We start from the raw sequence: 54,826 nt of genomic DNA, 5'->3' as shown, positions 1-54,826 counted from the left end.
TCACACACTGCTGGCGATCAACTACGGAGCCATCCTGGTCCTGCTGCTGCCGGTCCTGATCGGCTGGGCCATGCAGCCGCTCGGCGTGAGGATCGCTTATCATGGCCTGCTGAGCATTGCCGCGACCGCCTGCGCGATCGGCGCAGCACTGTGCGGCCTGCGCGATTTTGCCGTGACGCGGCGGCTCGAGCGCATGACCGGTGCACCCGCGCGCGACCTCGTCGACAAGCTTGCCGGCTGCCAGACCGTGCTGATCACCGGCGCCACCGGATTCATTGGCAGCCGGCTCGCGGCAAGCCTGGTCGCGGCGGGGCATCAGGTCGTCGCGCTGATCCGCGATCCGGCGAAGGCTCAGATGTTGCCGCCGCCGGTGACGCTGGTCACGAGCCTCGATCAGATTTCGTCGGATATGTGCCTTGACGCCATCGTCAATCTTGCGGGCGAGCCGATCGGCAACGGGCTATGGACAGAGGAGAAGCGCACAAAAATTCTCAGGTCGCGGATCGACATGACCGGCGAGGTCGTCAAGCTGATCGCGCGGCTGGCGCGCAAGCCGGCCGTACTGGTCAGTGGCTCCGCGATCGGCTGGTATGGGCTGTGGGCCGACCAGGTGCTGACGGAATCGGCGAAGTCGCACGCCTGCTTCAGCCATGAGCTGTGCGATGCCTGGGAGAAGGCGGCGCGGCCGGCGGAGGAGTATGGCGTTCGCGTGGTCTACCTGCGCACCGGCCTCGTGCTCGGCACCGAGGGCGGCTTCATCACGCGCATGCTGACGCCGTTCGAGTTCGGCCTCGGCGGTCCGCTCGGCACGGGCCGGCAATGGATGTCCTGGATCGAGCGCGACGATCTCATCCGCCTGATCGCCTATGTGATCGCGACACCTGATCTCGCCGGCCCCATCAACGCCACCGCGCCGATCCCCGTCACCAACGCAAAGTTCACCGACGAGCTTGCCCGCTGCCTGCATCGCCCCGCGGTGTTTCGTATTCCTGCAAGCCTGCTCCGCCGGATCGGCGGCGGTTTTGCCGACGAGCTCCTGCTCGGCGGCCAGCGCGTGCTGCCGAACAAGGCGCTGAGCCGCGGTTTCGTCTTCAGGCACGAAACCCTTCGCAGTGCGTTCGAGGCGATCTTGTGATGCTCACGCGCCGGCGCTGCGAAACGTCGCTGCGACCGTGCGCAGTGCGGCGAGCTTGGCGGGATCGCTGACCTTCGAATGGAGCATCACCTTCGATTTGCCAAGTTTTGGCAGCTTGTGCGCCGGGCCGATATCGACCAATCCAGGCGGAGCGATCCGCCGCGCCAGCGGCGCCACGGCAAGGCCTGCGAGCGCGGCCGCGACCACGGCGGTCACGCCGCCGCCGACAAAACGCTCGCGCCAGGCGAGGCCGGCCTTGTCGATTGCGCGCACGGCGATGGCGCGCACGCCGCAGGGCGGGGCGAGTGTCGCGAGCGGCAGCGCTTCACCCTTTGGCAGGGTGAAGCGCCGTGCTGCGAACCAGCCGAACTCGTCCTCGGCGAGCTTTTCGCCGCCGCGCCGGCTGCCTTCCTGGCGCACGATCACCGCATCGAGCTCGCCTTGGCCATAGGCCTCCAGCATCTCGCGCGAGAAGCCGATGGTGACGGCGAGGGTGAGGTTCGAGGACATCGCATGCAACCGTTCCAGCAGAGGCACCAGCTCGGGGCCCGCGGCGTGGTCGGAGATGCCGAGCGACAACAATTGTACGGTCTGCGCCTCGCCCGAGAGTGCGCGGTCATGGGCGTCCATCAGCGCCTGTGCCCGCGGCAGGAACGTCACGCCTTCGGCGGTCAGCTTCACCGCGCGCGGCGAGCGTTCGACGAGGCGTTTTCGGAGCAGCGTTTCGAGCCGCTGAAGCTTGAGGCTCACAGCCGCCTGCGTCGTCCCGAGCACCTCGGCCGCCCGCGTAAAACTCTGGAGGTCGGCGACCAGCAGGAAGGCTTGAACCGTGGCGATGTCGAGCATCGTTGTCATTATGAAGCATTATCATTGAAATCAATATAGATAAGATACCAAAATGATGAGGCCGGGTCTAGTTTTCCATGGACGCTGGCGCCGAGCTGCGCCGAAGCTTTAAGGAGAACCACCATGCCCCTGATCACCGTGTCCTACACTTCGTCCCGCGGGTCGCCGTCGCTCAAGGCCGACATCGCAAGCGCCGTATCCGAACTCACCGCAAAAATCCTGCACAAGGATCCCAGGGTCACCGCCATCATCGTGAAATCGGTCGATGCGGGTGATTGGTTCGCCGGCGGCAGGTCTCTCGCCGAGCAGAAGCTCGCGAGCTACTGGATCGATATCCACGTCTCCGAGGGCACCAATACCAAGGACGAGAAGGCCGCCTATCTCGCCGCGATGTTCAAGCGCATGGGCGAGATTTTGGGCCCGCTGCATCGCGAGACCTATCTGCATGTCGACGAGGTCAAAGCCGACGCCTACGGCTTCGGCGGCCTCACCCAGGAGCGGCGTTACATCGCGGGCAAGCTCGAAGTCGAGCCGGAGCGCGCGGCTGCTTAAGCCGCGGCCTCCGGCAGCAGCGCGCGCGTCGGCCCGAACAGGTCCTCAAAGGCCCGCCGCAGCGCGATATCGACGTCGGCCATCGTGACGAGGTGGCCGAGGTCGACCAGCGAGGTGACGCCATAGCGGGGATCGGCGACGCCGCAGGGTACGATCCCCGAGAAATGCGACAGGTCCGGCTCGACATTGATGGCGATGCCGTGAAACGACACCCAGCGCTTCAGTCGTACGCCGATCGCGGCGATCTTGTCCTCATGGCCCGGCCCCTTGTCTGGCCGTTTCACCCAGACGCCGACCCGGTCCTCACGCCGCTCGCCGCGGATGTTGAATGCGTCGAGTGTGCGCAGGATCAGTTCCTCCAGGCTCGCGACATAGGCCCGCACATCCGGCCGGCGGCGCTTGAGGTCGAGCATCACATAGGCCACCCGCTGGCCGGGCCCGTGATAGGTCAGCTGCCCGCCGCGCCCCGCGGCGAAGGTGGGAAAGCGCGGATCGAGCAGGTCGGAGGCCTTGGCGGAGGTGCCGGAGGTGTAAAGCGCAGGATGCTCCAGGAGCCAGACCAACTCCGGCGCATCGCCCGCGGCAATCGCGGCCACGCGCGCCTCCATGGCCGCGACGGCCTCGGGATATGGCACCGGGGCCTCCGAGATCTGCCACTCCACAGGCTGGCCCGAGGAGGCAGAAAACGGCCTCAAATCGAGGTCTTGGCGGTCGTTTTCGGGCTTATTAACCATTGGCTAACCATAACGTGGTGATCATCGCAGGTGCAAATGCAGTGTCTCAAGTTGCGGCGGTGCTGACGTGCCCACTCTCGATAAAGTAACCGTGGATCTCATGGTCGTCCTCGGGACGACCACCATGCCAGTCCATCAAGTATTACGTCTTTCCCGCGGCGCCATCATCGAACTTGACGCAACCGAGGCCGACGAGGTCAAGGTTTTGGCCAATAATCTTCCCGTTGCCAGCGGCGTTGTGCTGGTCGACCGCAACCGGATCGCGGTCGAGGTCAAGCAGATGCTGCCGCGCTCGCCCGGGACCCGGTAACGGCACGGGCAGGGACCAAATTTTCCTCAGAAGCTTGTGGAATTTGCGGCCTCAGCAGGCTTGTAGCCCTCTGATGGATTTGTTAGATCGGGCGCCGGTTGATCCGGCCGGCGCGAGCCCAAAGCCGGTTTCTTAAAGCGCTCGTGGCGGAACTGGTAGACGCGCTGCCTTGAGGTGGCAGTTCTTAACCGAGTGGGGGTTCGAGTCCCTCCGAGCGCACCACAAACCCCCATTTGGTGGTGAAATCCCCAAGGCTTTTTCGCGATGTCCGCAGGCCTGGACACGGGCAACTTCAGTTGCGCCCCATGGCGCTTTTCTTGGGTTCGTTGAAGTCTGCCGCCGCCGATGAGGCTGGGCGGTGATTCACCGCTTCCACCATCTGCTGAAGTAAATGATCAGGATCGCGGCGGCGATCGTGGGGCCACCGGGGACGAAAGCGAGCGCCAGCGCCACCAGGATCACCAGTGCCGTGACGAACCATGGGGGCCTCTTCTTGGGTGCCGTTGCCGGTCCGACCGAGGGAGCCGTCCGAGGGCCGGCCGCGCGCGTTGCGCCCGCCGGTGGCGGGGGGACATTGGGCGGGCGCGAGGGGCTGGGCGCCGCCATGCGCGCTTGTGCAGCCTGCTTCTTTTCTTCCTGCCGCGCCAGTGCAACCAACACCGGATCCAACGGTGGCGGCGGCCGCTCCGCTGGATTCCATTGCCGGCCGGGCGGCGTCTGGCCGGCGGCCGCGGCCTTACGGAATGCGGCGCGAGTCGGGCGCTGCGGGGAACGGGCGTGCGCGTACCGTGCGGCGAGGCGCTGGGCCCGCTGCAACAGGGGCGCGCCACTCTCCGGATCGACCATCATGGCGAAATGGCCAAAGCCGAGCAGCGACCGGATCACATCCTTGCCCGGGCCGAAATGCTTGTCCGCCGGCCCGTGGCGCTCGACCTGCTGCAGCACGGCGCGGTAACGGCGCAGCAGGTCGCGCGGCACGGCTACGGCCTCATTGACGGTGAGGCCGGTGACCTCCTGACGCGTCGACTTGCGCATCACGCGCGTCTTGTCCGGATGGACCTTGAACCCTTCGGCCTCGACGATGGCCTGCACGGCCTTGAGCAAGGTGCCGATCTTTTTCACCGCTTCGCCCGAGCCGGAGAAGGTCAGATCGTCGGCGTAGCGGCTGTAGTTGAAGCCGAGCGTGCGTGCGAGCCCCATGAGACGTCGGTCGAGCCTGCGACAGATCAGGTTGGTGATGGCCGGGCTCGTCGGCGCGCCCTGTGGCAGCAGCCGCGGGCCGTCTGCGATGAAGTGCCGCTCGCCATCGAGCGTCACCTCGTCGACCATCGGCTCTGTGCACAACAGAGCGAGCGCAATCGCGACCGCTTCAGCATAGCCCAGCGCCTCGAACAGACCCTTGACGCGCGCGTAGGTCAGGGTCGGGAAGAAATCCTTGAGATCGAGATTGATCACCACGTCGCGGCCGACATGGTTGCGCGCATTGGTCAGGATGGAACGCTGCGGCGCAAAGCCGTGCGCGGCATCATGTAGTGGCAACCGCGCGAGAATGTTGTCCAGCACCCAGTACTGCGCGCGCTTGAGGCGCGGCATCGGCGCCGAGATCAACCGCTCGCCGCCACTCTTCTTGGGGATCGTGAAGCGCTGATAGTGATTGACCGACGCCACCCTTCTGTTGAAGGCGAGGAAGCGCAACTCGCCCAGTGTTATGCCCATCGCGTCAGCCAGTGCTTTGGCATCGGCGAGCGGAGGCAAGCCGTCGTGCAAGGGCGTGGTGGTCGTGCGGGTGTGGAGGCCGCGCGAGACGTCCTCGCCGAGGTAAAGCACGTCGCGCTTGCGCCGTTCGTACCAGGCAAAAGCCCGCTCTTGTCGCGCCTCGGCGTTGCGACGCTTCGTCTCCTGCCGCCGCGCCATCGCCTCGGCCTTGCGGCGCTTGTGCATTTCCTTGAGCGCTCGCGCGGGATCGCCGAGTGTGGCGTTCTGACGCTGCAGCTCGCTGAGCTCGCGCATCGCCTCCGCGCGACTGCGGATCGTGTCTGCGGCTGGCGCAGGCGCGTCTTCGCCGTCGGGCCAGAAACCGAGGCGGATCATCTCCTCGAGGATGACCTCGTCCTTCGACGATTGGCGGATGCGGTCGTAGAGTTCCTGGCGCGTCAGCGTGCCGGGAGAAACGGTCTCGGTCACGCGGGCAGACCTCCGGTCAGGAGCGCAGTGGCGGCCTCGTGGAGGGAGATCGGAAAGGGCGCAGGCCGGATTGCCTTCGTCTCATCAAAGAACTGGATCGATCCACTCGACGCCGGGGCGTCCACCCATACGCAATTGGGTTCAAAGAACCCATTCTGCGGTTGCGTATGGGTGGACTGCCCCGGCCCAGTGAAGATCGGGCCAGTGACGCATGCATGGTCATGGTGCAAGGACGGCGATACGCCGCCCGGGTTGCAAGGTCGTGACCAGCCTGCGCCCTTCCGAACGCAGTGATACGCGAATTGTCGCCTCCGGTTCAAGCCGGGTCTGCAGATGGCAGCTTTCTTGTTACTCATGCGATGGCGTGTCCGTCCTGGGCGACGCCCTCGACTTGCGCGTGAAAGATGCGGCGCAGCGCCAGCATGTGCTCGCAAGGGCCGCGCGTCATCTTGTTGTGGCCGTAGAAGTGACAGCTGCAGCGCGCTTCAACGAGACGGTCGTCGTCATCGATGACGAGGCTCGCCTGCTCGGTGCGGGCGTTGTCGAGCACGCTGCCGCCGACGGCGCGAACGCCCTGGTTGCGATCAATACTGCCGATCGTCACGAGGTTGGCATTGATCAGGCGGTCGGCCTTTTCCTCCTGCGCGCTCGCGAAGCGTAGCTGGGCAGGCGACAGCGGCTCACGCGTCAGCTCGCGCAGGCGATAGAGCGATTTGTCGAGGTCGAACATGACGCGTCCGGCCTGGGTATAGGCCGTGAGCGCTGCATGCACGAGCGTCTGGTCGACGCCGGTCTGCTGCGCCAGCTCAGCGGCGGTCGCCGCATGGGACCTGCCGAGCGCTGCGAAAATGCGTTGAGCGGTGTCATTGTCGACCTTGTGGCGCGGCGCGAGCAAATCGAACTGCCCGCCGGAGGACCAGTCGTTCGCGGTCCAGCCGGACAAGCCGAGCGTGAAGCGCAGGCCGCCGAAATCGGCGACGAAGAACGATGGCAGGCCGGTCCCCGTCAGGTGCACCCGCACCGACCGCGCCAGTGGCAGCGCTCGTCCGAGGATCGCAAGCCGCCGCCGTCCCCAGATGCGGATCTCCGCAGCGACCTTGCCGCCATAGATCGAGCGGCGGAAGGTGAGCCTGTCGTTCCACGGTTCGATGACCACCTCCACGGGCGCATCCGGCCTCAGCACAAAGCGCAGGGAGCGCGGGCCGACCCGCTCCTTCTTCTGCGCGAGGCGGGTGAGAATGTTGGCCATGTCCACGGGATGCAGGTCGAACACGTGCGTCGGCAGGGTCATGGCGCTCGACACCTGCAGGAAGCCGCGTACCCAGCTGTCCGGCAGGTCGATCTTCTCTTCGCGAAAATCGAGATCGTCGCCGGTCTGTACCTCGAACCCGGAGGGATCAATGGTGAGCGTAGTGTCGCGATAGGAGCGGATTTTCTGGAATTCGTCGTAGAGCGCGTGGCTGTAGTCGATGTTGGTGGTGCCGAACGCCATCTCGCCGAGGCTCTCGAATATGTCGTGGTCGCACGACAGCCGCCCATAGCTGGATTCATCGAGGCTGAAGCACTCGAAGAAGATCTCGTCCGGATGCACGGTGATGACCGGATCGAGCACGATCCAGGCATCACGATTTTGCTTGTAGAGGTAGTTGAAATAGGCCTGCCGCGCCGCCCAGAACGGCTTCATCAGCCGATCGCGCTCGCGGTCGAGGCCGCGGATGCGGTCCTGCAATTCCGCGATGCGCGGCTTGAGTGCTGCAGACTGGGCCGTCGCCTCGGCGAGGAAGTTGGCCTCGTTCTGCTTCAGCCACTCGAAGTAGGCGGTACGGTCGCGCGGCTTGAAGCGCAGGTCCGACACGACGACGTGATGCAACGCGGAGATCGCTTCGCGGAACGCGAGATGGCGCGCGACCTTGCCGGTGAAGAAGGTCGGCTGGCGCAGCGTGTCCGGCGCGAAGGCGAACGACGACGAGGCGGCGTCGGACGAGGCGCTGGTGCTGCCGAGAAATCGATATTCGAAATTCATGCGGCGCTTCCGCTGGTTTGCGTGCCCCCGCTCGACGGCGTGCGGCCGGCGCGGGTTACGGTGACCTGCAGAGTGAGATCCGGCCAGGCACGGGCTATATCGCGCAGGATCACCAGCGCAGGCGCCTTGTCGCGAAGGGTTACGCTGAGGGTGAAGTCGTGCAGCAATTGCGCGATATCGGCGGCGCGGTCCCTGTGCGCCAGCGCCTCGTTGCGCAGAGCCGTGAAGATCCGGTCCTTGGCGATGCGCCCGCGGTTGATCTGCATCAGGATGATGCGAGCCTGGGTGAGGAACTTGGCGAAGATCGCCGCATCCGCCAGCGAATCGCCGGTTATCAGCTCGGTCACGAAGAGATGGAAGCTGCCCGAGGGATGCTCCAGCAGGCGCCCCAGCACCTCGGCGACATCGCCGTCAGTGAGGCTGCGCCGCAGCAGCAGGCGGGCGCCGTCCTGCACGGCCGGCACGGTCGAGTCGGCCATTACCGCCAGCGCCGCCGCCGGCAGCGCGTCGCTGGGCCATGCGGTGAGGCGGTTCACCGCGGTCGCTCGTACATCGTCCCACTCGCTCTCGACCAGCAACACGGCATTCTGCGGGTCAGCGCGGAAGCGGGCCTCGTCGGTCGCGAACGCATGAAGCGCGAAGCGGCGCACGGCAGCGAGCGAATGGTTGCCGAGGCGGGCGAGCTGCCTGACCGAGAAGCGCGACGGGGCGCGGCTCTCAAGGAGCTTTGCGCCCAGCATGCGGGCGCCGGCCGCGCGCGCCTGCAGCAGACGCCATAGCGTGCCGTCGTCGACGGCGGCCGCTGCCTGCGGCAAGGCATCGGCGAAGAGCGTAACCATGTCGGCAGCATGGCCTTCGACCGGCTCGGCGCGGAAGAAGCCGGCCATCAGCATGTCGCGCAACCGGATGGCAAAAGCCTCGTCCGTCGCCGCGAGGCGTGCGAGGAGCGGTCGCGCAGCCGCTCTCAGCCCGGCATGGGCGCCGGTGGCCGCCAGAGCGATGCTGTCGCGATGATCCGCGAGCGCGTGGTCGTCGAGCCGTGCCAGCAGGCTCATCGAGGCAATGCGGATTTCCGGCGCATCAGCCTGCAGGATCGCCTGCCAAAACGCTGCCGGCAGGTCGTCAGGCCGCGTCGGGGTCACGGCTATGAGCTGGATGCTGGCCGCCTGGACGTCGGGGCTGGCATGGCCGGTCAGGCTTTCGATCACCTCCGGCTGCAGTGGGCAGTCGCGATCGGGCCATAGCCGTGGCAAAAGCGCGAGGGCGGCAGCGAGGCCGGCGCGCAGCAGGTCGTCAAGTTCTGATGGCAATTGCGCGAGCCAGGCTGCGAACGCTTGCGTCGCGCGGGCGCGTTGGTCCGGCGAGGGCGTGCGGTCGCGCAGCCAGCCGCGCATCCGGCCTTGCACGTTGTCGTACGGGCTCGTCAGTGCGGCACGTGCAAGGGCGGGCTCGGCCCACGGCCAATCGCCGCGATCGTCGATGGCGCGGATGGCCAGTTCGCGCATGTCCTGTGCGCTCGCCTCGAGCAGCGCGGCGATCAAAGCCGCATCGGCCTTGCCGGCATCGATCAGGCGCCGCGAGATCGCTGCGGCAAGCACGGCGACCTCCGGATAGGGCGAGGCCAGCAGGCCGCCGATCGCGGCCATGTCCATCAGATCAGGCCGTGGCGGGCCCTGCCGGAGCGCCTCGGCCGCGAAGCGCGCCGCCGCGTGATTGCGCGCCAGTGTCGCGATACGCAGCAGACGCTGCGGCTGGGCATCCCAAAGCGGGGAGAACGCTTCCTCGCGCTGCGCCGGCGCACGCGCACCGACATGGCGATGGGTGAGGGCGTTGGCATTGAAGTGGCTGCTCGGGGCCGCCGCATGCAGCACGTGGCTGACGCTCCAAACCCGGCTTAGCGCCTCGGTGGCATGGGTGATGGGAAGAAAGCGGCCGTCGATGCGGACGTGCTCGGTCCACGTCACCGGCTTGGTGCCGTCGGCGTCCGTGAAGGCAAGGAGGAGCTCACTCGCCATCGCCGTGAAGGCGTCCTGTCCGAGCTCGGCGCGTTTGCGCAACATGCGCCAGGCGCGCCGTTTGAAGTAGAGCAGGGTCTGGTCCGACAGCGCGATGCGCGGAGCCGCGCTCTGCTGTTCCTCGCTGAGCTTCAGCGCTTGGCGCGAACCGGGCACCCAGACGCGGTCGTTGTAGACGCGGTCGCGATGATACATCGGCGTCGCCAGCTCGAACTGCCGCGCAGTTGCGGCGAACAGCGGGCCGTTGTCGGTAAGATCGGCATATTTGAACAGGCGCCGCAGTACCTGCACGTAGGGTGGGCGCGGGGTCATCACGTGCACGGCCGCGAGCAGCGTCTTGCGCGCGGCGCTGTCGGCGAGCGCATGGTGGGCGAGGGCAATGAGGAACTGATTGGCGAAACCGGCATGTGACGAGCTCGCCGCCTGCAGGGCCTGCACCAGCCGCGCGCCATCGCCGTTCGTCAGCGCGGTCTCGATGTCGCGTGTGGCCGCAGCATCCGTCGTTCGTGGCAGCGACAGGCGCGGCGACGATCGCCGCGCTCCCATCAATTCGCTGGCGAGGGCGTAGGCCGCGTAGTCGCGTGTCACGAGACCGACATTGACGTCGGCGCAGCTGCGCAGCAGATCGACGGCGTCCGCACCGCCACAGCGCGCCAGCGCATATACGAGGCTGTAACTCGCGTTCGCCGCGCCGATTTTCTCGGCAAAGGCGGCGAGTTGGGGATAGGCGGGGGCCAGCCGGATCACGCCGAGGCGCCAGAACAGGCGATCCCGCTCGGTGTCGGGCCACGCGCTGCGCACACAGATCGCGAGCTTCTTGAGTAGCTCCGTGTCGCGTCCGTTAGCCGCGACACCAGTGCCGGGAAGCGTCAGCGGTGGTGTGTCGCCGTCGATGCGGCGATAACCACCGTTGATCTTGGACACCACCACACTATCGAACAGCTTTTCTGCGTTCGAGCGGGGCACCGGCGATGGGGTCTTCGTTCCATCCCTTAAAGAGGCGCCGCGACGACCATATCTAAAATTGACGAGATAGCATGCGTCACTGTCAGCGCGTTCCAGATCGACCAGATCGACTTCATAGATCTTGTCGGAATTGCCCTCCTTCATCCAGAGGCGAACGGAACGAACGACTTGCATCGACTACCCTAGGATGTCCGGGGCAGCTTACATCGCAAGACGGGCGCGCCGCGTCAATGGGATTTGCCGCGATGGCGTTCACCCGGAGGGTAACTGTTCGAGCGTGCGGCCGATCCAGTCCAGCCGAGGTGCTGGGACGAGACCATAATTGTAGAAGTTGAGCCCTTTGGCGCCAGCCTTCGTGCAGGCATCGGCCTGGCGCCTCAGTCCTTCCGCGCCTGTGACGTCATGCGAGAATATTCGAAGCCCGGCGCCTAGGAATTTTTCGTTTCCAAGCGCGGCTTTGCCTTGTGCCAGGGTCGCAGCGCACTCATCCGGCGTGCGTCCATAGACGCAAAGAATCGCTCCGTCGCAGACCTTGCCTATCGCTTCGAGATCGCAGCCTCCCAGCCAGCCGTTGGCAACATCGATCAAGACGATGCGACTGTCCGCGTGCGCGCGAACCTTCATCTCGGCGATGAGACTGGTCACCGGCTCGGTTCGCCAAAGAAGATACTCGTGAAGAGCTGGAAACTGGCGGAAGCTGTCGAGGCCACTGGCGGGAAACTCCGGAAACCGCGGTTGCGGCATCTCGCGCTCGCACGCCTCGACGATCCACTCAGCGACGAGACGGCGCGCCGCCTCGACGTCGACGCCGGCTGCTCCGGCGCGGGCGCGACAGCAATCGCAGAAGCAAAGCGAAAGGGCGAAATCGTCCTCGGCGGTCAGGCCGACGCCGTCCTTTTCGTGATGGAATTCGTGCGCGAAGCCCATGAAGGATGGGCTCTCGAGTTCGACGATATCCGGACGATAGGCGTGCGTGACGTCCTCGACCAGGGCACAGACGTAGGCGCGTGCGTCGGGATTGGACGGGCAGAGGCTATAATAGTTCGGGTCGCCGAACGCATTACGCGTCGTGACGCCCGGGTGAAGAAGTCCAAGGCGCGTATTGTGCAGGCACACCGTCCAGCAACTGACTTTCAGACCGCCGGCGTCGCGACGACGCACGAGCTCACGCAAGACGTCTCCGCCTTGTGCGATGACATCGGCGACCTTCGGTCGGATCGTCACGCCTTCCCAACGTGATGGCGTCGGATGAAAGTAGATGGTCCCGTCCTCGGGAAAATAGGCCTTGCGGAGCGAGCTGCGCGGTTGAAGGAAGCGGCCCGCGTGGTAGGACGTCGCGAGGCTCACGCTGTTCACGCCGGCGCGGTCGCGCAATTCTCCGATGACGCGATCGAAGCCTAGATCCAGTATGTCCCAGGCGTAAGTCCACATTGAGCGATGCATCGGAGATCCTTCGTAGAAACTCTTCGTTGGCAGAGACGGAGTCTGCATGCGTCGACACCATCGTCGCTGCAGACCGAACGGTCTTTCATCACCAAGGCAATTCGCCGCCTACAGCGCCGCGATGGCAGTTATCTCGATGCGCAAGTCGGGGTCGGCGAGACGTGCCTCGACACAGGCCCGTGCCGGCGGCCTCTCTGGATCGACCCAGGCGTCATAGATGAGGTTCATCGCCTCGAAATCGGTGATATGCGGCAGGAAGATGTTCACCGCGACCAGTCTGGACTTGCTGGTGCCGGCTTCGGCGAGCAGAGCGTCGATCTTGGCGAGAACGTCACGCGTTTGATCCGCGATGTCCGCCTTGCGATTGTCGGCGACCTGGCCGGCAATATGAACCGCGCCGTTGTACGTCACCGCCTGCGCCATCCGTGGGCTGACTTTGTAGTGTTTCATCATTGCAAGCTCTTGCCATTGTGGGGTCGAACGATTGGACGATATAGTCGAAGCAGGAGGCGGGCGCCGCCGCTTTTCGTGGAGCCAGAGTGACGTTGAGGTACGACGGTCCCATCATCGACGCGCATCATCACCTCTGGGACCTGAGCCTTGGCCGGCATCACTGGCTCGCGGTCAACGCCGGCGAGCGTGGTGGCCTGGGTGACCTTGCACCTCTCAGGCGCAACTATCTGCCTGAGGACTATCGTCGCGATGCGGCGCGGCAACACATCGTCGGCAGCGTTCACGTGGAAGCCGGTTGGACGAGCGAGGACTGCGTCGGTGAAACGCGGTGGCTCGAAACGCTCGACAAGACCAACCGCATTGCGGAGCGCTATGTCGTTCGCGTTCCGCTGGCGAGCGCGCAAGCGCCGGCTTTGATCGAGGCGCAGGCGAGCTTCTCGCGCGTTGTTGGCGTCCGCGATGTCTTGAGCTGGAGCGAGGACCCGGCGCGCCGTTTCGCCGTGCGGGGCGATCTCATCGACGACCCGCAATGGCGCTTCGGACTCGCCCGGCTGGAGGCCCATGCACTTGCCTTCGATCTGATGGTGTTTCCCGGTCAGCTTGCTCAGGCGGAAAGATTGGCACGGGACTTTCCGAACCAGCTTTTCGTTCTCAATCATTGCGGCAGCCCGATCGACCGTGATCCGGACGGCATGTCGCGTTGGCGAAAGGCTCTCGCGAGCCTGGGCCGCGCGCCCAATGTGTCGATCAAGATCTCGGATCTCGTGGCCTATGATCATCACTGGACGCTCGAAAGTCTGGCCGAAGTGGTCCTCCACTGCCTCGAATGTTTCGGCGCCGCGCGAGCGATGTTCGCCAGCGATTTCCCGGTCGCGGGGCTCCACGCTTCGTTCGATGAGGTGTACGACGCCTTCAAGACCATCGCCTCCCAGCTTTCTGCCGATGAGCAAAGGGCCTTGTTCTTTGCCAATGCGAAGCGCCTCTATCGGTTCGACCACCTTTCATCTTCGGCGCGTCTCTCGACCTGAGACCAGGAGCAGAGCGAGGATGAGCGATCCGAAGAGGATGCTTCGCCACCCCGGCGAGGCGTTGACGACCGTGATGAGCGCTGTGATCGTCACGAGAAGAACGGCGCCGGGAATCGAGCCGGCGTATGTGCCGGAACCGCCGAGGATGGACGTGCCACCGAGCACGACCGCCGCGATCGATGAAAGCAGGTAGGGATCGCCGATGCCGACGTAACCCTGGCCGTTCATGCCGAGGAGAAGAAGACCAGTCATTCCCGCGGTCAGGCCGCTGATCGCGTAAACGGCGACGGTCGTCGATCGGACATTGACGCCAGAGAGAGTTGCTGCAAGCGAATTGGCGCCGAGCGCGAAGATGCGGGCGCCGAACGGTGTCGCATGGAGCGCGATGAGCGAAAGGGTCGACGCGACGGCCCAAACGAGGACGCCGGCAGGGATGCCGCCCGGGCGGGCGGAGCCAAGCCATTCCAGCAACGGACTCTGCGCGGAAACCGCGCTGCCGCCGGCAAGCAAGATCAAGAGGCCCTGCAGAAAGGTCGCCATGGCCAGGGTCATGATCATGGGATGGGCACGCAAGAGAGCGACGCCGATGCCGTTGAGGGCCCCGATCAGGGTCGCAGCCGCCAGGGTTATAAGAGCCGCGAACGCACCACTCTCGTCGCCGGTAAATGAGACGAGCGGCACGCCGACCGCGCTGACCGTGATGATGGCGCCGACCGAGAGATCGATGCCGCCCGCGATGACGACGAAAGTTTGCCCGATGGCGGCCAGACCCACCACGGAGCCGAGCTCGACGAGATAGCGGAGATGACCAAAAGCGCCGAAACCTGGCTTCACGAAGGAAGCAGCGATCCATAGCGCGGCGACGGTCAGAATCGTCAGGAAAGGCCGGCTCATCACCAGCGCGCGTGCCCGAAACTTTGGAAAGCGGACCGTCTCTGCTGGTCTCATGGCGAACTCCTGCGCGCCGTAAATTCCGGCAGAGCGACGGCGCCGACGATGATCAGGCCTTGCGCGATGTAGTGCGCGACAGGCGGGAAGCCGAGGAAATACATCACATTGATCATGACGCTGAGGAGAAGGCTGCCGGCAATCGCGCCGCGCATCGTTCCACGGCCGCCGAGAAAGCCGACGCCGCCGAGAACTGCCGCTGCAATCGAGTTGAGCGTGAATGCTTCGCCGATCACCGGATCGCCCGAGCCGGTTTGTGCAGCGACGAAGAGGCCCGCGCAGGTCGAAAGCAGCCCGCTGACGGCATAGGCGGCGATCCGCGCCGCGTCGACGGGCACGCCGGCGCGGTAAGCCGCGACGGGATTTTCGCCCGCCGCGTAGAGGCTGAGGCCAAGAGGGGTGGCGAGATAGAGTTTCCAGACGACGACGGTGAGGATGACCAGCAACGCGGCCACGGGCCTGTCCCCGGCAAGCGAATCCGACAACCATGCGGGGATTGCGCCGCCCGGTCTTGGCAAGATCAGCAGGGCGGCGCCCCCAATTATGAAGGAGGCAGCGAGCGTGACGACGATGGCGGGCAGGCCCAGGCGCACGACGACGATACCGCAGGCTGCGCCGGTGACGAGACCTGCCACGATCACCAAGGCCGAGCCACCGGCGACACCGAGCGGCCCGGCCATCGTGGTCGCGGCGATGACCGCGCCCAGACTGACCATTGCGCCGATCGCCAGGCTGACGCCGCCGGCAAGCATGAGAATTGCCTGCGCCATCGATACCAGCACGAGCGGCAGCCAGCTCTGCGAGAACTTCGCGATGCCGCTGACGCTGATGAGGCCGGGGAAGAGATAGGCGTAAAGAGCGAGAAATCCCGCCACGACGATCAAGAGGCCTTTGACGCCGCGGTTACGCTGTCGTTGTGCCGGCCAATAGAGCCGCGTCGCGCTTCCGGCTGCGCTCATGCTGCCGTCCTCATGGGATCTGCGCCCATCGAAGCGGCCACGATAGCCTCTTCGCTCAGGGCCTCGCGTTCGATGGTGGCCACGATCCGCCCCTCGCGCATCACGGCGACGCGGTCGCAAAGATGCACGAGTTCGGGCGTATCGGAGCTCGAAAGGACGATCGCCTTGCCTTCGCCGGCGAGACGCCGCAGCAGCGCGTAGATTTCGCGCTTTGTTTCGACGTCCACGCCGCGCGTCGGATCGTTCAGCAACAGAACTTGCGGCTCGGCCGGGGTCCATTTCGCCAGCGCCACTTTCTGCTGGTTGCCGCCGGACAACGCCTGCACCTGCCGCGTGAGATCGCCTTTGATCGTGAAGCGGTCGGCGAGCGCGCCGGCGAGGGTGCGCTCTTTCGATCGGTCGCGCAACGACAGCCCAAATGCACGTGCGAAGCTTGGCAGCATGAGGTTCCAGCCGATGCTGTGAATGAGATGAAGACCCTCGCGTTTGCGATCAGCCGGTACATAGGCAAGTCCCAGCGCATTGGCCTTGCGAACCGACGAGGGAAGCTTCGCCCGGCCGTTGAACTCCGCGGTCCGCGCCGAGGCGGGCAGGGCGCCATAGAGACTGAGGAGTAGATCCTCCTGTCCTTGACCGACCAATCCGCCGACGCCGAGAACCTCACCGCGCCGGATCGAAATATCGACGTCGCGCAGGACGCCGGCGGAAAGTCCCGAGACCGACACGATCGGATCGCGCTCGGCCGCCGGTGTCCAGGCCGGGAAGAGGTGGCCGGTATCGCGACCGACCATGAGCCGCACCAGATCGGCTGCCTCGACGCCCTCGATCGACCGGTCCGCAGTGACGACGCCGTCCTTGAGGACGGTGACGTGCTGGCACAGCCGCATGATCTCGTTGAGCCGGTGAGAGATATAGAGAATGGCGACGCCCTTCGCGCAAAGACGGTCGAGCAGGCCTGTCAGCGTCTCGACCTCGTGCGCGGACAAGGACGACGTGGGCTCGTCGAGAATGAGAACGCGCGGTTCTCGAAACAAGGCCTTGGCGATCTCGACCATCTGGCGCCGGCCGAGCGGCAGGTCGCCAACCGGGGTCGCCAAATCCTCGTCCAGTCCGACGAGGTCCATCGCCGCCCGCGCACGACCGGCGAGGCCGCGATAGTCGATTAGTCCGTAGCGGCGCGGCAGCGCGCCAAGGCCGATGTTCTCGGCGATCGAGAGCTGGCTGGTGAGGCCGAGCTCCTGCTGAACCACCGCGATGCCCGCGCGATGCGCATCGCGGGGATTGAGTCCGCGAAACGAGCGTCCGTCGATTTCCACGACGCCCTCGTCGGGGAGCAGCGCCCCCGACAGGATATTGATCAGCGTCGATTTGCCCGCTCCGTTCTCGCCGAGTAGCGCGTGAATGCGGCCGGGCTGAAGCGCGATGGACACGTCGCGCAGCACGGGATTGCCGAAGAACGACTTCGACACGCCGCGTGCGGCAAGGGTCGGAGCAGGAATCATCTTGCGACCGTTCTCGGCACTTACCTACTTTTGAGCCAGAAGCTCGTCAAAGAGCTTCTGATCGTAAGGAGAGTAGATGTAGCCGTCGGCGGGGAAATCTTTCGCCTTGGCCAGATACTGGTCGAGGTTGGAGTTATCGATGATCGGCAGAGGAATTTTGACGAAAGCCGGGACATCCTTGCCAGTCAACGCCTGCACGGCTGCGTAGGTCGCGAAAGCGCCGAGCCAATTGGGCTGCATCGTCGCCCATGCCTTGAGATTTTTTGCCTTCCACAATTCGAGGAACTGGCGCGCGTTCTCGCCCGTGATCGGAACCTGCGTGCGACCCTGCTTGTCGAAGGCGAGAACCGCGCCAGCCGAGAGGGCGCCGCCGAGCGACAAGATTCCGTCGATGTCGGGATGAGCGAAGAGAAGGCTGGTCACCGCTTCCTGCGCCGGCGCGACGTTGTAGGCGGTATTCGTCTCGGCGAGGATGCTCACATTGGGATTGGCTTTGAGCACTGGCTCCGCGCCCTTGCGGCGGTCGTCGCTGACGGAGACGCCGGCCGGGCCGTTCAGCACGAGGATCTTACCCTTGCCGCCAATCGCGTCGACGAGGAATTTCGCCGCGCTCGCGCCCCATTGCGCCGAATCCGTATTGATCTTGGCGGTGACCTGGTCGGTGTCGACGAGGCTGTCGAAATTGATGACGGCGATGCCCTTGGCGCAGGCGTCGGCGATCACGCGGCCCGGCGCGGAAGACGAACCGGCGATGAGGATGATCGCGTCGACATTGGAATCGATCATCGACTGGATTTGCTGGATCTGGGTGTTGGCGTCGCCTCGGGCATCAGTGACGACGAGTTTCGAGACGAGACCCTGCTTCTTGAGATCCTCGACCTCTTTCTCGATCGTGCCCTGCGTCTCCTTCATCCAGGTCGGCACCGAATAGATGTCGGCCCAACCGATCGTGAATGGCGGCTTGCGGTCGCCCTTCATGCATTTGGCCGCGGCGGCGGCTTCGTTTGCCGTGCCGATCAAAGCAAATAGGCCAACGCAAATGGCGCTAACCGCCGACAACGACGACTTCATCATCCTTCTCCCTCCAATGCACGGCGCGCGGCGGCGCCATCAAGGCCTGGCAGTGGGCGACGGATCGGCAGGGGCCTCCACAGGCCGATCACCACGGCTTGCTTTCCGGTCTATTCCACTATAATGGACATGCTTTCGTTATAGCGGACGTCGGAAAGCTATCGTCGTTTCAAAAATCGCGCAATAGGCAACAGGCTGGATAGGGATGAGGACCGTGGGATTCGCGGTGAAGGACGCCGAGGTGACCTCGCGGGCTGCTGAGGACACCGGAGTTAGCCGGCGCGCGCGGGGGCTCGATCGGTCCTTCGTGATTTTGGACTATCTGCGCGAATTGCGCCGGCCGGCTCGACCAAACGAGATTGCAGTCGGCGTCGATGCTCCGAAATCGACGACCTACGAACTCGTCAATCTGATGCTGGCGGCCGGCATTCTCGAATATGCCGACAAGGAAGGCCGCGTTTTTCTTGGCCGCAAATTGTACTTCCTTGGCCTTGCCTACCAGTCACAGTTCGATCTGACCCGCGAATGCCGGTCGTATCTCGACGAGCTCGCTGAGACGACGCGCGAGACGTCTCAGCTATGCATGCTCGACGGCGGCAAATACACGGTCGCAATGATGCGCGAAGGCGCCAGGCCATTTCGCATCAGCTCGGATGTCGGCGAGAGGATTCCGATTCCCTGGACCGCGTCCGGGCGCCTGCTGGTCTCCCACATGAGCGACGAGCAGATCCTCGCCTTCATTCCAAAGGAAGACTTCGTTCTGTCGAGCGGTGTCAGGCTGGACCCGAAGGCTTTCCTTGCGGATGTTCACAAGGCGCGGGAGGACGGGTTCTTCTCGTTCGACTCGCTGGCCGACAATTTCACTCATTGCTTCGCGGCGCCGGTCTTCCAGGGCGACGGGATTTGCGCAGCGACCCTCTGTCTGATCGCGCCCCGCCAAGACGCAGTCCGCAACTACACGCGCTACCGCGACGTTCTCGTTGCCGCCGCGCGAAGCCTCTCCGAAAAGACCGACACTTCCCCGATCTCGATCGTCAAGGCGGCCGTGGCGTAGCGTTCTGCCGCTGCTGTTTCTGCCTTTTCCAGATTGACCCGCCGTGGCAGAACGTTCCAACTTTGTTCTTGCCGTAGTCGAGGCGCCGCCGCTCAGCCATACTCCTCACCGATCCCGTATTCCCGGTAGATCTCAAGCGGATCGGCGTCGGGGAACAGGCGGCATTTGGCCTGAGCGAGGTGCAGGCTGACGGTGGCCGGCTCCTTGCCGTTGGCCAGTATCTTCCGGATGTCGTCCATATGCGTGCGCGGCTGGTGCTTTGGCGCGAGCTGTTCCAGCGCGACCAGCGCGGTAGCCAGCGCCTCGGTGAGCACCCATTCGTCGTGGCCCGTGATTCCCTTCTTCGACATCGGCAGACCCCACATCGGCTGGCGTGGCATACTCAGTGTAACGCGACTTTTGCTGAATCTCCATCGAGCCGATGCGGCCGCCGCCGTCCTCACGCGGCGTCGCGGCAAGCCGCCTGCGCTCTCTTGCATTATGGCCAAGCGTAGCTAAAAGGCGCACTCGCGCGCGTCCGGCCGCCGGTCGATTCCCGGCCTGTGCCGCGCCGGCAGTCTTAATCTTGGCTGCACAATGTTGGCGTAGACCAGCACCCGCAGCATTCCAGGCCGGCCGTTCCGGCTTGCGTCAACATCTCCGCAATCCGCAACGATCGCACGATCGCGCCGCCCCTCGCTGGAGCCAGCATGGTCTTTCTCAGCTTCGTCTACCGCTTCGTGACCAACTTCGCGTTCCTGGCGATGGTCTATTTCAGCCTGAACTTCATGGAGAAGTATCCGAACCGCGCGATCCTCGCGATTCTCGTGCTGGTCTATACCGGCATGCGCGCGGCCTCGACACTGCGGGCGTTCTATTTTTACCAGAAGATCGAGAAGCTGGAAGGCGAGACGCGGCGACTGCAAGCGCCGATCAATGACGGCAGCGGCGGAACCAATGCGCGCAAGCAGATCGTGATCGACGTGGCGCGACTGCGCCGCGACGGCGAGCTCAAGTCCTATATGGACCTGTTCTTCCTGGCGCTGATCGTGCTGCTCTGCGTCGCCGCCATCGTGCGGCAGTAGGCGCCTTGTGAGGCTACTGCTGCTGCCGCTTCTTCAGGCTCGCGAGCTTGGTTGGCCGCGCCGCACTGGCGTTGGCATTTTGTGCCATGCGCTTGGCAGTGACGCGTGCGGCCGGTGCGTGCTTGCCACCATGCGCTGCGACCGCCGCAGGCCGGCCGCGCCCCCTTGCATTCCTTGACGAGAGCGCATCGGCCGTGTTGGCGCCCCGCGCCAGCTTCGTTGCGACATGGCGCGATGCCGTCGTGATCAGTAGCACTTCGAGCGAGCCTTCCTTGATCTCGAAAAGGTCCCGGCTCGGAACCGGCAGGCTTTCTGCGCCGGCCTTTGCGACGCCCCAGCGCGACGACGCGGCCTGGCGCGGCAGCTCGGTATTGAGATCCGACAGTAGCGGGGCCCGCAGCATTTCGCTCCGTGTGAAGACGAAGCTCGGAATCTTGGGCCAGCGTACCGCGGCCACGTTCTCGCTCGCCGGATGCAGCAGCCATTCGACAGGTTCGGTCGGCGTCGCCGGCCGATCGGCAGTCGCCGGCACCACATGCACGATGCGATAGCCGCGTGCCTTGAGGTCCTGGATGATCTTCGGCAGCGCCGCCACCGTGCGCGCCTGGATGTCGTGCAGGAGCAGGATGCCCTTGCCCTTGGCTTCGAGCCGCTGGATCGCGAGCTGATGGACGCGCTCGGGCGAGACGTGCCGCCAGTCGTCGGCCGGGAAATCGGCGCTCCAGACCTGGATGCCGCGCGAAATGAGATAGTTCTCGACGGCATCAGCGCGCAGGAGCCCGGGAATCCGGAAAAACGGCGCCAGCGCCGACGGATCGGTCATCGCCGCCGTGGTCCATTGGATGCCGCCTTCGATCTCGGCCTGCGCCTTCTCGATAGGCATCTTCTCGAAGGTCAGGGGATGGGTGAGGCTGTGCGTGCCGACGGTGTGGCCGGCCGCGACCAGCTTGCGCACACCCTCGGGGTTCGCCTTGGCCTGATTGCCGATGGTGAAGAAGGTCGCCTTGATGCACTCATTGGCCAGGATCTGGAGCACCTGGTTCGAGTATTTCGGCAGCGGCCCGTCGTCGAAGGTCAGGACCACCTCGTGATCCCTGAGCGGCAGCGTTTCCCGGTACTGCATCGTGCCGATGCGAGGATGCTCGCGGGGGTCGACTACGATCGTGCGCGAGGTGCCGAGCGCATCGGGATGGCCGGGACAGTCGGCCGCGAGCGCAACGGCAGGACCGGCGGCCAAAAATCCGAGGCAGACGATCCAGGACCGCGTCCGGCAGGAAACACTACGACCGATCATTGCTCTCCGTCTGCTCTCGTACGCGATTCATGACCGAACATTGGTCAAATCCCGGCCAAAACGGTTCAGGCGCGGGTCCCCATCCAATTTGCATGGCCTAGCATGAACGGAGGCTTAATTGCCCCGCGATCACCCCAATTTGGGCCGCCGTGACATTCCGGCATCAATGCGCATTGGCGCTCTTTTGCGGCACTGCCGGGACGATGTGAACGACGTGGTAGCCATTGTCGTGCAGGTACCGCAGGAAGGCGGGCATCATGGCCGCGGTCCGCGCCTGCGCGTCGTGCAACAGGATGATCCCCTTCCTGGCGGCCTCGAGCCGCTCTGTGACCTTCTTCAATTCCTGCTCTGGGGTGATGTCCTCCCAGTCGCTCGCCCAAAGGTCTGCTCCGAACACGGCGATGCCGCGCGACTGCAGCAGATCGAGCGTCGCCGGCGTGGAGTCGAAATAGGGGAAGCGGAAGAACGGCGTCGATGGCGTGCGGGTGGCCGCGCCGTTGAGTGCCTTCTCGTCGGCCTCGATCCCGCGGTCGATGTTCTCCTTCGCCTGTTCGAAGGAGATTTTCGACGACATCGGATGTGACCAGGTGTGATGCGCCACCGTGTGACCTTCAGCAGCGATCCGCTTCACCAGTGCCGGCGATTCCGCCGACGACTGGCCGACCAGGAAGAAGGTGGCGCGCACGCATTCATGTGCGAGCGCCGCCAGCACCTTTTGCGTGTGTGGCGGCCGGGGCCCGTCATCGAAGGTCAGCACGACCTCGTGATCGGCGAGCGGCAGGGTCTGCGGAAAGCTCTTCAGTCCGACCCGCGGATAGGCCTTGGCATCGACGCTGAGCACGCGCGCGGTGCCGAGCGCATCCTGGCGCGGGCAGTCGGCCGCGTCCGCAGCCGTCATGCCGGCAAGCACCGCCGTTGCGGCGACGAGCAGCAGGGCCCATTGGTGCAGACGCATCTTTGTCATTGCGCTCGATGTTGCCTTGTGACTATTGCCTGAACTCCAGCTCAGACCAATTGATCCATCCTGTCAAACGGCGAGGCGCGCCATGGACGAACATATGGACGTTGCCGAACCCGTCGAGACCTCGGTTCTCGACCACGTTCCCATGCGCAACGAAGATGGCGAAATTCGTCACGAATTCGTCGCAGAGATCGCGCGGGCCATCGAAGCCTCCGACAGCGCGCAGCTGCGGGCCATCGTCGCGGAACTGCACGAGGCGGACCTCGGCGACCTCATCGGGGCGCTGGAGCCGGACGACCGCGTCCGGCTGGTCGAGCTGACGGGGCGCGATTTCGACTTCTCGGCCCTGAACGAGGTCGACGAGGCCGTGCGCGAGGAGATCCTCGAGGAACTGCCGCCGGAAACGGTCGCCGAGGGCGTCCGCGAGCTCGAATCCGACGACGCCGTCGAGCTGCTCGAGACCCTCGATGAGGCGGATCAGGAGGAGATCCTCGAGAAGCTGCCTCTGCCCGAGCGCGTCGCGCTCGAGCGCAGCCTGCTTTATCCGGAAAACTCTGCCGGAAGGCGGATGCAGACCGAGTTCATCGCGGTGCCCCAGGATTTCACCGTGGGCCAGGCGATCGACTACATGCGCGAAACGCCCGATCTGCCGGACCGCTTCTACGAAATATACGTGGTCGACAAGGAGCAGCACTGGCAGGGCGCCGTTCCGCTCGACGTGCTCCTGCGTGCCCGCCGCCCGGTGCCGCTCGCGGACCTCTGCGACGAGGATCGCCGCCGCGTCTCCGTCCTGGACGACCAGGAGGAGGTGGCGCGCATGTTCGGCAAGTACAATCTGGTTGCCGCGCCCGTCGTCGATACCCAGGATCGCCTGGTCGGCGTCGTCACCGTCGACGACGTCGTCGACGTCATCGAGGAGGAGGCGGACGAAGACCTCAAGGCGCTCGGCGGCGTCACCAGCGACGAAGAACTGTCCGACAGCGTGCTGACCATTGCGCGCGCCCGGTTCAATTGGCTGCTGGTCAATCTCGCTACCGCGTTCCTGGCGTCTTCCGTGCTCGGCCTGTTCGAGGGGCAGCTCGAAAAGATGGTGGCGCTCGCTGTGCTGGCGCCGATCGTGGCGAGCCAGGGCGGCAATGCCGCGACCCAGACCATGACGGTCGCGGTGCGGGCGCTGGCCACCCGCGAGCTCGGCTCCTCCAATGCCTGGCGCGTGGTGATGCGCGAGACGTTCGTCGGCCTCGTCAATGGCCTTGCCTTTGCGGTGATCACCGGCATCGCCGCGGTGGCCTGGTTCAAGATCCCGGGCCTCGGCATCGTCATCGGGCTTGCGATCATCTGTAACCTTGTCGCCGGCGCGCTCGGCGGCATTCTGATCCCGATGGGGCTCGAGCGGGTGCGGGCCGATCCCGCGGTCGCCTCCGGCACCTTCGTCACGACGGTGACCGACGTCGTCGGCTTCTTCTCCTTCCTCGGTATTGCGACCTTGTGGTTCGGGCTGAAATAGCAGCCACCGCACTATCATTAATCCGAACTTAAGCCACCTCGATCATGATCGCTCCGCTTGGGGATGAACATGCGGTTGCGGCTGAAAGCGGACGGACGGATCGTCGAATTGCGGGACGGGCAGGAGCTTCCGCTGCAAGGCGTGGCTGCGCCGAGCGAAGCCGGCCCGCTCGAAGTGCGCGACCTGCGTCGCCGCGCCTGTCTGACCCAGATGGAGTTTGCCGAAAAACTCGGCGTGCCCGTCGAGACCATCCGCAATTGGGAGCAGGGCAAGCGCGCGCCACGCGGACCTGCACGGGCGCTGCTCGCGGTGATCGCCCATGCACCCGACACGGTCTTCCAGGCACTCGCAAAAGCCTGACGACAGGGCTGTAAGGCCAACATCCGATCAGGCCCGTCGGATGACCGCGGGCCGCCTCGGTTGGCAGCCGCGGGCGCGAGGTCCATAATGCAACCGGGGGCGAGCGAGGAGAGGATTCCTCATGCTGTTCGTCGAGGCCAATGGTGCAAGCATTCCGGCTCTCGGGCTCGGGACCTGGGAGCTGAGCGGCCGGACCTGCGCGCGCGTGGTGGAGCAGGCGCTGCGGCTCGGCTACCGCCATGTCGACACGGCGCAAGTCTACGACAATGAGCGCGAGGTCGGCGACGGGGTTCGCGCCTCCGGCGTGCGCCGCGACGACGTCTTCATCACCACGAAGGTCTGGACCAATCATTTCGCCCCGAACGATCTCGAACGCTCGGTCAAGGAAAGCCTGGTCAGGCTGCGGCTGCCGTCGGTCGATCTGTTGCTGCTGCACTGGCCCAACCCACACGTGCCCCTTGTCGAGACGCTCGGCGCGCTGGCGCATGCCAGGCGGCTCGGGCTGACGCGGCATATCGGCGTCTCCAACTTCACGGTGGCGCTGATCGAGGAGGCGGTCGCCGCGTGTCCGGAGCCTCTGGTCTGCGACCAGGTCGAATTTCATCCCTATCTCGATCAGACCAAGGTGAGGGCGGCCTGCGACCAGCACGGTCTTGCGCTCGTCGCCTACAGCCCGATCGCCAAAGGCCGCATCAAGAGCGACGAAACGCTGGCGAGGATCGGCCGGGTCCATCGCAAGACGGCTGCACAAATCTGCCTGCGCTGGCTGGTGCAGCAGAACGTCGTCGCCATCCCGCGCACCTCGCGCATCGAACGTCTCTCGGAAAACATCGAGATCTTCGACTTCGAATTGTCGCCCGACGAGATGAGCCAGATTGCCGCGCTTACCCATCCCAAGGGCCGGCTGACCGATTTCGGCTTCGCGCCGAAATGGGATTGAGGCGCCACGCCCATATGCTAGGAACCGCGGGTGACAACCGAAGTTGGGCCATGGATTGGCGGCGGATCATACGGACGGACATTGCGGCGTCGGCCGTCGTGCACCTGACGCTTGTCGTGCTGATCGTCCTGATCAGCGAGGTGCATCCGTTCCATGCTCCGCCGAGCGATACGGTCGCCGTCGACATCGTTACGCCGGAGGAACTGAAGCAGAAGGAGCCGGAGCCGACGCCGTCGCCGCAACTTTCGTTGCCCGAGCTGGCCGCGAAGGACAAGGCGGAGGCGCCCGCGCCACCTCCACCGCCACAACCGGCACAGCAGCCATCGCCGCAACCGGCCCCGCAGGCCTCGCCGCAGCCTTCATCGCAGCCATTGCCGGCCAAGCGCGAGGCCAATGCGCAGGCTCAGCCACAACCACAATCCGCGCCGCAGGCCCCGAGCTACAAGCCGCCGGAGCCCGACGTCACCATCAAATATGGCGTGATGCTGGGCTTGCCCACCGAGCTGCCGCCCTTGTCGAAAGAGGCTCCCAAGGAAAATGACACCGGCGGCGCCGCCGCCACTGAGGCAGCCAAGCTTCCGGCCGATGTCATCGCCGAATTCCGCCGTCACCTGCGAAGCTGCGCGAAACTCCCGGACACGATCGCGCCGTCCGACAAGGTGCACATCAAGATGCGCACCTTCATGACGACCGACGGCCAGCTCGCCACCGCCCCCGCACTGATCGAGGCCAGCGCATCGCCCGCCAAGGGCCTTGCCCTGATGCAGGCCGCAAAGGCTGCGCTGCAGGCCTGCCAGCCCTACACCATGCTGCCGGCCGACAAGTACGAGGAGTGGAAGGTGCTGGACCTCACCTTCACGCCAGGGGATTTCGGGGCGCCGTAGCGACCGTCACGGCAGCATAGCGGTCGTGCGACCTTTGTCCGACGGCAAATCTGAGTTCTCGAAATCAACCCCATGCAAAGAAGGGATTGATCGCCGCTTCACCCGGCGACACAAGATGTTGTGGCCCGAAGAGCGAGCACGCGTGCCGTCAATTAGGTCATGGCCTCCGCAACCTGAAAGAGCCTGCGGCGACCGCGTTGATCACCTGGTGGCGGCAGCTTCGTGATGATGTCGTATCACTTCGTCGATAATAAACTTCAGAAACTTCTCTGCAAAAACAGGATCCAGATTCGCTGCGTCGGCGAGCTGTCTCAACCGCGCAATCTGCGCCTTTTCCCGGCTGTGATCGGCTGCCGGCAATCCCGAGGCAGCTTTGAGCTCGCCAACCAGCCGCGTGCATTTGAAGCGTTCGGCCAGCATGTAAACCAGTGCAGCATCAATGTTGTCGATGCTCTGACGCAGACTGACGAGTGCCTGCGGCATTTCTTGTTCGTCGTTCATTATCATGTTCCTGCCACGCGAGTTCTGGAATTACGGAGGATTACTACGCGCCAACAAATTATCGTGTCTCACTTAGAGGGTGCAGTCCAGCGCTGTCACCGTCACCAAATCTCGGCTTCTGACCGGCCGGGATCACCCATGCGCGGCTCGTGCCTTGCCTTGACGACCGGACAGGCTAGCATCGCCATGCAAACACATGGCGTCAGTTTGACTGGTGCTGAAAAAGGGGAGGTTATCATGACGACTAGCCGCGTCTGGCGCTTGCTGCTGTTGCCGCTCACTTTCGCCGGCACGCTGAGCATCTGCTCCGCCGCCGAGCTCAATCCTGCTGCTGTCGTCTATAAATTGCCGAACCAGATCCCCTGGGGCCCGGTCGACGCGCGCGGCGCGCAGTCAGCCGTGGTGGTCGGCGATCCCAACAAACCCGGCTTCTATATGGTCTACAACAAGTGGACCAAGGGTAACCACTTCAGCCGCCCGCATTTCCATCCGAACGATCGCTACATTGTGGTGCTGCAGGGCACTTGGTGGGTGGGCTCAGGCCCGAAATTCGATCCCGAACACGGCACCGTGCCGATGCCGGCAGGCAGCTTCGTAACCCATTACGGCAAGCAGGTGCATTGGGACGGCGCCAAGGACGAGGACGCCGTGCTGCTGATCATGGGCGAGGGCCCGGCGACAGCGACGGCGGCGGAAGAAAAATAGCCCAGCAGCAATCAAGCCCGTCGCGCCGCGATTCATCTCCCGAATAATTCAAGGAGATGAAACATGGCGATGGGAAATGACGGTGACAGTCCTGGACTGTCTCCATCATTTCGTCTGTACCTCAAATCCGCGAACCGGCCTGAGGCAGGTCGCACAATACTCGACCCGCACCGTGTTGCGGTCCGTGCAGGGCTGATCCACCGCCATCAGGAAGCGCATGGGCTGGGCGATGAAGAAGCTGGACGACTCGACCCGGCAATAGTTCTGCGCCTTCAGATAATCCGTGAGCATGCCGAGCTTCATGAAATGGCGCGAGGTGTCGGTGTAGCCGGCATAGTCGAACAGCTCGAATGGCGGCCGGTTATTTTCGCGGAAGGCTTCGCGGAACGCCGTGACCTGCGCACCGACGAACCCGACCAGCAGCAGCGCGATGACAGGAACCCGCCAGGTCGCGCGAAGGCTGTCGAGGCCTAACGCGATCGAAACGAAGAGGAGGAACTGCGGTATGATGTAGTATCGATCAGCAACGCTGGCGATCGAGAGCCGCAGCGCGGGGAAATAGGCAATCGTCCACAAGGCGAAGAGCGGCACGATCAGTTGCTCTGTATCGCTCCGTCTGCAGCGGGTCGCTCGGAGCGCGATTGCCGCGAATATCGCGAGAAGCAGCGCCATGCGCGCGTGCAGCGCGATCATCTCGAGCGGGCCGGGCAGGTAGGAGACGACGCGCTCGAGCAGGATCACGCCCGAAGCCGTCCCGAAAAAGCTGACATCGCCGATCGGCGACGCTGCCAGCGAGAGCACCACGAAGCCTGCAAGCAGGGCGTTGACGCAGCGCGCGACGCGCGGCTCGGTGGTGGCCCTCAGCACGTGCGGAAGAAGGCGGCATTCCAGACGAAGATAGGCATGCGTTGCGAGCGCGATCAAAGCGAGGCCCACCAGCATCGCCGGCAGCACCCGGCTCACGAAGCTGCCGTCGCCGACGAAATATCTCGCGGACAGGACGAATTGAACAAGCAGGTTCAACTGCCCGATCAGCAGCAGCCGCGCACTTCCTTCACCCGGCCATTTCAGGGCGACAAATGTTGCCGCGGCGGCAAAGGACAGCGCGGCGGCCGCAAAGATCGCGTGACTCCAGCATCCCAGCGAGAAGGTCAGGAGAAGAAGGAAGAGCCATTTCGGCCGGCTTCGACCCGGCTCCATCACATGCGGGAGCGCCAGGAGCAAGAGCGACAGCAGAAGGTTCTGCAATGCGTTCACTTCCCAGGCGATACGACTGTAGAAGAGGAACAGGAGCGAGGATCCCATCAGCAGCGTGAAGTAGATTGCCGCAGCTCCTCTTTTCCAAAAAGCGAGAGCCGCAAGACCCAGGGCCAGACCGTTCAGAACGACGCCTGCGAGCCGCAGGCTGCCGACGCCGGGCGAGATGATCGAGAAGATCATCGTCACGATCTCCGGGAAGAGCGATCCCGTGTAACCATTCATGCCCCGGAGGGTGAACATCCCGCGCGTCTGCTGCTCGAACGCGCGCAGCCCCACCCAGGCTTCGTCGCCGTGCAGACCAGGGAACGAATTCAGCCGAACGGACAGGGCGGCAGCGACAACGGCAATGAGGGCTGCCAGGAGGCCTGCGCAGGCGATGCGCCTGTGTCGTCGCGACCCCGCCGCAATGTATGCCGAGGCCGGCCAAAGGAAAGAATGCATGCCCGCCAGCCACCGTTCGAATTCGCAGGGGCAGGTCTATGTGGGAAAATATCCCACGTCAATATGTGATAGTTGGCTACGACAGGCGGTCCACAATTCGAAATGTGAGTTGTGAAATCGCAGGCTGCCCACACTCCGTCATTGTGAGCCACCGGATCCCCGGGAAGCGCGGCCCGATGACAGGCTCCGTGAAGCAATCCAAAAATGCATCTGCGGAAAGACTCTGGATTGCTTCGCTGCGCTCGCAATGACGATCTGAGGTACACGCTTGCCCAACTCTAGCTGTCATCGCCCAGCGAAAGCGGGCGATCCAGCACTCCGAGACGGCGATAACGGAGAAGCCGCGGAGTACTGGATGCCCCGTCTTCGCGCGGCATGACAGCGGTAATTGGGCAGTTGCAGGCAGCCTAGTCGATCGCATCGTTATGACGATCGATCTAGCCCTTCAGCGACTTCTTCCGGCGCCATTGCCGCCCACGCGCTGGATGCGAACTGCCGTCGCCAGGTCACGATCACCACCGCCGCCGTCGTCACGAACAGCACCCAGGGGCTGACGAACCAGCCGAGATAGCCGAGCGCGAAGAAGAAGGCGCGCTGGCCGCGGTTGAAGTGACGGCCGGCGGCCTCGAACAGGCGCGTGGTGCGGATGACGTGGGCTTCGGCTACCGGTGTGCCGCGCTGGGAGGCCGGCGGCATGCCGCCGAACAGGATCGCGACGTAGTTGAAGAGCCGGTAGGCCCAGGCGAACTTGAAGAACGCGTAGACGCAGATCAGGACGAGGCCGACGCATTTCAGCTCCCACAACGCAGGCGAGGGGCTGAGATCGATCGGCAGCTTGGACAGGATGACGAGCGCGTCGTTGGTCGCCCGCAAGAGGGCCAGCGCGCCGCCGATTGCGAACAGGCTGGTTGAGGCGAAGAAGGCGGTGCCGTTCTGGAGCGAGGCCATGATCTGCATGTCGACCATGCGCGCCTCGCGGTCGAGCAGGCGGCGCACCCAGACCTCGCGGTAGCGGTTCATGCGCGACGACAGGCTGTCCCGGCCGTAAGCCGAGTGCTCCAGCGTAATGGCGTAGACGAACCATTCCAGCGCGAAGAAGCCGACCGCGGCGATGTCGACCCAGTATCCGCTCATAGTGATCCCCTCGTTGGCTCGCAGGATTGCCATGCATGTTCCGTCGCGGCAACGATTGATTGCGTGCAGGCGATGGCGTTAAAAGCAGCGGCTTGATGGACCAGCATTTGAGAAGGACCGGTGACATGGCGCTGAAGCTCGCGATCGGCAACAAGAACTACTCGTCATGGTCGATGCGACCCTGGCTCGCGCTGCGCGCCAACGACATCCCGTTCGAGGAGGTCGCGATCCCGCTCTACACCGATAATCCAGCAGACAAGCAGCGCATCGTCTCCTTCAGCCGCGCCGGCAAGGTGCCCGTGCTGGTCGACGGTGACGTCACGGTGTGGGATTCGCTCAGCATCATCGAATACATCGCCGAGCGCTTCCCGGAGAAGAAGCTGTGGCCCGACGACGTCGCGGCGCGCGCGCATGCCCGTTCGGTTTGCGCCGAGATGCATTCCGGCTTCATGGCGCTGCGTGGCGAATGCGGCATGAACCTGCACCGGCCGGTGCGGCCGGTGACGCTGTCGGCGGATGCGCAAGCCAACATCGCGCGGGTGCAGGAGATCTGGCAGGAGTGCCGCGAGCGCTTTGGCGCGGGCGGGCCGTTCCTGTTCGGCCGCTTCGGCGCGGCGGATGCGATGTATGCGCCGGTCGTGCACCGCTTCCGCACCTATGCGATCGAAGTCACGCCGCAGACGCGCGCCTATATGGACACCATGCTGGCCCAGCCGGCATTCCAGGAATGGACACAGGACGGGCTCGCCGAAACGCTGGTCATCGAGAAGTTCGAAACCGCGTAGGCGAAGCCGGGTCGGGGCGCAGACAGGAATGTGATTGGGCGCGGCTTGACGGCAGGCCGGCGGGCGGCGCTCAATCGGGATGAGCAACGCGCATCAGGCGCAAGGGGAGACGGGCGATGGGAATCTTCGACGCGCTGGAAAACAACCCCGCATTCCGCAGCGCGCTTGGCCAGCTCGGCGCAGCGGTGTTGCCGGCCGTGCTCAACGAGGTGCTCGGCAGCAACAACCAGGGCGGCCTCGGTGCCATCGTCGCCAAGCTCGAGCAGGCGGGCTTCGGCGATCAGGTCAAGTCGTGGCTCGGCAACGGCCAGAACTTGCCGATCTCGGCCGACCAGCTCCGCCAGGTGCTCGGCAATGACACGGTGAGGCAGCTTGCCGCGCGCTACAACATCCCGGTCGACCAGCTCAGCCAGATCCTGGCCCAGGAGCTGCCCAAGGCTGTGGACAATGCAAGCCCCGACGGCAAGCTGCCGCACGGCGCCTGATACCGCCGGCGGTGGTTCCAGGCGGTACCATTGGCAGGCCGTCTGCCCGCTATCGTGCTGAAAATATTACAAAAATCACACATTTGCCATAGTGGCATTGCGCTGGCCAAGAAGGGCGGTCGCATGCTATACACCCCGCCGGGCTTCCGGCCGGCCGCCGCAGCGGGACACGTGGGCGCGGCAGGCGTTGTTTGAGTGATGGAGAGGGTGTTGAAGCACAAATTCCCCGTGGGCGCGCGCGTCCTTTTCACGGCCAGCAATATCGCGCGCCCGGCTGCCAGCGGGACCTATGAGGTCATCCGTTTGCTGCCGACCGAGGGTGACGATTGTCAGTATCGGATCAAGAGCTCGACCGAAGCCTTCGAACGGGTTGCCAAGGAAAGCCAGCTCGCCCTGTCCTGACGACGTGCAAGGGTGGGATGACGAATTGGATGTCGGTCCGCCGTCAAAAGGCCCGGTTCAAGTCAACATGGTGAGCGGGCTGCTGCCGCGCCGCGGGCAGTTGCCATCACTGAATTTGATCTTGATATGATCGCGTGAGGGGACGTCGCGCATGAACTGGGCATGGGCCAATTCGCTCGACGAAATCTGGCGCTCTGCGGGCTTTCCGATGTGGCTGACGCTGGCGGCTGCCGGCTTCTTCGGCCTGATCCTTCTGATCACGCTGCTGCGCGCCGAGCGATCGGTCGCCAACGGGGCGTTGACGGTGATCACGCTGCTCGCGATCGGCATCGCGGTTGCGGCAACCATTCGCGCCTATGGACCGGGCAGGGAAGGTCCCGCGAGCGAAGCTCGTGCGCAGCCAGTGGCAACCGCGGCGCTGCCAGCGCTATCCTGCATCGACGATCTGGCCGGCGACACCGTTCTGGCCGCCTGCGAGAAGGCGCTGTTCGGCTCGCCCGAAGCGACGGCTGCCGCCGTCTCCTATGCCGCAGCCCAGATCAGCCGGCTCACCGCGCTTGGCGATGCCGCTGCCGTCGGAAAGAACCCATCCCCCGAACTCAAGGCGTTGCGACGGGCGATCGAGCACGACCGCTATGGCCTCATCGCGCAGGTGCTGGTCGCTCGCGACGGCTGCACGCAATTCGACTGTGCCGCGTTCCGCTCGCTGACGGATCAGCAGCAGGTCGCTGCCAATATGGACGCCCATCTTTATGAGGGGCTGGTCGCGCGTTACGCATCGAGCTGGAACACGCCGGTGGCGGCGATGCCGGGTGCGGTTGCCGCGCTGCCTCCCTCGATGCCGACCGGCAAGCCGACCAATGCGGAGTTCCCGAGCGCCGCGTCGACGCCTGCCGTGAGCATCATGGCGCCTGAACCGACCTCACGCTCGGCGTCCGGAACTTCGGCGGCGCCGGCTGCGCCGCGCGCGCCAGCCTCGGCGCAGGCCTCGGCACCGCCACCTGCTGCCAAGAAGCAGCCGGCTCCGAAGGCTGCGCGCGCGCCTGCGCCTGCGCCAGTTCAAATCGCGCCGGCGGCTCAGCCCGCGCCGGCTCCGGCGCCCGCGGCTGCGGATAACAACTAGTTCGGCATTCCAAATGCGCGGCCAGACCGCTAATGCTGGGGCATGCCACTCCATCTGATCAAGCTTGCCGTCGGCTGCGACTCCGTCAAGGAATTGAAGGAGTGGATCGCCGAACGGATGCAGACCGCCAAGAAGAAGGGTCTGCCGCAACGTCATATCCATATCACCCGCATGGTCCCCAAGCGCGACGCCGAGATCCTGGCAGGTGGCTCGCTCTACTGGGTGATCAAGGGCGAGGTCGCCGCGCGCGAAAAGATCATCGGCATCGAGCCGTTCCGCGACAAGGACGGCATCGGACGCTGCCGGATCGTGATGCAGCCCAAGGTGATCTCCGTGTCGCCGCGGCCGATGCGGCCGTTCCAGGGCTGGCGCTATCTGACGGAGGATGCCGTGCCGCCCGATCTCGGCAAGGCCGCCGCCGGAACCATCGCCGCGATGCCCGAGCCGATGCGGCGCGAGCTGCGCGATCTCGGCTTGCTCTGAACCGCCGTTAATTACGGCGGCGTGACGATGTGCAGCCGCGCCCAGTCTGTTGACGGCATCTCGATCCGCCGCCCGCCTTCGCCAAGACTGTCCTCGATGTCGATCAGTTCCGGCTCCACGCCCATATCGTGCAGGTATCGTCGATACTGCTCGCCAAAATGCGCCGTCAGGCTCTCGCGTTGCTCGGCCGGGACATTGGGCGCAACGCGGTTGCGGATGAAGCGTCCCGTCAGCACCACCTTCGCGCCCTGAGGCAGGCTGCGATGCACGCCGCCGGCGAGCACGAGCAGGCAGGCAAAGTCGCAGGCCGGGTTCGGCACCGTCACCTTGGCGTCGAGCGGTCCGCCCGGGCGCTTCAGCGCAAAGCATTCGGCCTCCGCCTTGCTGGCGCAGGCTTCGACCTCGGTTGCACCGGCGGTGGTGTCGAGGCCGCGGTCGCGCAGGATGCGACCGAGGCTGGTCGCGACATTGAGGTCGGACTCGCCCCAGCTATGGATCACAAGCGGCAGCTTGCGGCCTTGCTGACGATCGAGGATCGCGATCAGCCGCTTGTAGCTGTCCCATTGCACGGCGCCCTCGGCGGCGATCCAGTCCGAGCAGCCCGGTCCGCAGGCGCCGACCGGACCATGGGCGACATAGAAGATCATGGCGTTCGGCGCCGAGCCGAACGCGCCGATCGGCGGCCGCTGCTGCGCTTGGGCGGCCCCGCCAGCGGTAAGCGCCAGTACACAGCTCGCGATGATCGTGCGGATGGATGGCATGCCTTGCCGGTCGGCTTTTTCGTCCCCGCGCCGATCATCCATGCGGGCGAAGGTCCGCGCAAGTGCAACCCGAAAACCGCTTCGCACTTTTCCGGATCGTGCTTTAAACCGCGATATTGTCGATCAGGCGGGTGGTGCCGAGCCGCGCCGCCACCAGGATGCGCAGCGGCCCGTCTTCGCGCGAGGTGACCGGCGCCAGCGTCTCGGCCTGGCGGGCTTCAAAATAGTCGAGCGCAAAGCCGGCCTTTTCGATCATCCCGGCGCCACTCGCCATCGCCGGCGCGATCGCTTCGCCGGCGCGGATCCGCCCGGCGCTTTCCGTCATGGCACGGTAGAGGGTGGGGGCGAGCTTGCGTTCCTTGGCCGACAGATAGACGTTGCGCGAGGACATCGCGAGCCCGTCGCGCTCGCGCAGCGTGCGCGAGCCGACCACCTTGACGCCGAGGTCCAGATCCCCGGCCATCTGCGTTACCACCCGCAGCTGCTGAAAGTCCTTCTCGCCGAAGATCGCGACATCCGGGCGACACTGCGTGAACAGCTTGGCGACGACGGTGGCCACACCGCCGAAGAAATGCGGCCGGAAGCGGTCTTCCAGTCCGGCGAGCGCCGGTCCCTGCGGCACGATGCGGGTTGCAAAGCCCTCCGGGTACATGGCCTCGACCGTCGGGTGCCAGACGAGGTCGACGTCCTCCGCCGCGAGTTTCGCGATATCGGCGTTCCAGGTGCGCGGGTAGGCGCCAAAATCCTCGGTCGGTGCGAACTGCGTTGGGTTGACGAAAATCGAGACGACGACTCTGCTCGCGCGTCGCTTGGCGAGGCGCACCAGCGACATGTGCCCGTCATGGAGCGCGCCCATCGTCGGCACCAGCGCGACGGTCGCCTTCCGCTTGCGAAGAGCATCGAGGCTGCGCCGCAGGGCAGGGACCGTGCGGGCAATCAGGGGACTTCGTGGCATCGGGCGCTCCGCGGGACAGGGGCTAACCTTAACAAGCGGCATGGGTGGACGCCATGCACCTGCCGGAGTCAGAGAATGTTTCGCGCGGCACGACAATGTGCGCTGGAACATAGAGGCAAGCATGCGTGCGATTCATGATTAAGAACCGCGCGTTGCGATTTGCATTTCCTGTCACGCATTTCACTTGACCGCAGACGCGGTCAACTTGAAGATATTTGTCAGGGGCGTTGAGGATTCCTAAATGCTTGTGCAGGCTAGCCAAGGCCAATCGGGCTCGGCGCACGTTGTCGTGCTCGGCAACGAGAAGGGTGGCTCGGGAAAATCAACCACCGCCCTGCACATCGCGGTTGCGCTGCTGAAGGCCGGCCAGCGCGTCGCCACCATCGACCTTGACTGCCGGCAGCAAAGCTTCACCCGCTACATCAACAATCGTTCCGCCTGGGCGCGCCGCACCGGCCTCGCGCTCGAGCTGCCGGTGCATCGCTGCATCAAGCTCGGCGAGACCATGCAGATCGCCGAGAACGAGAACTCCGAGTTCCTCCAATTCATGGAGGCGGTCTCGGCGGTCGAGAACAATTTTGATTTCATCGTCATCGATACGCCCGGCACCGACAGCTACCTCATGCGGCTCGCGCACTCGATGGCGGACACGCTGGTCACCCCGATCAACGACAGCTTCCTCGACTTCGATGTGCTCGGCACCGTCGAGCCCGCCAACTATGCGGTGACCGGCGAAAGCCACTATGCCGAGATGGTCCGCGATGTCAGGCGCAAGCGCCGCCAGCTCGACGGCTCGACCTCCGACTGGATCGTTGTGCGCAACCGCCTGTCGATGCTGGGCTCACGCAACAAGCAGCTCGTCGCCGACGGGTTGAAGGAATTGTCGCTGCGGCTCGGCTTCCGCTATGTCGACGGCTTTGCCGAGCGTGTCGTCTATCGCGAATTTTTCCCGCGTGGCCTGACCGCCCTCGACGATATCGACGAAGCGACCCTCGGCATGCGCCCCAATCTCGGCCACGTCACCGCCCGCGAGGAGGTGACGAGCCTGCTTCGCCAGCTCAAGCTGCCGCTCGACGAGCGCGGACGCCGCCGCGCCGCCAACCGCGCCGAATGGTTCAGCCAGGTCGACAAGCCGCTCGAGCTGCACGACATCCTCGGCGCCTGACCGGGCGCGGTACGCTGCTACTTCCACTGACGTTTTTTCGACCGGGGCGCAGGTTCCCTGGGAACCGGACGGAGCCATCGCGATTAACCGCGCGCAGCCGGGTTGCGCCTGAAGTAGAATTTTACCTGACGTAGTGGTCTTGGAATACCGTGCCCACAAAACGCGTGCGGCGCACAATGAAAGAGCTGCCAGTTCACAAATTTTGGTCTTCCCGTCACGACGCTGTGACATATATTAAGGAATAACCGACAGGGGGCCCCGAGAGCCCTTAAGCAACACGATTTCAACTGGGATTTCAGGCCAGAAGGCCTGAGGCTGAGGACGAAAATGAAGCGTGGAATTGCCGTACTGGTTTCGGTCACCGTCCTTGCGGGCGTCGCCTATTTCACGGCGAGCAAGTGGGCCATCAAGCACGAGACGATCACCTTCTACGACGCCTCGCGCGACAACCGGCCGGTGCCGGTTGATATCGCCGTCCGTCGCGATCGCGAGATGCAGGCAGATAGCGGCCTGATCACGCTGCCGGTTGCCGTGATCAACCACGGCAACACCGTCAAGAACACCGAGTATGGCTTCCTTGCCAACGTCTTTGCGATGCGTGGCTATCTGGTCGTGAGCCCGCAACATGACTTGCCGACCGATCCTCCAATGGTCACCAAGCCGGGCGAGCTTTACGTCGGCCGCCTGCCGCAGATCCTCCGCGGCGTTGCCAACATTCACCTGGCGCTTCAGGAGATGAAGAAGGTCCAGCCGAACGCCGACTATACGAAGGTGAGCATGGTCGGCCATTCGATGGGCGGCGACATCACCATGTATTTCGCCAAGCAATATCCGGATGAGGTCAAGAAGGTCGTGACGCTGGACAATCTCCGCGTGCCCTTCGTCACCGCCGGCAAGTTCAAGATCCTGTCGTTCCGCTCTCATGATCCGCAGTTCAAGACCGATCCGGGCGTGCTCCCGACGGACGAGGAGTGCGAGAAGGCTGGTATCACCGTCGTGAAGACGGACTTCCAGCACAATGACATGCGCGACACCGGACCGGATGGCGCGAAGAACTCGATCCAGGGCATGCTCGACAAGTTCCTGGCCGATACCGATAGCGAGGTGGCGCCGGTCGATACGTTGAAGGCGCCGCCCAGTGCGCTCGAGCCCGGCCCGGTTGCGCTGATGGCGCCTTCCAAGAGCTGACGCATCAAGAGCTGACGTTTCCATCGACTTCCGGATTTTCGTCCTGCCAGGCCTCCGCTGTTGACCGCCGCGGAGGCCTTTACGCATTGACCGATCATGGCGCGCTCGCCACATATGGACGGTACTGTCCATTCTGCGAGCAGGAATGTCCGGCGAACCGACCAAACCACCCAGCGGCGATGCCGTGTCGGCGCGGGCCGCGGCCCCGGATAAGTTGCCGCAGGCCAAGACCTCGGCCAGCGACGACATCGCGGCTTTCGTCGCCAAGGCGCGTGCGATGTCGCCGCATGCGCCGGGCGCGAAGGGCCGGTTGATTTTCGCGCTCGACGCCACGATGAGCCGGCAGCCGACCTGGGACATGGCCTGCGCGCTCCAGGCAGACATGTTCCGCGAGGCCGCCGCGCTAGGCAGCCTCGATATCCGGCTCGTCTATTATCGCGGCTTCAACGAGTGCCGTGCGACGGGATGGATCTCCGACAGCTCCAGGCTCGCCCGCCTGATGAGCAAGATCGATTGCCGTGGCGGCGATACCCAGATCGGCCGGGTGCTTTCGGAGGTGCGACGCGAGGCGGCATCCTCCGGCGTGCGCGCGGTGGTTTTCGTCGGCGACGCCATGGAAGAGAAAGTCGACGAGCTCTGTGCCAAGGCCGGTGAGCTCGGCATGCTCAAGGTCCCCATCTTCATGTTTCAGGAAGGTCATGACGCAACCGCCGAGCAGGCGTTCCGCGAGATCGCACGGCTGACCGGCGGAGCCTGGTGCAGGTTCGATCCGGGCGCGGCGGCGCAACTGCGCGAGCTCCTGCGCGCGGCAGCGGCCTACGCCGCCGGCGGCCGCGAAGCGCTGCTCAGGCTCGCCAAGACGACGAGCGGCGCAGCCAAGCTGATCGGGCAGATGAAGTAGTCAGGCCGCCGCGGTTTCCACGACCGCTCGGATGGCCGCGCTCATCCTGCCGATCGCCTCGGCGGCATCGGCGCTGACCTCGTGCCGTCGGGCGAGCCAGGCGGGATCATTGTAGGACAGCCAAGTGTCGCCGGACGCGTCCTGCCAGACCAGCGCTTTCAGCGGCAGGTCGATGCCGATGGTCTGAACCGACTGCATCAGCGGCGTGCCGGCCCTGGCGTTGCCGAAGATCAAGACCTCGGTCGGCGGCAGCGGCAGTCCGGCCTCCATCGCGCCGGCGGCGTGGTCGATCCGAGCGAAGACCCGCATGCCCTTCGCCTTCACTTCCGCTTCGAGCCGGTCCATCGTTTCCCTTGGCCCGTGATGGCTCGATCGGGTCACCAATCCCTCGACGCTCATCGCACGCTCCGTTTCGTGCTGCGTTGGCCCGACTATCCGGTGGAAGAGCGGCCGCGACAAACGAACTTCTCGTGTGCTCGGAACGTCCTCCATGCTTTTTGCGACCGGGCAGACTATATTCGGATCATGCCGACCCTGATCGCAGGCGCTGTTGCCGTCGTTACCCTGTACCTGCTGCTGCAGATGTTCCGTTCCGCCAATCCGGCGGTGCTCGCGCGCGCCATCAAGGTCGGCGGCGGGGTCGTGGCGCTGGCGGTGGCAGCCTTCACGGGCCTGCGGGGCGAGCTGGCGGTCGCCATCCCGCTCGGCATCTTCGGTGCCGGCCTGCTCGGCTGGACCCCGCTCGCGAACTCGAGCTTCGGCAATATCGGCGGGCTGTTCGGCGCGACGCGCTCGCCGGGACAGACCTCGCGCGTGCGCTCGCAGTTTCTGGACATGCAGCTGGACCACGAATCCGGCCAGCTCGCGGGCCAGATCGTCGCGGGGCCTTACGCGGGCCGTTCGCTCGACGAATTCGACCTCGCCGCGCTGCTTGCGATGGCCCCCGCCTTCGACGCGGAGAGTGTCGCGTTACTCGAAAGCTATCTGGACCGCCGGTTTCCCGCCTGGCGTCAGGACGCGCAAGGAAATGCGGCAGGGCGGCAGGGCCGCGCGGCGCCGAGCGGCAAAATGACGGCGGAGGAAGCCTACCAGATCCTTGGCCTGCAGCCTGGAGCGGGGCGCGACGAGATCGGCCGGGCCCATAAGACCTTGATGAAGAAATTGCATCCCGACCAGGGGGGCTCGACGTATCTCGCTGCCCGGGTAAACGAGGCCAAGGATACTCTGCTTCGCACGCATAACGGCTAACTCCGGCAACCAACGCTACAAACGCCCGTACCGCGTCAGCTCCGTATTGCTCTGTCTGCCGTCGCCCCGATGTCGCCCGCCAATTGTCGGCGTGGTCGATCCCTTGAGCAAAATTTTAACCGTAAATCGTTGACGAGAGGTTGTTGCGGAACAGTCTTCGTGCCTGCCTGAAACGACAATGCCCGCGCGGAAGGCGCGGGCATCGGGATCGGACCAATTGGGTCGGCGTCAGTTGCGAACGGTAATGCAGGAGATGTCGGCGCGCTTCAGCGTGCGGCAGACGGCCTCCGCCTGGTCGCGCTCGAGGCCGGCGAAGCGGGCGCGGAACAGCTTGCGATTATCCTTGGCGACGACCTCGGTGAAGGGATCGGCCTTGCTGAGCAGGCCGCGAGCCGAACTGCGGGCGGCTTCGATGCGCTGCTGCGCTTCGTTCTCGCTCTCCAGCGCGCCGACCTGGACGATCCAGCCGCTGTGCGTGACGACCGGCTTGGTCGTTGCGCTCATCTGGATCGGTTGAGGGGCGGGCTCGGCCGAGGCGAGTTTTGCGGCAGGCGCGGGGGCCGGGGCGCTGGACGCCGGCAGGACACCAAGGATGCCGTTGCCAGTGCCAAAGCCCGGCGGCTGCGGCGGCAATTCGCTGCGGGCGACTTCAGGCTTGGCGATTTCGGACTTGGCGATGACGTCCGGCTTGTTGACGATTTCGGCCTTGGCGACGACGGCGCCCGAGGTTTCTGCGACTTCGGCACGCGCGCTGGAGATCGTGTTGGTGATCGGCGGGGCCGGCTGCGACGGGGCTGCGGAAGCGACCTTCACGGCGCCGGCCTTGACCTGAACCGTCCTCACCTTGACCGGCTTCATCGGCTCGGACGAGCCCGGAATGATCGAGAGCGGCTGGCTCGAGATCACGCCATTGGTCAGCGGCGCGGGTTCGACCTTGGATTCGACTGCCTTGGGCTCCGGCTTGGCCATCGGCGGCATCGCCGCGGTGGCGGCGGCAAGCGCGGCGAAGCGCGAGGCAGGGCGCGGCGCGGGCGCTTCGGGAGCGGGGGCTGCAGCGGCCTGGACCTGCGGTGCTGCTCGCGCCGGCGTGTCGGAGGCGTCGGCGACATCGGTGCTGATATCGGCGCCATTGCGCTCGGTGATGGCCGCGACCGTGCGCGTGCCCGCGCCCTTCTCGAGATTCTCCGCAAGCAGGTTGCGCATGATTGCGTCGCGCGAGCCGCCGCTGCGGCCGCCCAGGACCACGCCGACCAGGAAGCGGTTGCCGCGGTGAATCGAGCTGACGAGATTGAAGCCGGAGGCGCGGGTGTAACCGGTCTTGATGCCGTCGACGCCCTCGACGCTGCCGAGCAGGTGATTGTGGCCCGTGATCGTGCGGCCGCGGAAATTGAAGGCCGTGGTCGAGAAGTAGCGATAGTAGCGCGGGAAGCGATCCTGGATCGCGCGGCCAAGCGTAGCCTGGTCGCGGGCCGTCGTGTTCTGCTCGTCGTTGGGAAGGCCCGAGGCGTTGCGATAGACCGTCCTGGACATGCCGAGCGCGCGCGCCTTGCGCGTCATCATGCTGGCAAAATCCTCTTCGGTGCCGCCGATATATTCGGCGATGACGACTGCGGCGTCGTTGGCGGAGCGCGTGACGAGGCCCTTGATCGCGTCCTCGACCCGGATGGTCTGGCCGGGGCGCAGGCCCAGCTTGGTGGGGTCCTGATCGGCGGCGTGTTCGGACACCGGCATCTCGCTGTCGAGCTTGACCTTGCCGGACTCCAGACGCTCGAACAGCAGATAGAGCGTCATGATCTTGGTGAGCGAGGCGGGATGACGAATTCCATCGGGGTTCGTCGCTTGCAGCGTCGTGCCGGAATTGCCGTCGACGATGATCGATGCGAATTGCGGGCTATAGCTCTCGCCGGAGTCGCGGTGCACGCGATGCGCATAGTGGCGGCTGCGATGGCGCCGCGCTTCGGCCGCGTCGGTCGTGAACATGACCGCGGTGGTGATTGTAAGAAGCCCGAAGACCCCAGCCCGCGCCAAGCGCGAGGAAGACCAGTTCTTACGAAGCATGAAACCCCGTCCCCGTTTCTGACTTGATCACCGGCTCGTGAGGCAAAATTGTGCCCTCCAGGTCCGGGACCATGACCTGCTTGATCCGCCGATCCGCCAGCGCTGATCGCCGGCAATCGAAGCTCAAGCCGCTATTCTGGCTAAGGCGATGTTCTCGAACGGCTTTTGACCGCTTGTCGGAAGCTGAACACGTCCAGGGAATCAGGGTAGGGGCGGTCGGTTTCCAAAAGCTTAAGGAACCCTTGCGTAGATGCCCGGGAATCATCTCGAATTGCATCTAGTTTTGTGCGTCGCACAATATTCTTGACTTTTTTGTGCGTTGCACTAATTATGGGCAATGTCAGGTAGGCGAGGCCGCCGGACGAGTGCCAGGGAAAAAGGATTCCAAGATGTTCAAGGTTGAAGACTTTCAGAACTACGGAAAAGAGCAGTTCGAGCAGTGCGTCGCCTCCGCGACCTCGGTGCAGCACGGCATCCAGGCGATCGCCAGCGCCTATGGCGACTACACCAAGAAGTCGTTCGAGGACACCAAGTCCTTCGTTGAGAAGCTTTCCGGCGTGAAGTCGCTGGACAAGGCGCTGGAAGCGCAGACCGATTTCGCGCGCTCCGCCTACGAGACCTTCGTTGCGGAATCGCAGAAGATCGCCGGCCTCTACAACGACCTCGCCAAGCAGGCGTTCAAGCCGGTCGAGACCATCGTCTCGAAGTTCACCCCGGCCGCTCAGTAACTCTTTTTCAAGTCCTGGAATCGGAAAAGCCCGGCTGGTTCAGCCGGGCTTTTTTCGTGGGCGCGTTCGCGTGGGCATTGTGAGACTCTGAGCCTGAGCACAGTGCCGATCGTGCGAAGGTCGTCACGATCCGGCTCGAGCTCGTCACCATGAAGAATTTGCTCGAGCTGCTCGCGCAGCTCCGCGGAACGATGTCGGACGGTCGTCGACTGAATTGTCGGGACCGTTTGGCTTGTCGGCGAGCGCTGGATTCAAACGTTGATCGCGGGGGCCGCGTCCGACAGGATTGGGTTTGAACGGGCCGTCGGCGCATGAGCACGATGGTCCGCGAGGGGCTGCTCGTGACGTTTCAGCGTCGGCAGCGCGACCTCGTCGGTGAAGAAACGCGCCAGCGAATGGGCTCGCTGATTGGACCGTAGAAAACCGGAGTTGGCGCCCCTCGATTCTGGCTACCGGCGATTTGTGTTGGGTTCCTGATGGGGACAAAAAAATCCGCCGGCGGATTTTTTTGTCAAACTGGTCCGGATTGATTAACCTTGGTCAGGATCGCCGCGGACCGGGAATCGGGACCGCCGCGGCCGCATAGGCCGGGCCTCCGCACGCTTGCAGCGGGCCGGGGGCGGGCCCATATTCACCGATGTCGTTCCGGTGAGGACCGGACCGGTCGGGAGCGGCGATCGAACAAGGCGGCGCGCCTATGCGAGGCTCCGACGGCGGAGCAGCGTGGAGGGCTGCCGTACGCTTCCGTGGGGATTTTGAACGCCTGTGCCATGCCGCAACTAATTTCCAGTCTCGATCTGCCCGCGTCAGCCGTCGCCCATGCTCCCCGGATGAGCAATGACGAGAACCGTTCTAATGGTCCGTCCGGCCCGAGCACCTCGGTCATCACCAAGGTCAAGCCCAAGACCAAGCGGCCCAACCTCTACCGGGTGCTGATCCTGAACGACGACTACACGCCGATGGAGTTCGTGGTTCTCGTGCTGGAGAAGTTCTTCAACAAGGACATCGAGGCAGCGACCAAGATCATGCTGCATGTCCACCATCACGGCATCGGCGAATGCGGCGTCTTCACTTACGAGATCGCCGAGACCAAGGTCACGCAGGTGATGGATTTTGCACGCAAGCACCAGCATCCCCTGCAATGCGTGATGGAAAAGAAGTAGCGCGTCCCGCCTTCTGCGCGTTCTGACATTCGTGTCACCCGGTTCGCCATCCTCACGGCCGTCATGGCCGGCGAACTACGGGGAGTAGGGGACCGGCGCCGACCCCCGCCCAAATCGGAACGGGACTTGCATCGAAAATACCGCGCATGAGTCCAGCGTCGCGGAACCGCTCTTTCGCCGCGATCTTGTATAACTATATGTGACAAAGGTTGTTGTTGCCTGACCGGGCGATGGCGATCATGATGGTGGGGGCCACAGAGGACGCGAATGCCGACTTTTTCCCAAAGCCTTGAACAATCCCTGCATCGTGCGCTGGCGATCGCAAATGAGCGCCATCACCAATACGCGACGCTCGAACATTTGCTGCTGTCGCTGATCGATGACTCCGACGCAGCAGCCGTCATGCGGGCCTGCAGCGTCGATCTCGACAAGCTGCGCACCAGTCTCGTCAACTATCTTGAGACCGAATTCGAAAATCTGGTGACGGACGGAGCCGACGACGCCAAGCCGACGGCCGGTTTCCAGCGCGTGATCCAGCGCGCCGTGATTCACGTGCAGTCATCCGGTCGTGAGGAAGTGACCGGTGCGAACGTTCTGATCGCGATCTTCGCCGAGCGCGAGAGCCACGCCGCGTATTTCCTGCAAGAGCAGGACATGACGCGTTACGACGCGGTCAACTACATCAGCCACGGCATCGCCAAGCGGCCGGGCGTCTCGGAGGCGCGCCCCGTTCGCGGCGTCGACGAGGAAACCGAGACCAAGGGCAACGAGGACTCCAAGAAAAAGGGCGAGGCCCTGGAGACCTACTGCGTCAACCTCAACAAGAAGGCGCGCGACGGCAAGATCGATCCGGTGATCGGTCGCAACTCCGAGATCAACCGCGCCATCCAGGTGCTGTGCCGCAGGCAGAAGAACAACCCGCTGTTCGTGGGCGAGGCCGGCGTCGGCAAGACCGCGATCGCGGAAGGCCTGGCAAAGCGCATCGTCGACAGCGAGGTGCCGGAAGTTCTGGCGGCTGCGACCGTGTTCTCGCTCGACATGGGCACGCTGCTCGCGGGCACGCGCTATCGCGGCGACTTCGAGGAGCGCCTGAAGCAGGTGTTGAAGGAGCTCGAGGCGCATCCCAACGCCATCCTGTTCATCGACGAAATCCACACCGTGATCGGTGCGGGTGCGACGTCGGGCGGCGCGATGGATGCCTCGAACCTGCTCAAGCCGGCGCTCGCCTCGGGCACGATCCGCTGCATGGGGTCGACCACCTACAAGGAATACCGCCAGCATTTCGAGAAGGACCGCGCGCTGGTGCGGCGCTTCCAGAAGATCGACATCAACGAGCCGACGGTCGAGGACGCGATTGCGATCCTCAAGGGCCTCAAGCCGTACTTCGAGGACTACCACCGGCTGAAATACACCAACGAGGCCATTGAGGCCGCGGTGCAGCTCTCTTCGCGCTACATCCACGATCGCAAGCTGCCGGACAAGGCGATCGACGTGATCGACGAATCCGGTGCGGCGCAGATGCTGGTTGCCGAGAACAAGCGAAAGAAGACCATCGGCATCAAGGAGATCGAAACCACGATCGCCTCGATGGCGCGGATCCCGCCGAAGAGCGTGTCGAAGGACGATGCCGAGGTGCTCAAGCATCTCGAGCAGACCCTGAAGCGCGTCGTGTTCGGCCAGGACAAGGCGATCGAGTCGCTGTCCGCCTCGATTAAGCTGGCGCGTGCCGGCCTGCGCGAGCCGGAGAAGCCGATCGGCTGCTACCTGTTCTCAGGGCCCACCGGCGTCGGCAAGACCGAGGTCGCAAAGCAGCTTGCGTCCAGCCTCGGTGTCGAGCTGTTGCGCTTCGACATGTCCGAATACATGGAGCGGCACACGGTGTCGCGCCTGATCGGCGCGCCTCCCGGCTATGTCGGCTTCGACCAGGGCGGGCTGCTCACCGACGGCGTCGACCAGCATCCGCATTGCGTGGTGTTGCTCGACGAGATCGAGAAGGCGCATCCCGATCTCTACAATGTGCTGCTCCAGATCATGGACCATGGCCGGCTCACCGATCACAACGGCAAGCAGGTCAACTTCCGCAACGTGATCCTGATCATGACCACGAATGCCGGCGCGGCCGATCTCGCCAGGCAGGCCTTCGGCTTCACCCGCTCGAAGCGGGAAGGCGACGACCACGAGGCGATCAACCGGCAGTTCGCGCCGGAATTCCGCAATCGTCTCGATGCCATCGTGTCCTTCGCCCACCTCAATGCCGACGTGATCGGCATGGTCGTGGAGAAGTTCGTGCTCCAGCTCGAAGCGCAGCTCGGCGACCGCGACGTCACGATCGAACTGTCCGAAGAGGCCAAGGCCTGGCTGATCAAGCACGGCTATGACGAGCAGATGGGCGCGCGGCCGATGGCCCGTGTGATCCAGGAGCACATCAAGAAGCCGCTTGCCGACGAGGTGCTGTTCGGCAAGCTCAAGGGCGGCGGCCATGTCCGCGTCGTGTTGGTCAAGGACGAGGCCGACGCCGAGAAAGACAAGATCGGCTTCGAGTTCGTCGAGGGCCCCGTCACGCCGAAGCAGGAGAAGCTGCCCGGCACGCGCAAGCGCCCGCCGTCAGGCAAGTCCAAGCCGGGCGGTCCCGGCGGCCCCTCCAAGGGACCGACCTCCAAGGGACCGCTGGTCAAGGTTTGATCGGGAGCGTCATGAATTGAAAAAAGGCCGGCTCAAGAAGCCGGCCTTTTTGTCGCGCGCCTGTTGCGTCGGCGTTAGGTGCCGGCCTCGGGGGCCTTCGGCGGGCGCGGCTTTCTCGCGGCCGGCGCCGGGGCCCGTGGCGGCGGAGCCGAGGGCTGCATCGTGACGATGACGGGATTGGGCTTATGATCGGTCGCCGCGCCCGTTGCCGCATCGACGCCCATGCCCACGATGCCTCCCAGCAGCAGATTCCCGGCAAAGCCGGCGGCTCCCGTGCCCGGGATGTCGCGCTGCAGCTGGACCACCTGCGGCTCGTAGCCCGGCTTCTGGAAGGTGATGGAAATGTCGGCGTTGCGCTTGGCGACGACCGAGCACGGCGTGGTGCAGGTGGTCGGCACGTCAAGGCCGGAAACCACGGCCTCGGCGCCGGATGGCGTTGATGAAATGGCGATATTTTCCGTCGTCCCGCGCGTGACCGACGCGCAGCCGCCCAGCATGACGCCGAGCGCCACAATTCCAACTTTTCGCATGAAATGCCCCTAAAATCCCCGCTGCAATCAAGCGCAACCAGCGCGCGAGGGCAAGTAGCAGATAGCCGACTGGTCAAGCCACGCACAGGTTGTGCCGCGGTGGCGTGGGGCGGATGAGGCGTGCCGCTACCCGAAGTGGGACGCCGGGATGGAGCCATCAAGCCCGTGTTTCCAAGGCCACCGCGCGGTTCGGCGGCAGGCGCACGAAGAGGACGATGTTGCCGAGGCCCACGAGCGCCAGTCCGGTGATCGACCACGGCGACCAGTGGTAGGCCTCGAAGGCGCTGGAGACAGCGAGCGCGACCACGGGGTAGAGCACCGTCACATAAGCGGCGCGATCGGCACCTAGCCGCGCCACCAGCGAGAGATAGGCGAGAAAGGCGGCGATCGTGCCGATCACGGCAAGATAGAGCAGGCTGAGGAGATAGCCGGGCGAGGGGTCGATCACGAAGGCGGCGCCTCGTGCCTCGCAGAAGAGAGCGAGGCAGACCGTGCCCCACGTCATGGCCCGGGTGACCGCGTTGGGAAGATTCGTGCCGTTCGCCGTGGCACGCAGCGAGGCGAAATTGCCGAGCGAGAAGACGAGCGCGGCGGCAAGCTGCAGCGCAACCCCGAGCGCCGTTCCTGCATCGACCGCAACGCCCGCGAACGTCTCGCCGAAAAGGATGACGATGCCGACCATTCCCAGCAAAGCGGCACTGAGGACTCGCCGGCTCGGTCGCTCGCCGCGGAAGAGCCATTGGTTGAGCGGATTGAATATCGTCACCGTCGTGAAGATGACGGAGGCGACGCCGCTCGCGATATGGCCGATCGCGGCATAGGTGAGGATGTAGTTGACGCAGAAGAGGCAGATGCCCATGGCCGCAAACCAGCCATGCTGCCGCAAGTCGACGCGCTGCAACCGCCCTGTTGCCGCAAGGCCGGCCCACATCAAGGCCGTCGCGAGAGCGAAACGCCAAAGGATCGAGACCTCCGGAGCGACGATCCCGAGCTGCAGCTTGATCGCGAACCAGGTGAAGCCCCAGGCAAGGACGACAGTAATGAAGAGCAGAGCGGTCATGACACTTGGCGGTACACCTGGCGGTTGGCAATTCTCGATCCCTAAAGCGCGATGAGATAAGGATGAATCGTCATCGCGCTTCAGGTTGTTGTTTGCGCATGAATCTTTCCGGAAGACCGCTTCGCGCTTTTTCGGACCATGCTTTAGTACGGGCCCGGCGAGCTTGTCTGTCGCAACGCTGCCTGTTCTTGTCAGGATCTTGCTCTAAAGCACGACGGCCGAGGCGGCCGCCGTTGTGGCGCGGGGGCTCTTTTGCTCTAATCGGCCACGTCTTCAACCGCCGTTTGGCTAGCGATGTCCGGTCTTCAGGGTTTCACCGTCTTTGATTGCCTCAATGGCGCCCATGTGTCGTTGCGGAGCGCTGTCGCGCTTGGCGGGGGCCTCGCGGTGGCATTGTGGGAGCGTGACGAGACGGCCTTCACGCGCTACGCCGATCCCAACCATCACACGATCAGCCTTTACCTGCGCGGCGGCGAAGGCATCTGTCGTCGACGCGACGGAGAGCGCATCGGCAGTTACGGCGCCGGCAGCCTCTGCACCATGCCGCGCGGTCTCACCAGCGATTGGGATGTCAGCGGACCCATCGCCATGTTCCACCTCTATGTCGCGCGTGCGGCCTTCGAGCGCGCCGCCGTGGAGGCACTTCACGCCGATCCTGCCGCCATCGAGCTGCGCGATGAGACGTATTTTCGCGATCCCCGCCTCGAGACGTTGATACGCGAGGCCATGCTGCCTCTCGCCTGGGATGAGCCGGCAGAGCGGGTGGCGCTTGGCCATGCCGCGCAGACGCTTCTTGCCTATGTGATCGCGCGCTTCACCACACGTGGTCCGGCAGCGCTGCGGACCCGTGGCGGTATCCCGCCGGCGCGACTGCGACGCATCACCGACTTTGTAGAAACCTATCTCGACGGACCGCTCGGCATCGAGGATCTCGCAGGGGTCGCCGAGCTCAGCCCCTACTATTTCGCACGCATGTTCAAGCGCGCCACGGGTGAAACCCCGCATGGTTTCGTCTTACGCCGTCGTATCGAGCGCGCAAAGCAACTGTTGGCGACAGCCGATATTTCGCTTGCCGAGGTCGCGCTCGCCTGCGGCTTCAGCAGCCAGAGCCACTTCACGCAGCGCTTCCGTGCCTTGAGTGGCATGACGCCGCGCCAATACACGCGCCTGCTGCGGGGTTGAGCGACGGCGAGCAGGGCGCTACCAGCGCGACGTCGCCTTGCCGAAGAGATAGAGAGCGATCAGGCCCGCAGTCACCAGCGTCGAGAAGACGAGGACGTTACGATCCCAGTCGATCCGCTTCCTCTCCTCTCTGTTGAGGCTGAGGGCGGTGAACAGTGCCTTCATGGCAAATCGGCGCATCGACGATCCTCGCGCCTGGACGATGGCACGTCCGGCACAGAACGGCTTGACACATGTCAATGCGTGACGCGCATGCAACCGGACGAAGGGACCGGCTGCAGGCGATATCAGCTATCCGCCCCAGTTCTTGTAGGGGCTGTCGACCGTCGGATCGGGTTGGTCGCTCGGCACGTATACATAGGGGGCCGGCGCCCGAGGCGGTGCATAGCCGAAACTCGACATGGGATCCCTGAACACGCGAGGGGCAGGGTCAACCGCATAGTGCCGGTGCGTTCGATGCACCGGCGCGGCGTTGGCAGCACTCGATAGTGCGATCAGAAGGCTCAGAAGCAAGACGGGACGCATTGCGTTCTCTCCGATGGACCTGACACCGGCTCTAGGTGAGGTTCGCCTTGCGACACCGCAATCTCTCGCGGCTTCACAATCGGTCACATCGGCGGGATATTGCGATGCCCCGGCGCGTTCCATTGGACTAGTGCTTGCCGAACCATTCCTCGTAAATCCGCTGATAGGCATCGCTCTCGCGCAACGCCAGAAGCGCCTCATTCACGTGCTTGCGCAGCGGACTGCCGGTCGGAAAGACGATGCCGTAGTCTTCCCGATGGAAGATGCTGCCAACGGTGCGAGCCGATCCTCTGCCGTCGTGGGTCGTGTAGTAGAGCAGTGCCGGTGAATCGAAAACGACCGCGTCGACTTCCTGATTCAGCAAGGCGCTGTAGAGGTCATCGATCTTCTCAAATTCACGGACCTGAGCCCTGACTTCATTCAGATAGATGGTTGCCGTGCTTCCCCGTGACGTGCCGACGTTCTTGCCGACGAGGTCCTGCGGACTGTTGATCGGTCCCCGGATCTGCTGGATCGTCAGCGATGCGGTGAGCTGCGCCGTATAGAACGCCACGAACACGACGCCCGTGAACATCCAGAGCACTGCGACGATGCGGGCGATCCAGTGCCGGGGCATTTGATCCGCCTGGGTCGCCAGCGTACCGGCTGCCCAAAACATTGCATGGAAGATTCCCGGAAAATACCGCCTGGTTGGAATGATTCCGTTATGATGGTGCCGCTCCACCAGGAAGATCAGATGCGCCGGTATGAGGATCAGGAGCAGCGCAATGCCGAGCCAGATCAGGAGAGTGCGGGAGAAGAACAGCTCCACGAACTCGAGCAGCGGATTGGGCTCGACATTGGCGGCGGTACCACGCACCAGGATCTGCAGTCCCGAATTCAGGATCGGTTGCGAGAAGTCGAACCTGTTCTCGCGCTCGGATGTGATCGAGACTGCTGCGATCCCGAGATCGGCCCGTCCGCTTTCCACGGCGGCAAGCAACTCGCCGACGTCGGGCGTGATGATGTACTCGGTCTCGCGATGCAGCCGCTCCCCAATGGCGTTCCAGAGCTCGATGCTGAAGCCGCTCAAAGTGCCGTTCTTCTCGATGACGAGGGGAGGGACTATTCGGGTCGCGACCCGAAGCTTGGTGGTCCCTGGCTTGGTAGTCTCTTCTTGGGCGGTGGAGCAGGAGAAGCAGACGAATAGCGCTAACGCCAACCCGAGGGCCGCGGCGGGCGCGAGCATCAGGAATGGCCGGGCGGTCCCTGCACGAAAACGGACCGCAGGATTGGTGCGAGGCATCAAATCGTTTCCCGGTTGCGCCCTCGTTGTCGGCGCGTACGCCACGGCTGCTTCGGAAGATTGCATCGGACGCGCGCCTTCGATCAACCGGAAAGCGGTCCTGTCTGACTGGATTGATGGAGGCCGGGAGGGACGCGCCTGACGTTCAGGCGGCGCGCGTCGCGCAATGGGCGAGCAGCTCGGGGTGCGCAGCGCAGATGTGGTGCGCGCCGGCGTCCCTGAGCTCGGTCTCGCTGCCATAGCCATAGAGCACGCCGATCGCGGTCATGCCGTTCTTGCGCGCGCCGACCACATCGTGGCTGCGGTCGCCGATCATGACAGCCGTTTGCGGGTTTACTTTCGCGGTATCGAGTGCGTAGCGCAGCAGGTCGCCCTTGTCGACGCGGGTGCCGTCGAGCTCGGAGCCGAAGACCTGCTCGAAATAGCGCCGCAGGCCGAAATGATCGACGATGCGGCTTGCGTAGATCACGGGCTTGCTGGTCGCGACGAACATGCGCGCGCCCGTCATCGAGAGCGTGGACAGGGTCTCCTCGATCCCGCCATAGGCCTCGTTCTCGAACAGGCCGATATCGGAAAACCGTTCACGATACAGCAGCAGCGCCCGGTCCGCGAGTTCGTCGGTTCCGGTGAGCTTCTTCAGGCTGGCATGCAGGGGCGGGCCGATGCACCAGGTCAATTCGTCCTCGCTCGGGACGTGCTGCCCGAGCCGTTCCAGAGCATACTGGATCGAGCGGGTGATCCCCGGCTTCGGATCGGTCAGCGTGCCGTCGAGATCAAAATAGATTGTAGCCATTCCGTCCCGGCCTGCGTTGATTATGCCGCCAGTTGCTAGTTGGCTTGCCTCTCGAGTTCAAGACCGAATTGTCCGATATCGGCGGTACCTGCCAATGACACGAGCCCGCTATGCGCTCTGCCAAGCCGCTACCGCGCTGTTCTGGGTTGCGCCGGCGGCGGCTTGGGACAATTCGCCCGCCAAAACCAATGTCGCCGTGCCGAGCGTCGAGGAGCTCGCGATGCCGCCGACAAAGCCGGCGGACGCGGCGCGCGAGAGCGACACACGGGAATCGATCTGCCTGATCATCGAGGCGGCGGCGCGCGATGCCAGCCTGCCGCTCGAATTCTTTGCCCGCGTGATCTGGCAGGAAAGCCGGTTCCAGAGCGACGCAGTCGGCCCGGTGACGCGCAGCGGCGAGCGCGCGCAGGGCATCGCGCAGTTCATGCCTGGCACGGCGAGCGAGCGCGGGCTGCTTGATCCCTTCAATCCGGTGCAGGCGCTGCCGAAATCGGCGGAATTCCTGAATGAGCTGCGCAATCAGTTCGGCAATCTCGGGCTTGCGGCGGCTGCCTACAATGCCGGGCCGCGCCGGGTGCAGGAATGGCTCGCCGGCACGGGCGGCATGCCGGATCAGACGCGCAATTACGTCGTCGCCATCACCGGCTCGACGGTTGAGGACTGGAAGGCGGCCGGGCATGGCGGCAAGACGCCGCAAACCTCACCGCCGACGAGCTGTCGCGAGCTGATGGCGCTGCTCAAGCGCGCGCCCAACCCGTTCGTCGCCGGGCTCGAGCAGCACGTCGAGCTCGCCGCCGCCAAGATCTGGGGCGTGCAGCTCGCCGCCGGCTTCGATCGCAACAAGGCGCTCGCGATGTATTCCCGCGCGGTCACGCGGCTGAGCTCGGTCGTCGGGGACCGCGACCCGAGCCTGCTCTCCTCGGTGATGCGCAGCCGCGGCACGCGCGCCTTCTACCAGGTGCGCATCGGAGCCGATACGCGACCGGAGGCAGATGATCTCTGCAACCGCATCCGTAAAGCCGGCGGCGCCTGCTTCGTGCTGAAGAACCGGGGGGTGACGGGGTAGGGGGACTTCCGTCTCCTTTCGTCATCCCAGGGCGCGACGAAGTCGCGACCCTGGAATCCATCGCGCAGCAACCTCTGTGGCCCAATGGATTCCGGGCTCGCGCCCAAGTGGGCACGCCCCGGAATGACGAGGGGAGGGTGGCGCGCATGCCAGCCCCGCCGCGTGGTTCCTTGACGTCACGCCTGGCATTGCCCGTTATGCCGTCACGATTCCTCACCCGATCCGGCTCCCCGTGGCGTTTCCTCCGCTCGATTCATCTGACTGGCACAGCCCTTGGCGCGCCTTTGCGTGGGGGCTGCGCTCGATCACGCAGACCATCCTCACCATCGTGCTGTTCGTGACCTATCTGGGCATCGGGGCGCTCGCCCATGACACGCATTTCAGCCTGGCCTGGGCGCTGGCCTCGACGCTGTTCGTCTGGGCCGGACCGGCGCAGATCATCCTGATCACGACGCTCGGCTCCGGGGCGACCATCATCCAGTCGGCGATCGCCGTCACCGTCAGCGCCATCCGCCTGTTTCCGATGGTGGTATCGGTCATGCCGCTGATGCGAACGCCGACCACGAAACGGCGCGAGCTGATCTTCGCGGCGCATCTCACTGCCGTGACGCTATGGGTCGAATGCCACCGCTTCCTGCCGCAGGTGCCGCGGGAGCGGCGGATCGCCTTCGTCCACGGGCTTGGCTTTGGCCTGGTCTCGGTGTGCCTGGCCGCAAACACAATCGGCTATTTCCTCGCGGCCAACCTCACGCAGACGCTGGGCGCGGCGATCCTGCTGCTCACGCCGCTATCGTTCCTGTTCTCGACCGCGCGCAACAGCCGCGAGATCGCCGATGTCGTCGCGCTGGTGCTCGGGCTCGTGCTCTATCCGCTGGCTGCGAAGATGAACAGCGGCCTCGATATCCTCGTCAGCGGTGTGGTGGCGGGGACCATCGCTTATGGCGTCCATGTCTGGCGGGAGGCGCGCGCTTGAGTGGCTTCATCGGCGACTGGCATGCGCTCGCCGTGCTGTTCGCGGCCGGCGTTATTCCCAACCAGATATGGCGCATGCTGGGCCTGTGGTTCGGCGGCGGCATCGACGAGGGCTCGGAGCTCCTGGTCTGGGTGCGGGCCGTGGCGACGGCGATCCTGGCCGGCGTCATCGCCCAGATCGTGGTGCAGCCGCCGGGTGCGCTCGCCAGCGTGCCCGATGTCCTGCGGTATGGCGCGGTGGTCGCCGGCTTCATCGTCTTCATGCTGACCCGCCGCTCGATCTTCGCCGGCGTCGTCACCGGCGAGCTGTTCATGCTGGTCGGCAGGTGGTGGCTGGGCTAAAACCGCCGGCGGACAGCAAGGAACAGGAAAATGGTTCGCGAAAATGAGCTCCGCGAAGGCGAGGTCGCGATCGAGCTGCCGGCGCCGCAGGATGCCGGCCTGGTCTTCATCGGCCGGATCCGCACGCCCTGGAGCTCGCGGCTGGAGACGCCGCGGCAGGGACGGCATGACGGCCCGGTGTGCCGGCTGGAGATTTTCGAACCCTTCGTGCCGGCGATCAAGGGCGTCGACTTCTACAGCAATCTCGAAGTGCTCTATTGGCTCGACCGGTCGCGTCGCGACATCATCCTGCAGAGCCCGAAGAACAACGAAAAGACCCGCGGCACGTTTTCGCTGCGTTCGCCGGTGCGGCCTAATCCGATCGGCACCTCGATCGTCAAGCTGGTCGGCATCGAGGGCAATACCATCCTGGTGCGCGGCCTCGACTGCATCGACAACACGCCGCTGATCGACATCAAGCCCGACCGCTGCGAGTTCACGCCACTGGCCGCGCCGCAGGCCGGAGATTTCCAGACGGAGTGACGGTCTTACCGTCGTCATTGCTGTGCAAGTTCATTAATTCGGTGATCGAATCCAGCCCAGCAGGGAGGGTTCGATGCGCGACAATAGCTTCGATCGGACGATTGAACGGAATTACCTTCAGAAATGGCGGTTCCTGATTGCTGAGTAT

The 54,826-nt window shown here is 64.5% G+C and carries 55 protein-coding genes and 1 tRNA gene (1 of these 56 cut by a window edge); 29 read left to right on the top strand and 27 right to left on the bottom strand.

The genetic code is table 11. The annotated features are described in order from the left end of the window. A protein-coding gene (locus ACV1FX_RS25580) for a TIGR01777 family oxidoreductase (RefSeq protein WP_473120342.1) crosses the window boundary here: on the top strand, window positions 1-1,135 show its 3' portion. 302 nt of this gene lie to the left of the window's left edge; 1,135 of the gene's 1,437 nt are visible here — the last part of the coding sequence; its start codon lies beyond the left edge, outside the window; the stop codon is at window positions 1,133-1,135. A gap of 3 nt (window positions 1,136-1,138) precedes the next feature. Here ACV1FX_RS25580 and ACV1FX_RS25575 read toward each other — a convergent pair whose 3' ends face one another. Further along, window positions 1,139-1,990, bottom strand: coding sequence for a LysR family transcriptional regulator (locus ACV1FX_RS25575; RefSeq protein ID WP_473120341.1), 852 nt, complete (start codon window positions 1,988-1,990; stop codon window positions 1,139-1,141). A gap of 114 nt (window positions 1,991-2,104) precedes the next feature. Here ACV1FX_RS25575 and ACV1FX_RS25570 point away from each other — a divergent pair, with 114 nt between their 5' ends. Continuing rightward, entirely contained in the window at window positions 2,105-2,533 is a 429-nt protein-coding gene (locus ACV1FX_RS25570) for a tautomerase family protein (RefSeq protein WP_473120340.1), read from the top strand. Here the strand turns inward: ACV1FX_RS25570 and lipB are convergent. Beyond that, complete coding sequence (gene lipB / locus ACV1FX_RS25565) at window positions 2,530-3,267, bottom strand: lipoyl(octanoyl) transferase LipB (protein WP_473120339.1); 738 nt, start codon at window positions 3,265-3,267, stop codon at window positions 2,530-2,532. The genes ACV1FX_RS25570 and lipB overlap by 4 nt on opposite strands. 67 nt (window positions 3,268-3,334) lie before the next feature. Between lipB and ACV1FX_RS25560 the strand changes: the two genes are divergently transcribed. Together ACV1FX_RS25560 and ACV1FX_RS25555 are read left to right on the top strand one after the other, a co-directional pair. After that, a complete protein-coding gene (locus ACV1FX_RS25560) occupies window positions 3,335-3,577 on the top strand; it encodes a FliM/FliN family flagellar motor switch protein (RefSeq protein WP_166819394.1) in 243 nt (80 codons plus the stop codon). A 137-nt stretch (window positions 3,578-3,714) separates the two neighbouring features. Next, window positions 3,715-3,799, top strand: a tRNA-Leu gene (locus ACV1FX_RS25555). A gap of 141 nt (window positions 3,800-3,940) precedes the next feature. On the opposite strand, the gene ACV1FX_RS25550 is transcribed toward ACV1FX_RS25555, so the two are convergent. The 5 genes from ACV1FX_RS25550 to ACV1FX_RS25530 form a co-directional block, all read right to left on the bottom strand. Then, window positions 3,941-5,761, bottom strand: a complete 1,821-nt coding sequence (locus ACV1FX_RS25550) for a reverse transcriptase family protein (RefSeq protein ID WP_473120338.1) — start codon at window positions 5,759-5,761, stop codon at window positions 3,941-3,943. A 352-nt stretch (window positions 5,762-6,113) separates the two neighbouring features. Next, window positions 6,114-7,784 carry an SWIM zinc finger family protein gene (locus ACV1FX_RS25545; RefSeq protein ID WP_473120337.1) on the bottom strand — a complete coding sequence of 557 codons (1,671 nt, stop codon included), beginning with the start codon at window positions 7,782-7,784 and terminating at the stop codon, window positions 6,114-6,116. Further along, complete coding sequence (locus ACV1FX_RS25540) at window positions 7,781-10,939, bottom strand: hypothetical protein (protein ID WP_473120336.1); 3,159 nt, start codon at window positions 10,937-10,939, stop codon at window positions 7,781-7,783. Before ACV1FX_RS25540 ends, ACV1FX_RS25545 begins: the two co-directional genes overlap by 4 nt. Window positions 10,940-11,017: 78 nt before the next feature. Continuing rightward, window positions 11,018-12,208: a hypothetical protein gene (locus ACV1FX_RS25535; protein ID WP_473120335.1), complete on the bottom strand. Its 1,191-nt coding sequence runs from the start codon at window positions 12,206-12,208 to the stop codon at window positions 11,018-11,020. Window positions 12,209-12,316: 108 nt separating this feature from the next. Next, window positions 12,317-12,661, bottom strand: a complete 345-nt coding sequence (locus ACV1FX_RS25530) for a RidA family protein (protein ID WP_473120334.1) — start codon at window positions 12,659-12,661, stop codon at window positions 12,317-12,319. An 86-nt stretch (window positions 12,662-12,747) separates the two neighbouring features. Here ACV1FX_RS25530 and ACV1FX_RS25525 point away from each other — a divergent pair, with 86 nt between their 5' ends. Next, window positions 12,748-13,689 carry an amidohydrolase family protein gene (locus ACV1FX_RS25525; RefSeq protein WP_473120333.1) on the top strand — a complete coding sequence of 314 codons (942 nt, stop codon included), beginning with the start codon at window positions 12,748-12,750 and terminating at the stop codon, window positions 13,687-13,689. Here ACV1FX_RS25525 and ACV1FX_RS25520 read toward each other — a convergent pair. Genes ACV1FX_RS25520 through ACV1FX_RS25505 form a run of 4 tightly spaced genes read right to left on the bottom strand, consistent with a single transcriptional unit; the run spans window position 13,663 to window position 18,172 of the window. Further along, window positions 13,663-14,637, bottom strand: a complete 975-nt coding sequence (locus tag ACV1FX_RS25520) for an ABC transporter permease (RefSeq protein WP_473120332.1) — start codon at window positions 14,635-14,637, stop codon at window positions 13,663-13,665. The genes ACV1FX_RS25525 and ACV1FX_RS25520 overlap by 27 nt on opposite strands. Beyond that, a complete protein-coding gene (locus ACV1FX_RS25515) occupies window positions 14,634-15,596 on the bottom strand; it encodes an ABC transporter permease (RefSeq protein ID WP_473120331.1) in 963 nt (320 codons plus the stop codon). The genes ACV1FX_RS25520 and ACV1FX_RS25515 overlap by 4 nt, the downstream gene beginning before the upstream one ends. After that, on the bottom strand, window positions 15,593-17,098 hold the full coding sequence (locus tag ACV1FX_RS25510) for a sugar ABC transporter ATP-binding protein (protein ID WP_473120330.1): 1,506 nt from the start codon (window positions 17,096-17,098) through the stop codon (window positions 15,593-15,595). Before ACV1FX_RS25510 ends, ACV1FX_RS25515 begins: the two co-directional genes overlap by 4 nt. Before the next feature lie 24 nt (window positions 17,099-17,122). Beyond that, a complete protein-coding gene (locus ACV1FX_RS25505) occupies window positions 17,123-18,172 on the bottom strand; it encodes a substrate-binding domain-containing protein (RefSeq protein ID WP_473120329.1) in 1,050 nt (349 codons plus the stop codon). Between the two features lie 202 nt (window positions 18,173-18,374). Between ACV1FX_RS25505 and ACV1FX_RS25500 the strand changes: the two genes are divergently transcribed. Beyond that, entirely contained in the window at window positions 18,375-19,223 is an 849-nt protein-coding gene (locus tag ACV1FX_RS25500; protein WP_473120328.1) for an IclR family transcriptional regulator, read from the top strand. Between the two features lie 92 nt (window positions 19,224-19,315). On the opposite strand, the gene ACV1FX_RS25495 is transcribed toward ACV1FX_RS25500, so the two are convergent. Then, a complete protein-coding gene (locus tag ACV1FX_RS25495) occupies window positions 19,316-19,573 on the bottom strand; it encodes a hypothetical protein (RefSeq protein WP_473120327.1) in 258 nt (85 codons plus the stop codon). A gap of 339 nt (window positions 19,574-19,912) precedes the next feature. On the opposite strand from ACV1FX_RS25495, the gene ACV1FX_RS25490 reads away from it, so the two are divergent. Continuing rightward, complete coding sequence (locus tag ACV1FX_RS25490; RefSeq protein WP_473120326.1) at window positions 19,913-20,287, top strand: hypothetical protein; 375 nt, start codon at window positions 19,913-19,915, stop codon at window positions 20,285-20,287. Window positions 20,288-20,300: 13 nt separating this feature from the next. On the opposite strand, the gene ACV1FX_RS25485 is transcribed toward ACV1FX_RS25490, so the two are convergent. Further along, the gene (locus ACV1FX_RS25485; protein WP_473120325.1) at window positions 20,301-21,581 is read right to left on the bottom strand and encodes a polysaccharide deacetylase family protein; all 1,281 of its coding nucleotides are present in this window, start codon (window positions 21,579-21,581) and stop codon (window positions 20,301-20,303) included. 163 nt (window positions 21,582-21,744) lie between these two features. Beyond that, a complete protein-coding gene (locus ACV1FX_RS25480) occupies window positions 21,745-22,545 on the bottom strand; it encodes a polysaccharide deacetylase family protein (RefSeq protein ID WP_473120324.1) in 801 nt (266 codons plus the stop codon). 82 nt (window positions 22,546-22,627) lie between these two features. Here ACV1FX_RS25480 and mgtE point away from each other — a divergent pair, with 82 nt between their 5' ends. From mgtE to ACV1FX_RS25460, 4 genes are all read left to right on the top strand, one after another. Continuing rightward, window positions 22,628-24,049 carry a magnesium transporter gene (gene mgtE / locus ACV1FX_RS25475; protein ID WP_473120323.1) on the top strand — a complete coding sequence of 474 codons (1,422 nt, stop codon included), beginning with the start codon at window positions 22,628-22,630 and terminating at the stop codon, window positions 24,047-24,049. A 63-nt stretch (window positions 24,050-24,112) separates the two neighbouring features. Further along, complete coding sequence (locus ACV1FX_RS25470; protein ID WP_473120322.1) at window positions 24,113-24,409, top strand: helix-turn-helix domain-containing protein; 297 nt, start codon at window positions 24,113-24,115, stop codon at window positions 24,407-24,409. A gap of 121 nt (window positions 24,410-24,530) precedes the next feature. Beyond that, complete coding sequence (locus ACV1FX_RS25465) at window positions 24,531-25,349, top strand: aldo/keto reductase (RefSeq protein WP_473120321.1); 819 nt, start codon at window positions 24,531-24,533, stop codon at window positions 25,347-25,349. Window positions 25,350-25,399: 50 nt separating this feature from the next. Beyond that, window positions 25,400-26,233: a hypothetical protein gene (locus tag ACV1FX_RS25460; RefSeq protein ID WP_473120320.1), complete on the top strand. Its 834-nt coding sequence runs from the start codon at window positions 25,400-25,402 to the stop codon at window positions 26,231-26,233. Between the two features lie 201 nt (window positions 26,234-26,434). Here ACV1FX_RS25460 and ACV1FX_RS25455 read toward each other — a convergent pair whose 3' ends face one another. Next, window positions 26,435-26,734, bottom strand: coding sequence for a chorismate mutase (locus ACV1FX_RS25455; RefSeq protein ID WP_473120319.1), 300 nt, complete (start codon window positions 26,732-26,734; stop codon window positions 26,435-26,437). Window positions 26,735-26,971: 237 nt separating this feature from the next. Here ACV1FX_RS25455 and ACV1FX_RS25450 point away from each other — a divergent pair, with 237 nt between their 5' ends. After that, window positions 26,972-27,439 carry a cupin domain-containing protein gene (locus ACV1FX_RS25450; RefSeq protein WP_473120318.1) on the top strand — a complete coding sequence of 156 codons (468 nt, stop codon included), beginning with the start codon at window positions 26,972-26,974 and terminating at the stop codon, window positions 27,437-27,439. A 105-nt stretch (window positions 27,440-27,544) separates the two neighbouring features. On the opposite strand, the gene ACV1FX_RS25445 is transcribed toward ACV1FX_RS25450, so the two are convergent. Beyond that, window positions 27,545-29,140, bottom strand: a complete 1,596-nt coding sequence (locus tag ACV1FX_RS25445; protein WP_473120317.1) for a hypothetical protein — start codon at window positions 29,138-29,140, stop codon at window positions 27,545-27,547. A gap of 423 nt (window positions 29,141-29,563) precedes the next feature. Next, window positions 29,564-30,274 (bottom strand): DUF599 domain-containing protein, encoded by a 711-nt coding sequence (locus ACV1FX_RS25440; RefSeq protein WP_473120408.1) that lies wholly within the window; start codon window positions 30,272-30,274, stop codon window positions 29,564-29,566. Between the two features lie 125 nt (window positions 30,275-30,399). On the opposite strand from ACV1FX_RS25440, the gene ACV1FX_RS25435 reads away from it, so the two are divergent. The 5 genes from ACV1FX_RS25435 (at window position 30,400) to ACV1FX_RS25415 (ending at window position 33,552) form a co-directional block, all read left to right on the top strand. Further along, the gene (locus ACV1FX_RS25435; RefSeq protein WP_473120316.1) at window positions 30,400-31,059 is read left to right on the top strand and encodes a glutathione S-transferase family protein; all 660 of its coding nucleotides are present in this window, start codon (window positions 30,400-30,402) and stop codon (window positions 31,057-31,059) included. A 116-nt stretch (window positions 31,060-31,175) separates the two neighbouring features. Further along, the gene (locus ACV1FX_RS25430; RefSeq protein ID WP_473120315.1) at window positions 31,176-31,544 is read left to right on the top strand and encodes a YidB family protein; all 369 of its coding nucleotides are present in this window, start codon (window positions 31,176-31,178) and stop codon (window positions 31,542-31,544) included. A gap of 198 nt (window positions 31,545-31,742) precedes the next feature. Then, window positions 31,743-31,946, top strand: coding sequence for a hypothetical protein (locus ACV1FX_RS25425; RefSeq protein ID WP_156944292.1), 204 nt, complete (start codon window positions 31,743-31,745; stop codon window positions 31,944-31,946). Window positions 31,947-32,097: 151 nt separating this feature from the next. Next, complete coding sequence (locus ACV1FX_RS25420; RefSeq protein WP_473120314.1) at window positions 32,098-33,069, top strand: hypothetical protein; 972 nt, start codon at window positions 32,098-32,100, stop codon at window positions 33,067-33,069. Window positions 33,070-33,111: 42 nt separating this feature from the next. Continuing rightward, window positions 33,112-33,552 (top strand): DUF1489 family protein, encoded by a 441-nt coding sequence (locus tag ACV1FX_RS25415; RefSeq protein WP_473120313.1) that lies wholly within the window; start codon window positions 33,112-33,114, stop codon window positions 33,550-33,552. 11 nt (window positions 33,553-33,563) lie between these two features. On the opposite strand, the gene ACV1FX_RS25410 is transcribed toward ACV1FX_RS25415, so the two are convergent. Further along, window positions 33,564-34,313 (bottom strand): hypothetical protein, encoded by a 750-nt coding sequence (locus ACV1FX_RS25410; RefSeq protein WP_473120407.1) that lies wholly within the window; start codon window positions 34,311-34,313, stop codon window positions 33,564-33,566. A gap of 103 nt (window positions 34,314-34,416) precedes the next feature. Next, window positions 34,417-35,268: a pantoate--beta-alanine ligase gene (panC, locus tag ACV1FX_RS25405; RefSeq protein ID WP_473120312.1), complete on the bottom strand. Its 852-nt coding sequence runs from the start codon at window positions 35,266-35,268 to the stop codon at window positions 34,417-34,419. Window positions 35,269-35,509: 241 nt separating this feature from the next. Here panC and ACV1FX_RS25400 point away from each other — a divergent pair, with 241 nt between their 5' ends. The 3 genes from ACV1FX_RS25400 to ACV1FX_RS25390 all read left to right on the top strand — a co-directional run bounded on the left by ACV1FX_RS25400 (window position 35,510) and on the right by ACV1FX_RS25390 (window position 38,522). Next, the gene (locus ACV1FX_RS25400) at window positions 35,510-36,433 is read left to right on the top strand and encodes a division plane positioning ATPase MipZ (protein ID WP_473120311.1); all 924 of its coding nucleotides are present in this window, start codon (window positions 35,510-35,512) and stop codon (window positions 36,431-36,433) included. A gap of 327 nt (window positions 36,434-36,760) precedes the next feature. Next, the gene (locus ACV1FX_RS25395) at window positions 36,761-37,621 is read left to right on the top strand and encodes an alpha/beta fold hydrolase (protein WP_473120310.1); all 861 of its coding nucleotides are present in this window, start codon (window positions 36,761-36,763) and stop codon (window positions 37,619-37,621) included. 145 nt (window positions 37,622-37,766) lie between these two features. Continuing rightward, a complete protein-coding gene (locus tag ACV1FX_RS25390; RefSeq protein ID WP_473120309.1) occupies window positions 37,767-38,522 on the top strand; it encodes a VWA domain-containing protein in 756 nt (251 codons plus the stop codon). On the opposite strand, the gene ACV1FX_RS25385 is transcribed toward ACV1FX_RS25390, so the two are convergent. Continuing rightward, window positions 38,523-38,921, bottom strand: coding sequence for a DUF302 domain-containing protein (locus ACV1FX_RS25385; protein ID WP_473120308.1), 399 nt, complete (start codon window positions 38,919-38,921; stop codon window positions 38,523-38,525). A gap of 126 nt (window positions 38,922-39,047) precedes the next feature. Here ACV1FX_RS25385 and ACV1FX_RS25380 point away from each other — a divergent pair, with 126 nt between their 5' ends. Next, on the top strand, window positions 39,048-39,770 hold the full coding sequence (locus ACV1FX_RS25380) for a DnaJ domain-containing protein (protein WP_473120307.1): 723 nt from the start codon (window positions 39,048-39,050) through the stop codon (window positions 39,768-39,770). 228 nt (window positions 39,771-39,998) lie between these two features. Here the strand turns inward: ACV1FX_RS25380 and ACV1FX_RS25375 are convergent, their stop codons facing one another. Continuing rightward, window positions 39,999-41,828, bottom strand: a complete 1,830-nt coding sequence (locus ACV1FX_RS25375; RefSeq protein ID WP_473120306.1) for a serine hydrolase — start codon at window positions 41,826-41,828, stop codon at window positions 39,999-40,001. Between the two features lie 389 nt (window positions 41,829-42,217). On the opposite strand from ACV1FX_RS25375, the gene ACV1FX_RS25370 reads away from it, so the two are divergent. The 3 genes from ACV1FX_RS25370 (at window position 42,218) to clpA (ending at window position 46,401) form a co-directional block, all read left to right on the top strand. Next, window positions 42,218-42,556 (top strand): phasin family protein, encoded by a 339-nt coding sequence (locus ACV1FX_RS25370; RefSeq protein ID WP_473120305.1) that lies wholly within the window; start codon window positions 42,218-42,220, stop codon window positions 42,554-42,556. An 830-nt stretch (window positions 42,557-43,386) separates the two neighbouring features. Then, complete coding sequence (clpS, locus tag ACV1FX_RS25365) at window positions 43,387-43,719, top strand: ATP-dependent Clp protease adapter ClpS (protein WP_027523020.1); 333 nt, start codon at window positions 43,387-43,389, stop codon at window positions 43,717-43,719. A 267-nt stretch (window positions 43,720-43,986) separates the two neighbouring features. Next, a complete protein-coding gene (clpA, locus tag ACV1FX_RS25360) occupies window positions 43,987-46,401 on the top strand; it encodes an ATP-dependent Clp protease ATP-binding subunit ClpA (RefSeq protein ID WP_449379963.1) in 2,415 nt (804 codons plus the stop codon). Between the two features lie 74 nt (window positions 46,402-46,475). Here clpA and ACV1FX_RS25355 read toward each other — a convergent pair whose 3' ends face one another. Further along, a complete protein-coding gene (locus tag ACV1FX_RS25355) occupies window positions 46,476-46,931 on the bottom strand; it encodes a PEGA domain-containing protein (RefSeq protein ID WP_473120304.1) in 456 nt (151 codons plus the stop codon). A 157-nt stretch (window positions 46,932-47,088) separates the two neighbouring features. Then, complete coding sequence (locus ACV1FX_RS25350) at window positions 47,089-47,991, bottom strand: DMT family transporter (RefSeq protein ID WP_473120303.1); 903 nt, start codon at window positions 47,989-47,991, stop codon at window positions 47,089-47,091. A gap of 294 nt (window positions 47,992-48,285) precedes the next feature. On the opposite strand from ACV1FX_RS25350, the gene ACV1FX_RS25345 reads away from it, so the two are divergent. Then, complete coding sequence (locus ACV1FX_RS25345; protein WP_473120302.1) at window positions 48,286-49,173, top strand: helix-turn-helix transcriptional regulator; 888 nt, start codon at window positions 48,286-48,288, stop codon at window positions 49,171-49,173. A gap of 18 nt (window positions 49,174-49,191) precedes the next feature. On the opposite strand, the gene ACV1FX_RS25340 is transcribed toward ACV1FX_RS25345, so the two are convergent. The 4 genes from ACV1FX_RS25340 to ACV1FX_RS25325 form a co-directional block, all read right to left on the bottom strand. Beyond that, window positions 49,192-49,353 (bottom strand): hypothetical protein, encoded by a 162-nt coding sequence (locus ACV1FX_RS25340; RefSeq protein WP_473120301.1) that lies wholly within the window; start codon window positions 49,351-49,353, stop codon window positions 49,192-49,194. Window positions 49,354-49,464: 111 nt separating this feature from the next. Next, on the bottom strand, window positions 49,465-49,698 hold the full coding sequence (locus ACV1FX_RS25335; RefSeq protein WP_473120300.1) for a hypothetical protein: 234 nt from the start codon (window positions 49,696-49,698) through the stop codon (window positions 49,465-49,467). 127 nt (window positions 49,699-49,825) lie between these two features. Further along, the gene (locus ACV1FX_RS25330) at window positions 49,826-50,983 is read right to left on the bottom strand and encodes a transporter substrate-binding domain-containing protein (RefSeq protein WP_473120299.1); all 1,158 of its coding nucleotides are present in this window, start codon (window positions 50,981-50,983) and stop codon (window positions 49,826-49,828) included. 145 nt (window positions 50,984-51,128) lie between these two features. Next, on the bottom strand, window positions 51,129-51,776 hold the full coding sequence (locus ACV1FX_RS25325) for an HAD family hydrolase (protein WP_473120298.1): 648 nt from the start codon (window positions 51,774-51,776) through the stop codon (window positions 51,129-51,131). Window positions 51,777-51,870: 94 nt separating this feature from the next. Here ACV1FX_RS25325 and ACV1FX_RS25320 point away from each other — a divergent pair, with 94 nt between their 5' ends. From ACV1FX_RS25320 to tsaA, 4 genes are all read left to right on the top strand, one after another. Next, on the top strand, window positions 51,871-52,842 hold the full coding sequence (locus ACV1FX_RS25320; RefSeq protein ID WP_473120297.1) for a transglycosylase SLT domain-containing protein: 972 nt from the start codon (window positions 51,871-51,873) through the stop codon (window positions 52,840-52,842). A 232-nt stretch (window positions 52,843-53,074) separates the two neighbouring features. Next, window positions 53,075-53,815, top strand: a complete 741-nt coding sequence (locus ACV1FX_RS25315) for an AzlC family ABC transporter permease (RefSeq protein WP_473120296.1) — start codon at window positions 53,075-53,077, stop codon at window positions 53,813-53,815. Beyond that, window positions 53,812-54,156, top strand: coding sequence for an AzlD domain-containing protein (locus tag ACV1FX_RS25310; protein WP_473120295.1), 345 nt, complete (start codon window positions 53,812-53,814; stop codon window positions 54,154-54,156). The genes ACV1FX_RS25315 and ACV1FX_RS25310 overlap by 4 nt, the downstream gene beginning before the upstream one ends. Before the next feature lie 30 nt (window positions 54,157-54,186). Beyond that, a complete protein-coding gene (gene tsaA / locus ACV1FX_RS25305) occupies window positions 54,187-54,678 on the top strand; it encodes a tRNA (N6-threonylcarbamoyladenosine(37)-N6)-methyltransferase TrmO (RefSeq protein WP_473120294.1) in 492 nt (163 codons plus the stop codon). Window positions 54,679-54,826: the final 148 nt, after the last annotated feature.

Source organism: Bradyrhizobium ingae (genome assembly GCF_055791185.1).
The sequence above is the reverse complement of the archived record's forward strand: the minus strand, read 5'-3'. Positions and strand labels throughout refer to the sequence as shown.

Excerpts from the sequence above, each read along its gene's own strand:
- ACV1FX_RS25575 (WP_473120341.1), bottom strand. The coding sequence starts at position 1,990 with ATGACAACGATGCTCGACATCGCCACGGTTCAAGCCTTCCTGCTGGTC.
- ACV1FX_RS25570 (WP_473120340.1), top strand. The coding sequence starts at position 2,105 with ATGCCCCTGATCACCGTGTCCTACACTTCGTCCCGCGGGTCGCCGTCG.
- lipB (WP_473120339.1), bottom strand. The coding sequence starts at position 3,267 with ATGGTTAATAAGCCCGAAAACGACCGCCAAGACCTCGATTTGAGGCCG.
- ACV1FX_RS25545 (WP_473120337.1), bottom strand. The coding sequence starts at position 7,784 with ATGAATTTCGAATATCGATTTCTCGGCAGCACCAGCGCCTCGTCCGAC.
- ACV1FX_RS25540 (WP_473120336.1), bottom strand. The coding sequence starts at position 10,939 with ATGCAAGTCGTTCGTTCCGTTCGCCTCTGGATGAAGGAGGGCAATTCC.
- ACV1FX_RS25535 (WP_473120335.1), bottom strand. The coding sequence starts at position 12,208 with ATGCATCGCTCAATGTGGACTTACGCCTGGGACATACTGGATCTAGGC.
- ACV1FX_RS25530 (WP_473120334.1), bottom strand. The coding sequence starts at position 12,661 with ATGATGAAACACTACAAAGTCAGCCCACGGATGGCGCAGGCGGTGACG.
- ACV1FX_RS25520 (WP_473120332.1), bottom strand. The coding sequence starts at position 14,637 with ATGAGACCAGCAGAGACGGTCCGCTTTCCAAAGTTTCGGGCACGCGCG.
- ACV1FX_RS25515 (WP_473120331.1), bottom strand. The coding sequence starts at position 15,596 with ATGAGCGCAGCCGGAAGCGCGACGCGGCTCTATTGGCCGGCACAACGA.
- ACV1FX_RS25510 (WP_473120330.1), bottom strand. The coding sequence starts at position 17,098 with ATGATTCCTGCTCCGACCCTTGCCGCACGCGGCGTGTCGAAGTCGTTC.
- ACV1FX_RS25505 (WP_473120329.1), bottom strand. The coding sequence starts at position 18,172 with ATGATGAAGTCGTCGTTGTCGGCGGTTAGCGCCATTTGCGTTGGCCTA.
- ACV1FX_RS25500 (WP_473120328.1), top strand. The coding sequence starts at position 18,375 with ATGAGGACCGTGGGATTCGCGGTGAAGGACGCCGAGGTGACCTCGCGG.
- ACV1FX_RS25495 (WP_473120327.1), bottom strand. The coding sequence starts at position 19,573 with ATGTCGAAGAAGGGAATCACGGGCCACGACGAATGGGTGCTCACCGAG.
- ACV1FX_RS25490 (WP_473120326.1), top strand. The coding sequence starts at position 19,913 with ATGGTCTTTCTCAGCTTCGTCTACCGCTTCGTGACCAACTTCGCGTTC.
- ACV1FX_RS25485 (WP_473120325.1), bottom strand. The coding sequence starts at position 21,581 with ATGATCGGTCGTAGTGTTTCCTGCCGGACGCGGTCCTGGATCGTCTGC.
- ACV1FX_RS25480 (WP_473120324.1), bottom strand. The coding sequence starts at position 22,545 with ATGACAAAGATGCGTCTGCACCAATGGGCCCTGCTGCTCGTCGCCGCA.
- mgtE (WP_473120323.1), top strand. The coding sequence starts at position 22,628 with ATGGACGAACATATGGACGTTGCCGAACCCGTCGAGACCTCGGTTCTC.
- ACV1FX_RS25470 (WP_473120322.1), top strand. The coding sequence starts at position 24,113 with ATGAACATGCGGTTGCGGCTGAAAGCGGACGGACGGATCGTCGAATTG.
- ACV1FX_RS25465 (WP_473120321.1), top strand. The coding sequence starts at position 24,531 with ATGCTGTTCGTCGAGGCCAATGGTGCAAGCATTCCGGCTCTCGGGCTC.
- ACV1FX_RS25460 (WP_473120320.1), top strand. The coding sequence starts at position 25,400 with ATGGATTGGCGGCGGATCATACGGACGGACATTGCGGCGTCGGCCGTC.
- ACV1FX_RS25455 (WP_473120319.1), bottom strand. The coding sequence starts at position 26,734 with ATGAACGACGAACAAGAAATGCCGCAGGCACTCGTCAGTCTGCGTCAG.
- ACV1FX_RS25450 (WP_473120318.1), top strand. The coding sequence starts at position 26,972 with ATGACGACTAGCCGCGTCTGGCGCTTGCTGCTGTTGCCGCTCACTTTC.
- ACV1FX_RS25445 (WP_473120317.1), bottom strand. The coding sequence starts at position 29,140 with ATGCATTCTTTCCTTTGGCCGGCCTCGGCATACATTGCGGCGGGGTCG.
- ACV1FX_RS25440 (WP_473120408.1), bottom strand. The coding sequence starts at position 30,274 with ATGAGCGGATACTGGGTCGACATCGCCGCGGTCGGCTTCTTCGCGCTG.
- ACV1FX_RS25435 (WP_473120316.1), top strand. The coding sequence starts at position 30,400 with ATGGCGCTGAAGCTCGCGATCGGCAACAAGAACTACTCGTCATGGTCG.
- ACV1FX_RS25430 (WP_473120315.1), top strand. The coding sequence starts at position 31,176 with ATGGGAATCTTCGACGCGCTGGAAAACAACCCCGCATTCCGCAGCGCG.
- ACV1FX_RS25425 (WP_156944292.1), top strand. The coding sequence starts at position 31,743 with ATGGAGAGGGTGTTGAAGCACAAATTCCCCGTGGGCGCGCGCGTCCTT.
- ACV1FX_RS25420 (WP_473120314.1), top strand. The coding sequence starts at position 32,098 with ATGAACTGGGCATGGGCCAATTCGCTCGACGAAATCTGGCGCTCTGCG.
- ACV1FX_RS25415 (WP_473120313.1), top strand. The coding sequence starts at position 33,112 with ATGCCACTCCATCTGATCAAGCTTGCCGTCGGCTGCGACTCCGTCAAG.
- ACV1FX_RS25410 (WP_473120407.1), bottom strand. The coding sequence starts at position 34,313 with ATGCCATCCATCCGCACGATCATCGCGAGCTGTGTACTGGCGCTTACC.
- panC (WP_473120312.1), bottom strand. The coding sequence starts at position 35,268 with ATGCCACGAAGTCCCCTGATTGCCCGCACGGTCCCTGCCCTGCGGCGC.
- ACV1FX_RS25400 (WP_473120311.1), top strand. The coding sequence starts at position 35,510 with ATGCTTGTGCAGGCTAGCCAAGGCCAATCGGGCTCGGCGCACGTTGTC.
- ACV1FX_RS25395 (WP_473120310.1), top strand. The coding sequence starts at position 36,761 with ATGAAGCGTGGAATTGCCGTACTGGTTTCGGTCACCGTCCTTGCGGGC.
- ACV1FX_RS25390 (WP_473120309.1), top strand. The coding sequence starts at position 37,767 with ATGTCCGGCGAACCGACCAAACCACCCAGCGGCGATGCCGTGTCGGCG.
- ACV1FX_RS25385 (WP_473120308.1), bottom strand. The coding sequence starts at position 38,921 with ATGAGCGTCGAGGGATTGGTGACCCGATCGAGCCATCACGGGCCAAGG.
- ACV1FX_RS25380 (WP_473120307.1), top strand. The coding sequence starts at position 39,048 with ATGCCGACCCTGATCGCAGGCGCTGTTGCCGTCGTTACCCTGTACCTG.
- ACV1FX_RS25375 (WP_473120306.1), bottom strand. The coding sequence starts at position 41,828 with ATGCTTCGTAAGAACTGGTCTTCCTCGCGCTTGGCGCGGGCTGGGGTC.
- ACV1FX_RS25370 (WP_473120305.1), top strand. The coding sequence starts at position 42,218 with ATGTTCAAGGTTGAAGACTTTCAGAACTACGGAAAAGAGCAGTTCGAG.
- clpS (WP_027523020.1), top strand. The coding sequence starts at position 43,387 with ATGAGCAATGACGAGAACCGTTCTAATGGTCCGTCCGGCCCGAGCACC.
- clpA (WP_449379963.1), top strand. The coding sequence starts at position 43,987 with ATGCCGACTTTTTCCCAAAGCCTTGAACAATCCCTGCATCGTGCGCTG.
- ACV1FX_RS25355 (WP_473120304.1), bottom strand. The coding sequence starts at position 46,931 with ATGCGAAAAGTTGGAATTGTGGCGCTCGGCGTCATGCTGGGCGGCTGC.
- ACV1FX_RS25350 (WP_473120303.1), bottom strand. The coding sequence starts at position 47,991 with ATGACCGCTCTGCTCTTCATTACTGTCGTCCTTGCCTGGGGCTTCACC.
- ACV1FX_RS25345 (WP_473120302.1), top strand. The coding sequence starts at position 48,286 with ATGTCCGGTCTTCAGGGTTTCACCGTCTTTGATTGCCTCAATGGCGCC.
- ACV1FX_RS25340 (WP_473120301.1), bottom strand. The coding sequence starts at position 49,353 with ATGCGCCGATTTGCCATGAAGGCACTGTTCACCGCCCTCAGCCTCAAC.
- ACV1FX_RS25335 (WP_473120300.1), bottom strand. The coding sequence starts at position 49,698 with ATGCGTCCCGTCTTGCTTCTGAGCCTTCTGATCGCACTATCGAGTGCT.
- ACV1FX_RS25330 (WP_473120299.1), bottom strand. The coding sequence starts at position 50,983 with ATGCCTCGCACCAATCCTGCGGTCCGTTTTCGTGCAGGGACCGCCCGG.
- ACV1FX_RS25325 (WP_473120298.1), bottom strand. The coding sequence starts at position 51,776 with ATGGCTACAATCTATTTTGATCTCGACGGCACGCTGACCGATCCGAAG.
- ACV1FX_RS25320 (WP_473120297.1), top strand. The coding sequence starts at position 51,871 with ATGACACGAGCCCGCTATGCGCTCTGCCAAGCCGCTACCGCGCTGTTC.
- tsaA (WP_473120294.1), top strand. The coding sequence starts at position 54,187 with ATGGTTCGCGAAAATGAGCTCCGCGAAGGCGAGGTCGCGATCGAGCTG.